Here is a 57671-nt window from a genome sequence, read left to right on the forward strand (position 1 = left end):
CACAGTAGCCGTTGCCGCAGGTGGGGACATTGGCCCCGACTGGAACCTCATCGTCTTGCACCATACCGACTGCGGCATTAAGCGGTGCTACTGTCATGAACCGCGGCGCCTGGCAGCATATATGGGTGTGGCGATAGATGAACTCGCAAGCCTGGAAATCAACGACCCGTATAAAGCTGTGGCGCTCGATGTGGCAGCCTTCCGGGCGAACACCGGTGCCTTCGGGGGGTACACGGTCTCGGGTCTGGTCTACGACGTTGAGACGGGCAACGTCGAGATTGTTGTTCCACCTTCTCGAACACGGTCAAACGCGGGCTAAACTCTCCGCGCAGAAAACAGGTTCGGCTTCGCGCTGCGCGTCTCGACGCCTTGTCGTCTTCCCGAGCGGCCGGTGGTCGCTGGCAACCCACGCGCGGGTGCATACTGAATCGGTGGCATCGGCAAGATGCCGCCGCCGGTTGCCAGGTCGCGACCGCGCACGCATGAAACCGCGCACGGTCAGCCCGACGGCTTCGAGGCCACTCTGAACGCGCTCGAGCAGGTCGGCTCCGACGAGCCTTGATGGCCCGCACACTAGCGGAGGTCATCTGCTCTCCGGCTTGAAGGGTGACGTTACGGCTGATAAGACGAATCGACGATCGTCCACAGCGCAGCTTTCGGCTTCAGGTTCGCATCGAAGGGCAACGGCAGGTTGTTGCGCGGCACCGGCGTCGACGTCAGCCACGTATGCTTGTCCGAATAGCCCCAGAACGTCACCGCCTTGATGCTCGGCTCCTGCTCGAACAGAGCGAACACCGCACGATATCGCTCGGCTTGCGCACGCATGATGTCGTTCGGCACAGGATGGCCGAGGTCCGGCAGACATGCATGCGGATTGCTCCAGCATTCGCCCGGATCGGTATAGAGACTCACGTCGAGCTCGGTCACCTGGTTTTCGAGGCCGAGTGCGGCGACGTCGTCGAACGCCTGCTTGATATTCGGCAGCGGTGGCCATTTCACGCTGATATGCATTTGATGCCCGACCCCGTCAATCGGCGCGCCCTGCGCGCGGAGATCGCGGATCACCGCGAGCAGCTTCGCGCGCTTGCCCGGATCGTCCGTGTTGTACTCGTTGATATAGAGCTTCACGTTCGGGTCCGCCGCGCGCGCCGCGCGCAAAGCGATCGCGATATAGTCCTTGCCGAGCGCGCGATACCACGGACTGTCTTCGCGATACACCTGATGCGGGTCGTCGCTGATCACTTCGTTGACCACGTCCCATGCATAGACCTTGCCGCGGAAGTGTGTGACGACGTCGGTTACATATCGATCGAGCCGCTTCGCCACGATGTCGTGATAGTGAGGGTCTTTTGGATCGCCGGCGAAGAACCACGCCGGCGCTTCGGTCCAGTCGCCCGCCTTGAAGTGCCAAACGAGCGTATGGCCGCGCACCGCGATGCCGTGCGCCTGAGCAAACGCGACGATCTGGTCGGCCGGTTCGAAGTTGTACTGGCCTTCCGCAACGCCGATCGTGCCCGGCTTCATCTTGTTCTCGGCAGTGAGGCTCGAGAACTGTGCGGCGATGAGCGCCGCGTCGGCGGGACTGTCGATCGAATCGGGTTCGATCGCCGCGCCGACCTTGAAGTGCGCAGCCATCACACTGCGCAGTGGCGGCAACGCTTCAGCGGGCGCCGCGGCGAGCGGCGCCCCGTCGTGGGCCGCCACCGTCGGGTTGTTCGCGCAGCCCGCGGTCCATGCGAGCGTGCCAACGGCCACGGCTGCGCAGAGCACGCGTATCGAAGTCCTCGAAGGACGCATTGCTGGTCTCCTTGTGATGTGACGCTCGTCCGGGTGGTTTCTAACCACTTGCAACGTTATCGGTAACAACGCGAATGTTAGGCAGCGCCCCGCGGAGCAGCTATGAGGGATTTACCTGAGGTATGAACGAGGCGATGCAAGGTGAACGAGTGTCGAGCCGATCGTTCAAATCGAAGAACACAGTACAAAAACTCGCGTGAAACTCGGTCCCAAGGCGGAAAACCATGATGTGGCTACTTTTGTCGAGGCGGCGCTACACACGTTGGGTCGATAAGGCAGAACTGGCCGCTCACGGCATTTCAGTCACAAATCGAGAAGTCCGGGTTGCCCCATCGCGTCCGGTCTCGCACAGGAGCCAGTAAGCGTGACGGCATCGACTGAGCGTTGTTGCTCGCCAAAACCTTCTGCTCGTTTCAATCGTCCCGGAATTGCGTTGGCGATTTTCCGGTCCATCGCTTGAATGCGCGCGCGAAATTGCTGGTGCTGGTGAATCCAAGCAAGAAAGCAATTTCGGTTACGGAGCCGGTTCGCTGCTGGATGTAATTGCAGGCCAGTTCCCGGCGCGTGTCGTCCATGATCTGCAGGAAATGGGTGCCGCGCTGCGCTAACCGCACCTGCAAAGTCGCCGGGCTCACACACAACGCTTCGGCTACCTTCTCCCTGCTGCACTCGCCGGAAGGCAGCAATTCGATGATTTTCTGCGTGACACCGGTCACCACGTCGCTCTTGTCCAGGCGTGCAAGATATTGATTCGCGATATTGTCGTTGACTTGCGCCAATTCCGGGCAGGCTCCGCCGAGCGGCTGCATCAACTCATGTCTGTCGAAAGTCAGCGTCGTGGCCCGATTCGAAAAACTGATCGGCGCTCGCATCAAGGCCCGGTACGGCTCGTCGCCCTCACGCGGCATTGGACGATGGAATGCCACGGACAACGGGTTGAAGCCCGGCTTGTACAACATGCGCATCGTTTGCACCAGGAAACCGACGAAGGCATCTTCAGTCTCGCCACAAACCTCGATCCTGAAATCGGTGGCGCGTACGGCGATTGTGTCGCCTTCTTCAATGACAAGAACGGTCGCCGATTGCGACACCAGACGAAAGTGCCGCTCCAGCCGGCGACAGAAGTCGAGCAGCGTGCTGCTGGCGGCGAGCGCGTAGCCAAGCGCATGCAAGTTGGAAATATGGATGTGCCGGGCGACCGAGAGGCCGAAATACGGATTGTTGGTGGCCTCCACGCAGGCACGGTATAGCCGGGTCAGGGTGGCAACAGGCAGCCGGACCATCGGGCCGTTCACCATCTGGGGTGGCACGCCGACGGAGCGAAAAATGCGCTCGCTGTCCATTCCGCTGGCTTGCAGAGTCTTGGCGATTGCCGAGCAGTAGCCCGCTATGGTCGTCGCTTCCTGCCTTGCGACGATGGAGGGTTGGCGGTCGGATTTCAAGGCGCGGCGATGTTGACAGACGGTGGTGCGGTCGATTCTACACCGCCATTGAACGAGTCAAGGCGCGCTTGCGGCCGCCGCCCTTCGTCCGTGCCGGGACGACGCCCCTCCTTCCACAGTCGCTTCTCACAGGCGCGTTCCACGAACGACGACTGTGGATCGCTTTGCGGAATGCACTTTTCGTTCCAAAGAGCCGCGCGGTCTTCGCCCCCTGCCTAATATCACTTCCTGCTGCGGACAGGTTTGTGCCTCGCCGCCACGACAACATTCATGCATCACCCGGAGACGTTATGACCGAAGAAACCTTGCTGTTTGAACCAACCGGTGCGGTTGCGCGTTTGACACTGAATCGCCCCAAGGCGATGAACGCGATGAATATGGCGCTGCTGGCCGAACTGGACCGCCGGCTGGCACAGATCGCCGCTGACGATGACATTCGCGTCCTGGTCTTGACCGGCGCTGGCCACGCATTCTGCGCCGGCGCAGATTTGAAGGAAGTGTTGGCCAGTCAGAACACAGAGGCCGGCGAAGCGGATTTCCTCGACCGTGCCGACGCAACGCTTGCGCGCCTGCGCAATTTCCCCAAGCCGGTGATCGCAGCACTCAACGGCATAACCATGGCCGGGGGGCTGGAGATGGCCATGTGCGCCGACATCGTCATCGCTGCGCAAAGCGCTGCCATCGGGGACGCTCATGCCAACTTTGGCGTCTATCCCGGCGCCGGCGGCGCAGCGGTTTTGCCGCGCCTCATTCCTCAGAACGTCGCCATGTATCTGCTGTTCACCGGCAAGACGCTTTCGGCAGCCGAGATGAAGGCTTACGGCTTCGTATCCGAAGTCCATCCCGATGGCGAACTGGCCGATGCAGCGATGAAACTCGCCGGGCAGATTGCCGGAAAGAGCCCTGTCGTGTTGCGGCGCATGAAGCAAGTCGCGCGCGTGTCCGCAGACAAGAGCCGGGACGACGCGTTGCTGCATGAGCAAGTCATGTTGCGTCGCCATCTGCGCAGCTTTGATCTGCAGGAGGGCTTGCAGGCATTCGCCGAAAAGCGCGCGCCGCAATTCCAGGGCCGTTGAGCCGCCCCACTCCTTCATCCTGCACTTCTCATCCCTCTTTCCGGAATGACATGAACGATATCTATGTTGCCGGTGTCGGCATGACCCCGTTCGGGCGCTTGCTCGAACGCAGCGTATACGACATGGTCGGTGAGGCCGTCACCCTGGCCTTGAAAGATGCCGGCGCAGAGGCTGCCGACATCGGCTCGGCATTCTATGCCACGCTGACCAACGGTCAGTTCCAGGGGCAGACCGCGATTCCTGGGCCCATCGCCATGCGCCGCATCGGCATCGAAGGCATTCCGGTGTTCACCGTTGAAAATGCCTGTGCCGCCGGCTCTTCCGCATTCAACCTGGCTGTGCAGGCGCTGCGGGCTGGAGCCTGCGACGTAGCCCTCGCCGTCGGCGCGGAAAAAATGCACATCGCCGACAAGGCCAGGATGTTTGCCGCGTTCGATGGCGGCTGGGACGTCTCGACTGTCGAGGACAACAAGAAGACGCTGCTGGCATTGGGCGAAGGCGTGGAGCCCCCGCCCGGCACGATGTCCGATCGTCCATACAGCGTGTTCATGGACGTCTACGCCGCCATCTGCCGCAATCATATGAAGCGATACGGCACCACGCAGCAGCAACTCGCCGCGGTCGCGGCCAAGAACCACCAGCACTCGGTGCATAACCCTCTGGCGCAATTCCAGCAGCCCATGACGATCGACGAGGTGCTGGCTTCGCCGCCGATCACCTACCCGCTGACCACGGCCATGTGCTCGCCGATCAGCGACGGCGCCGCCGCCGCTCTCCTGTGCACCGCCGCCGGCCTGAAGCGCCTGCGGGGCGCCTCCGGCCGCGCCGTGCGCGTGCTGGCCAGCGTGATTCAGACCGGCACGACGCGCAGTGTCGAGGAGCCGCAAAAAATCATCGCGCACCTCGCGGCGAAGAAGGCCTACGCACAGGCCAGCGTCGCGCCCGAGGACGTTGACGTTGCCGAAGTGCACGACGCCTCGGCGATTGGCGAAATCCTCAACGCCGAATCGCTGATGCTCGTGCCGTTCGGTGAAGGCGGCCCCGCGGCCGCACGTGGCGAATTCACAGTCGGAGGACGCATCCCGGTCAATCCGTCCGGCGGGCTCGAATCGAAAGGCCATCCGATCGGCGCTACCGGTCTAGGCCAGATTCACGAACTGGTGACGCAGTTGCGCGGCGAAGCTGGACAGCGTCAGGTTCGAGACGCACGCATCGCCATTCAGGAAAACGGCGGCGGCCTGTATGGCATCGAAGAGGCCGTAGTCGGCGTCAACATACTGGCGAAATAATAAGGATACCAAAATGGGACACGTACTTCGCACTGAAGAGCAACAGGCTGCCATCGATGGACTGAGGCGCTTCCTCGACGCCGAGATCGATCCGATCTTCAGCAAGCAATACCGCGACAAGTTCGTGCCGCGCGACAAGATGGCCGAAATCATGCGTCGGTTGACGGAATTCGGGCTGGTGTCGGGCATCGCAAGCGAAGCCAACGGCGGCATGGGCCTGGATTGGCTGACTTCGCTGATGCTGTTCGAGGAGGTCGCTACCACTTCGGCCGACCTGTCGGTGCCGGTGCTGATCAATTCATTTGGCGTAGTGCTGCTCGAGAAGGTTGCCCCACCGCATTTGCGTGAACGCTACCTGCCCGGCCTGTTGAGCGGAGACAGTTTCGTCTCGATGGGCATTTCGGAACCGGACGTCGGCTCGAACGTACTGGAGATCAGAACGCGGGCGCGCCGCGATGGCGATCATTTCATCATCAACGGCGAAAAGACCTGGATCAGCAATGGCGAGTACTCGGACTTCCTGATCTGCACTTGCCGCACTAGCGACGACCCGCGCAAGGGGCTCACCCACTTTCTGCTCGACCGCAAAGAACACCCCTACGAAGTCCGCGGCATCCATAAGATCGGCTTCAACAGCCAGTCCACCGCACAGATCTTCCTGACCGACGTGCGCGTGCCGGCCTCCAACATGATCGGCAATGAAGGCGAGGGACTGCGCAATACGCTCTCGCTGTTCGAACGGTCGCGCGTATTCGTCGCTGCCCAGGGGCTGGGCATCGGTCGCCGCGCGCTCGAAGAAGCGATTCGTTATGCGAAGGATCGCCGCCAGCACGGCAAGGTTATCGCGGGTCACCAGTTGATCGCGGCGATGCTGGCCGAAATGGCGACCAACGTCGACGCAGCGCGCCTGTTGACCTACCGCGCAGCGTCGATGATCGAAGCCGGCGTACCGGCCGAAATGGAAGCGGCAATGGCCAAGTATTTCGCCTGCGAGGCAGCCGTGAAAATCGCCCGCCAGGCCGTGCAGATCCACGGGGGTAATGGCGTCACGACCGAATTCCTCGTCGAGAAGCTCGCGCGCGAGGCGATCGTCGCACCGATTCCGGAAGGCACGACCCAGATTCAGCAACTCATCATCGGCCGCGCCTTGACTGGCGTGCCTGCGTTCTAAGGCGCTGAGGCGCATTCAAAATCCACAGGACATGTCATGCGTATTGAAGGAAAAGTCATTGTCATTACCGGCGGCGCTTCGGGCCTCGGCCTCGCCACGGCACGCTATCTGGTACAGGAAAAAGGCGCGCGCGTTGCCATCTTCGATCTGAACGCCGAGTCCGGCGCCAAGGCGCTCGAGGATGTCGGCACCGACCAGGCGATGTTCGTGCAAACCGACGTGGCCAGCGAGGAATCGGTCCAGAACGCGGTCGCCGCTGTGACTGCCCGCTTCGGCACGGTTCACGTCTGCATCAATTGCGCGGCGTTGCCCACACCGTGCAAGGTGCTCGGCAAGGACGGCAAGGCCACGCCGCTGGCGAAGTTCGCACAAGTGACTGCCGTCAACGTCAACGGCGTGTTCAACGTCATGTCGAAATGCGCCGAGCAGATGGTCACGAACGAAGCAGAGGCCGGCGAGGAACGTGGCGTGATCATCAACATCTCTTCGGGTGCCGCCTACGAGGCACAGATCGGACAAGTCGCCTACGCCGCCTCCAAGGCGGCGCTGCTCGGCATGAACATGCCGGCTGCGCGGGAACTCGGTGACGTTGGCATCCGTGTCAACGCCATTGCGCCCGGCCTGTTCCTGACACCCATGGTGCAGACACTCGATGAAAAGATCGTAGCCGCGCTGAAGACGCAGATCGAAGCCCCGAGGCGCCTGGGCGACATGCGCGAGTTCGCGCACTGCTGCGCTTTCATCATCGAAAACGCCTACCTCAACGCGCACACGATCCGCCTGGACGCAGCGTCACGCCTGCGCGCGCGCTAATCGCGCTGCACTAGCGACAGAGCTGCCCTTCCTCTAAAAAGAGGGAGGGCAAAAGTACAAAGGAGACAAGTCCATGAAGATGAACTTTTGCCGCATCATGCGACTGATGACGCTGCGCTTTCGCGACCGGCAAGCGATCGTCAATGTGGAGCGCGGCCGCAGCTACAGCTACCACGAATACCATCTGCTGACCAACCGCATAGCGGATGTGCTGCGCAACACGCTCGGGGTCGGCAAAGGCGACAAGTTTCTGCTCATCCTGGATAACGACAACCTGAGCCTGATGTTGTTGCCAACCGTCCTCAAGCAGGAAGGTACGGTGGTCATGACCAACCTGCGCGACGCGCCGCAAGAACATGCGCGTCAGATCGAACTGGTCAAGCCGAAGGTCGTATTCATCGAAACGCGCCTGCTCGATGGCTACTACGCCATGTTGCGCGCGGCTGGCTGCGAGATCGTCGTCATGGACGACCCGGCGCCGGAACAGGCCGCGCGCCCCGGCGTGCGTGCGTTCTGGAGCCTGGTCGACACGGCCTCCGAACTCGACGCCAACGTCGAACTGGACGACGACGAGCACATCTTCATGTTGCGCTTCACCGGCGGCACGACTGGCCAGGGCAAATGCGCGATGTACTCAATCGACAATCTGATGGCTTGCCGCGACGGCGGTTTCAGCAACCCGGATTTCGGCTTCGATTACCGCACACGCACGTTGCATGTGGCGCCGCTCTCGCATGGCACGTTGGTCGTTTTCTTACCGACTTTTTATGCCGGCGGCACCAACCTGACGCTCAATCAGCTCGATCTCGAGCAATGGCGGCAAACGGTCGAACAGCAGCGCGTGACACATTCGTTCCTGGTGCCGACCGTGCTATACCGTCTGCTCGAATTGCAGCACCACAACCCGCGCGATCTCTCTTCGCTGAACACCCTGATCTACGGTGCAGCACCGATGAGTCCCACCCGGCTCGAAGACCTGATCAAGTGCTTCGGTCCCATCTTCGCGCAAGTCTACGCCGCCACCGAAGTCCCCATGTTTGTGTCGACGCTCGACAAGCCCGAGCACGAGCACGAGACCGGACAGCAGACTGAGAGCGGCATCCAACGTCTATCCTCGGCTGGCCGGCCGACGCCAGGCGTCGAAATTTACGTGACCGATGAGCACGGCAACCCGCTGCCAACCGGCCAGTCAGGCGAAATCCACATCCGCAGCCGTGCCGTCATCAAGGGGTACTACAACAATTCGGAAACGACGGCCGCCGAGTTTGCCGACGGGGCGTGGAAGTCGGGCGACCTCGGCTACATCGACGAGGACGGCTACCTGTACATCGTCGATCGGTTGAAGGACATGATCATCAGCGGCGGCTTCAACGTCTACGCGATCGAAGTCGAAGCGGCACTGGCCTCCCATCCGGCCGTCATGATGTCCGCTGTGGTCGGCGTTCCCCATCCTGAGTGGGGAGAGGCTGTGCATGCGGAAGTGTTGCTGCGTCCCGGCGCCTCGGTCGAGGCCGCCGAACTGATCGCGCATGCGAAGGAAAAGCTCGGCAGCTACAAGGCGCCGAAGTCGTTGGTGTTCGTCGAGCAACTGCCGACCTCAGTGGTCGGCAAAGTACTGCGGCGCGCGGTCAAGGAAAAGTACTGGCAAAACTTGCAGCGCAAGGTCAGCTAGCCATTTCTGGCAAGGCACGCGTGCCTTGATCGGTATCCACCACGCCTGCTGATTCCGTCCGTCACAACAATAGGAGTATTGATGAAAAGCATTCAGGCACGCGCATTGACGATTGCCGCATTGACGCTGGCCGCGTCCAGCAGCGCATGGTCGCAGCCAGGCCAGACGGCCAGTGTACCTGCGGGTCTGCCGGCTGCATCCGTTACGCAAAGCGCAGCGCCCCCCGTCAGCGCAAGGAAAGCCGATCGTGCGCTGCGCCGGCAGGTGTATGCCGCCATCGGCAAGCACAAGGCGATCAGCGCCGGCAATATCAGCATCGTCGCAAGAGGCGGCGCGGTGACGCTGAGCGGCACAGTCGCGGACGCTTCGCAGGTCAATGAGGTTGCGCAGATCGCGAAGGGCGTTGCGGGGGTGACTTCCGTGACCAACAAGCTGACCGTGCAGAAACCGTTTGGCGGTGCGTAAAACGCTCGCACAACGGGGGAAGTATGCGAGAGGGTTCGCAAATAGCCTGAGGCGCCTGCTGCACAGGAACAGTGTTTTGGCCGACGCCATGCATTGGCGGCATGCACCAACCGCTGCGTACGTGCACACCGTGAAGGATGGAACATGAATTTGCAGGTACTGCATGGCGTTGCCGTCGCCGCATGGCTTGTTGTTCTAGCGGTGAAAGCAGCTAACGAGGCGCAAGCGAGAGCACCCGATTCGCGCCCCATCGTCGCCGCCATGCGTGGAAGGATCGGTCTCTTTGTGGAGGCGCCGCTGATCGCGACCACTATGGTCACGGGGGTGCTGCTGCTGATGCGCATGTGGCCGGCTCCAACGCTCGTTCTCGTCAAGGCTGCATTGGGACTCGCCGCCGTTGCGGCCAACACGTTCCGCGTTTTTCTGGTCGCGACGCGCGATTGCGTAGACCACGACATGAAGCGTGTTCAACCGACACGCCGGATCACGTTAGCCCGAACGGCGATCCCGATTGGTGCCGTCGCCTGGATTATTGGGTACCTCTATTTGCACGGACAGTAGGCGCGGCAACTCTGCTTTTTTATTCATTTTTTATTTTTTTAGTATACCGAACCAATAAGAACGTAGCTAGAAAACCTTCGACGCGCGCAGTTGGCATGGAAGCGAAGCATCCAACGTGTTCAGCACGTACAGCAGTCGCAAGACTGTTTTAGAGCAAAAAAACCGGAGACGCAATGAAAGTGAAATGGATAGCCGCGGCCGCTTTAGCGGCAACAGGTGGTGCAGTACACGCACAATCGTCAGTGACGCTGTACGGTGTCGTCGATGCCGGGATGTTGTATCAAAGTACTTCGGCGGCCACGTTGAGCCCGACGGCGACCAACCTCGGCAAGGTCTTTCGCTACAAGGATGGCGGCATCTATGCAAGCTACTGGGGACTCAAGGGATCAGAGGACATCGGCGGCGGGTATCGCGTCAATTTCAGATTGCAAGGTGAGTTCGACAGCGGCACTGGCAAATTCAACCTGGGCGATACGCCGGGCGTGGCCGCACTGTTCAACCAGATCGCGTCCGTAGGTATATCGGGACCGTTCGGCACAGTGAACTTCGGTCGCCAGATCGTACCGATTACCTATGCAATGGCCGAGACCGACGTACGAGGGGCTCAGTATTTCGGCAGCATTCTGACTGCATGGCTCGGCATGAACCAGGCTGCGGGCTGGCAGGGCATCAGCACCAACGGGCCAATCGGCGCGTTGTACGACAGCAATGCAATTGTCTACGAATCGCCAAAGTTCGCCGGCCTGTCCGCCGCGCTCGAGTATGCACCCGGAGGTGTACCGGGCAGCTTCCAGGGGAACACGCGGGAGTCCGCCGTACTGAAATACTCGAACTATGGCCTTCGTTTTGCGGTTGGCTACTACCTTGGCCACGATACGAATCCCGGCCCGACAACGGTGCCTACGGGACTCGCCAATAACCGCCTTTTCTACGTGGGAGCGCTATATACGTTCCACGCATTCTCGGTTTCCGCATCATATTCGAACGGCAGGAATCCGGCGCAGTCTGAGCAGGTCAATCTCGATCTGTATTCGGGCGGCCTCGGCTACCAGTTCTCGCCTGCCTTCAAGGTTACCGGCGGCGTGTACTACCTGAAAGACCGCAACAACTCGGCCAACAAGTCGACCGCAGTGGCAGCCAGCGCGGAGTACAGCCTGTCGAAAGCTACGCTCGTCTACGGCCAGGTGGGGCACGTGAACAACCGGGGAACAATGACCCAGCCACTTACCTATGGCCAGCCCGTGGCGCCCGGCATGGCCACGACAGCGGTCATGCTGGGTATCCGTCACGTTTTCTAGCAACTGCGTCATCGTCATGTTCGACGAATGGGTACCGAATTCGTCCGTCAGGCAAGGGAATCGGCCTCGCCTGACAACTCAACCAGGCGGGAAATCTCCACTTCCGACCGGGACCCGGTCTGGTTCAGGGTCACCGGAGCCACACCTTCGGAAGGAGTCATCCCCCTATGCCTCATCCCATTTCCGCTTTGGGCGCGGGTCACACCATGGTCAGCCTGGGCCATTTCTCCTCGCATTCTTTCGCTCTGCTTACTCAAAACCGTCCTGAAGTACAAATTCCGCCATCACATCCCCGCGCAATCAATCGCCGAGGGCGCTTCACGGCAGTTTGTTAACTAACGTACCGATCAAAGAGCGTGATTTCCAGGTACAGTTACCAGGAAGCACTGCGAGACGCTACTCGCTGGCCGCCCCCTCTTTCTGCGCCTTCAATTGGTTCCTCACGGCCGTCACGCCCAGTACCGGTCTTGCCGCATTGGCGGCTCGGGAGATTTGCCAGGTCTCCGGCACCGAGCCCGTGAGCGTGACGACGCCATGGCTAACCCGAATGTGAATGTCCGAATCGTCGAGATCCGGCACGCGCCTGATGGCGCGGCGCACGTCACGCACGATCGAAGTATCGGGCCGGGTACCGGGCGTCGATGCCGAGACTCTTTGCACGGCCACACCTGGCGGGTCGTTCATGCCGGTTTGCGCGTACGCACTGCCAGCACTGGCAGCGCAGCTTGCGATGGCAACGAACGCTATCGCGCCGAGGGTGCCCAATGGGCCGCTCGCACCGTTTCTGTTCATGCTGCCTCCTTCGGGTCGTGTCTACCGAGGAAAAGCGCCACTTGCACGCATATGTTCGCACAGGATTTTGCGCGTCGCGTCCACGGTGGCCTGGAACCGCCACAATGCCCGCGCACAACCACCGCAGATGAAGTAACGGACGACGCAGGAGGTGACTTCGGCGCCGCACTACGCTACCCTAACAACTCCGATACACAAAGTCGTCGTATAACCATGTCACATATCAGCACGGGCGTCGAATACGGACTGCATTGCCTGCTTTATCTTGCCGGCACGTCTGCCGGCGTGCGCGAGGCGAGCGTGCGCGACCTCGCGGAAATGCAGGGGGTGCCGGTCGACTACGCCGCCAAGCTCTTCACGCGCCTCGCCAAGGCCGGCATCGTCGAGTCGACCGAAGGCATACGCGGCGGCTTCAGGCTCGCGAAACCCGCACGAAACATTTCGGTGCTGGACGTGGTCGACGCCATCGACGGCGAGAAGGCGCTCTTCGACTGCCGCGAGGTGCGCAGCCAATGTGCGGTGTTCAACGACGAGCCGCCCGCGTGGGCCACACGCGGCACCTGCTCGATACACGCCGTGATGCAGGGCGCCGAGCGCGCCATGCGCGCGGAACTCAAGCAACACTCGCTTGCCGATCTCGCCACCCGCGCGTATTCCAAGGCGCCTGCCAGCTATCACCATCACGTGGTGGACTGGTTCACGGAACGCGCCGCCAATCGTCGCGGATAGCCAGCGCCGCTTTGCGAACCCTTCTGGCGTGCAAGAAAAAACGCGAAAGCCTTCACCGAGGCTTCCGCGTTTGACCCAATCCGTCGCTTTCCTAACGGATCACGCAACCACGATGCGAAGCGGATCTGCTGCGGCGAGCGCCTGCTCACGGTCCGCACGCGGCGGATAGATCCACTCGGAGTTGATCTGGTGCTTGAGCTTCTTCGCCTCGGTGCCCTGCAACTTCACTTCGCGCTCCCACCCTTCCGTATAGACCGCGCCCCACGGGCCCAGATCGAGACACGTCACGTACTTCGGCTGACTATACGGAATTTGCTCGAGGCCGAGCAAATCGGCGGCGACGTTATGGCCTGCCGAGCGCCCCAGATTCATCGCGTGCTGGCACGACATCATCGTGTGATTGCCTTCGTCGTCGGTGGCCGCGCGAGCGACGTCGCCCGTTGCGTAGACACCGGGCACGCCCTCCACCGCGAGGTTGCGATCGACGTGAAGACGCCCCATGGAGTCGAGCTGGCCCGGAATCTGTGCGGTCAACGCGCTTGCGCGCAGGCCGGCCGTCCAGATCACCGTGTTCGATTCGATGCGCTCGCCGTCCGTTGTCGTGACGCCGCCGGCATCCACTGAAGCGACGCCCGCACCGAGCTTCCAGGTCACGCCGAGCGAGCCCAATGCCTCTTCGATAACGGGGCGCGGGCCTGCGCCCAGGTCCGGACCGATCTCATTGTTACGCTCGACGATGACCACCTTCACGTTTGCGTGCTCGCCCAGCGCCGCGCGAAGGCGTGCCGGCATTTCCGCCGCGGTCTCGATGCCGGTGAATCCGCCGCCCGCCACCACTACCGTATTGCGCGCGAGCGTTTCCGGCTGGCTGGACAGACTGCCGATGTGCGCTTCCAGTTCGACCGCTTCGTCGGTCTGGTCCACGCTGAAGCTGTGTTCGGCGAGGCCCGGAATCGACGGGCGGAACAGCCGGCTGCCGGTCGCCAGCACGAGGCGGTCGTAGCCGAGCGTAGTGTGCTGGCCGTCTGCGCCGGTCAGATCCACTGCGCGACGCTCCACGTGAATGCGCTCGACCGTGCCCTGGATGAACTTGACACCAGTCGCTTCGAAGATCTCTGTGAGCGGCGCCCTGAAATTCGCAGGACCTACTTCGTACAGACGCGGACGGACATGCAGATGCGGGTCGGGTGCGACCAGCGTGATTTCCACGTCCGTGCGCCCCGCTTCATCGAGCAGCCGCGCTGCGCTGAGTGCGCTCCACATGCCGGCGAAGCCGGCACCAATAACAAGAATACGCTTCGACATTTTTGCTTCTCCAATGCAGGGATACGTGAATTCGGGCGTGGCTCGCGCCGCAATCTCCGGTCGTGTGATCCGCGTCGCGCCTGCGCAACGCATAACTCGGATTCTATGAGTCGGAGTTTAAAGATGCAAGTGCCCTATTTGGGACACTCTGTTGACGATTCAGGCAACGAGGCCGCGAAGCGGCATGCGGCTACGGTTGATGGGACTTGAAGAAGTCGACCAGACTCCGCGGCGAATCGCCGCCGAGACAGACATCGAGCACCGCTTTTGCCGCCGCCGCTTCGCACGCACTGCGAGGGAAAAGCGCTGTCTCGTACGCAAGGAGCGCGGCTTCCACGTCGCCGCGATGCGCGGCAATGGCCTTTGCGAGTTCTGCACCGTCGAGCATGGCCAGGTTGGCCCCTTCGCCAGATGGGATCATCAGGTGCGCCGCATCGCCAAGCAATGTCGCGCCAGGCGTGCGCGGCCAGTTGTGCGCCACGGGGAGCGCATGAATCGGGCGAAACACGGGGGCCGTTTCGCCATCGGTGATGAGCGCAGTCAGCGCCGGCGCCCAGCCATCGAACGCATTCGCAATCGTGGCCAGAACGGCTGGCCGGTCGGACCGTTCAATGCTGTCGATCCAGTCTTGAGACTGGTTCAGCTGTACGTACGTGTGCAGCACGCCGCCCGGCTCGCGGTGTGCGACGATGCCTTTGCCCGGCGCGAGCGCAAACATGGAACCTTCGCCAACCGCTTCGGCACTCGCCTTGTGATGCGTGTCGCAGTTGAACAGATACGTCTCGATGAATGCCGTGCCGACATAGGCCGGTTTCGCGTCAGATAAGAGCAGGCGGACTTTCGACCACGCGCCATCGGCCCCCACCAGGAGATCGGTTGTCACTGTCGAGCCGTTAGCAAAGGTCAGAACGTGCCGGCCACCGCCGAGAGGAGACACCGTGTTGACTTTCTGTCCCCAGCGCACCGCGCCGGCAGGCAGCGATTCGAGCAGAATCCGCCGCAATTCTCCACGCGGGACTTCTGGTCGCCCGCCTGTTCCGTCGTCCGGCTGCTCATAAAGGACCCGGCCACCCTTGTCGAGAACCCGCGTCGCCTGCCCGCCGGGATGGATGATTTCGAGGAACCGGTCGAAGAGTCCGGCTGCCTTCAGCGCGAGCTGCCCATTGTTCTCGTGAATGTCGAGCATGCCGCCCTGCGCTCGCGCATTCGCCGAGGCTTCCGCCTCATAGATCGTCGAAGCAATACCGTGAACGTGGAGGACCCGAGCGAGCATGAGCCCGCCGAGTCCCGCGCCGATGATTGCAATCGATGTCTTCATCCTGCTCCTCTGGAACAATGTTCCATAGTAATATGGAACATTGTTCCAGAGACGTCAAGAGGATGCATGGTCAAGAAGGCGCGGAGCGTTCAACGGCGTGAGGACTCGCTCTCGCGCGAGCGGATCATCGAGGTGTCGATCGCGCTTCTGGATAGCAGCGGCGAAAGCGGCCTGACGTTTCGCGCGCTGGCCGAGCGGCTTGCCACCGGTCCCGGCGCGATTTACTGGCATGTCGAAAACAAGAGCGATCTGCTGAACGCCGCCTGCGACGCCATCGTGGCTCTCACAATGGACGCGCCATTGCCGGGCGCCACGCCACGAGAGGCAATGCGCGCCCTCGCGCTGGGTCTGTTCGACGCGATCGACGGCCACCCGTGGGTGGGTTCGGTGCTCGCGCGAAACCCGGCGCAATCGGCAATGGTTCGGATTCTTGAACGTTTGGGCCAGCAGATTCGCGCACTCGACGTGCCTGACGACGCGCAGTTGGCAACGGCGTCCGCATTGCTGAGCTATATCCTCGGCGTGAGCGGCCAGAACGCGGCGAATGCGCAGATCGCTCGCGCGCAAGATGCCGATCGAACCCACTTTCTGGACGAGGTCGCCTCGGTGTGGTCGCAGCTCGATCCCGAAGACTATCCGTTCACCCGCAGCGTGGCCAGACAGTTGCGCGAGCACGACGACCGTGCCGACTTTCTCGCTGGAATCGACCTCATCCTGCTTGGCATCGAGTCAGCGCACGGACGTTGAGCGCTACATGCCCATGCTGGTCCCTGCGCCCGTGCTCGTGCCGGTGCCCGTGCTCGTGCCGGTGCCCGTAGCCGTGCCTGTGCTCGGCGCTGCGTTCAGATCGATCCTTCCATACACACCATCGGCCTCGTCATTCGGCCCCGCCGCGAAAAACAGCGTATTGGAGGGCTGATTGCTCAGGTCGTTGCCGAACGCAATGCCCCACAGACCGGGCTCGACAATCGCGCTGCCGTTCGACGCAACGAGCGGCCCCATCGACTGGCCGCTCGCTGCATTGAACGCGTTGATCGTGCCATCGCCGAAATTGCCGATCAGTATCGCGCCGCTCATCGTGCCGAAATTCGAAGGTGCTTGCGCAATGCCCCATGGCGCGTTCAACGCGCCGCCCGACGCGAAGCGCTGCTTCAGGTTGCCGGACGTGTCGTACACGTCGACCATGCCGAGCCCCGCGCCCGCGACATCGTCGTGTTTGGCCGCGTCCTGCTTCGCGTAGGTGACGAACAGATTCGAGCCAATCGCCCGAATGCCGAACGGCGCGAAGCCGGCCGGGATCAGCGGGTCCGTGAAGGCGCCGGGCGCCGTGACCTTGCTGAACGAAGAATTGAACACATCGATCTTGTTGTTGTGGAAGTCGGTCGCGTAGAGGAAGTTGGCGTTGTTCATCGTCGCGAGCGCGAGACCCTTGTACACGGCGCCGCCCGTGCCGTCGTCGTACATGACGAACGCATTGGTGGGCCCGACCGCTGGCGCCCACGCGGTGATCGTGCCGCCCTCGCCCGCAAAGATGAACGCCGCGACGCCAGACTTGCCGTTTTCCGTGACCGTGAAGCTCTGTGTGCCGTTGAAGACGATGCCCGTGGGCGAAGCCGAACCGTTGTTGCCGTCGGGAATCGTGACCACCAGCGATTGCGGCACCCCGTTGCCGTCATACAGCGTCGCGACATTGGTGCCGTTGTCCGCAACCCACGCAAAACCGTTCGGATTGAAGGCGACACCCCAAGGGTTCTTCAGATTCGCGTCGGTGTGCGCGGCCGCCACTGCGCCATCCGAAACGAGGGCCGTCACTGCGAACGACGACTGGACCGGCGTGCTCGTACTGTTCGAGTTGCCGCTGGAACTGGAACCGCCGCCACACGACACGAGTGTCGCGATGGCCGCACCGCAAGCTACGACGCCGAATACGGCGAGTAGAGGCTTCATGACCGCACTCCTCTTTCAGTCCACCGGACTAACGGACAAAGAACGAGGAGGAAGCGGCGTTTATTCCAGCGAAGAAATAGGGGAGATGTCGCGTGCGATCGCAATGACTGAACTAGCTAGCGAAAAGCGGGCGGCGGGCAACGCGCGCTACGCGTGAGCGCCCGACACCAGCACATTCGCCGATGCCGGCGGCTTGTGCGGCGCGCCCAGCAGCGCCAGTTGCTTCTCGTGCGGCGAGAGCGCGCCACTGTCACGCTTGTCGGCCTCGGCATACTTCTGAGCCGCGTGAGACAGGTCACCTTCGTTTTCGAGCGCTTGCCCCCAAAGTTCATACGAGGGCGCGAGGTCCGGCCGCAGTTCGACCGCGCGGGACAGCCTGGCGATCGCCGCCTCGTTTTGTCCCGTGTCGACGAGCGCCTCACCCCAGTCATGGAGGATGTTCACATCGTCCTCGTGCATGGCGTTTGCGCGGCGGAATGCGCTGAGGGCTTCGTCATACCGGTGCGCGTGCAACAACACGTCGCCGAGCAAGCGCTGGTTCTCCGCCGTACTGAACTTTTCGCGGGCACCCAGCCGAAGCTCCCTGATCGCCGCGTCGATTCGCTTCTCCTGCTCGAGCGCAATGCCGAGGTTGGCTCGCAAAACGCCCGAGTGCGGGTACAGCAAGAGTGCGTCGCGTGTCAGTTGTTCCGCCTCCTCGGCGCGGTTTTGCCTGAGCAGCAGCCACCCTTTTCCCGCGAGTGCCCACAAGCGTTCCCGCGAGCCTGGCCTGCCGAGGACATCGTCATAGATCGCGTCGATCTCGCCATAGTCGCATTGGTCCAGCGAACACCGCGTCTTTTGCACCTTGGTGAAGAGATGACTGGCGAGCGTGTTCGGTTCGACGAGCCGCATGACCCTGGCCGCGATGTCCTGCATCGACTTGTCGAAGTCACTGGCGCTGAACGCGACGTCGTCGTGCATGGCGTTGAACGGGCCGTTTTCAATCTGAATATGGGCGACATAGGCATCCGCGCTGTCACCCGTATGCGTAATGCCGATATGGACGATCACGTCCGGCTTGTCGCGGAAAAACGTCAATTTCAGAAAACCGACAATCGAGGCATAGGACATGTCCTCGCCGGGAATCTTGATATCCGGACTGTCGCTATCGGCCAGCGAAGCGTCGTGCGGGACCGCGTCGCTTTCGCTGCTGATCCCACGCATGGCGGCAAGAATTCGTTGTGCCAGGAATTCCGGGGCATAGCCGGTATTGACGAATGCCGTTGGCGCTTCCACCGGCGGCACCAGGACGTGCTGTGTGCGCGCGCCGGAAATGACGAGCAAGCAAAATGGAGCAACCAGGATCAGGATGAACCAGGGGAGCACGAAAGGCCATAGCGCTCTTGGCGCACGGGCGATCCACCCGATCAGAGACCACACCTGTGACAGGCCGCCTGGCCCGCGATCCACAACGCTCGACATGATGCACCTCGACCCGGCCGCAGTTGGTGGAGTCCAACTGCCGGTCGGCGTTCATGCATCGAATGTGCCAGCACGCTCAAACGCTTCTCTGCAAGGCGTTTGCGCCATGTTTGCGAAGGTTGGGCATGGCGGGTGTCATCTCGCGACCAACGTCTACGGACAGCGAGTGCCGGGTAGAAGCAAACACATGCGAGCGGGGATCACTTCACCGCCTCCATATCTTCAACCTCGCCCGCGACCGGCACGTTGCCCGACGGACTCATCATGCGCGGCTGCAACATCAGCGCGACGAGACCTGTCCAGCCGGTCTGGTGCGAAGCGCCGACGCCGCGCCCGTTGTCGCCGTGGAAGTATTCGTGAAACAGCACGAGATCGCGGCAGCGCGGATCGGCCTGCAGCAGCGGGTACGCGCCCATCACCGGGCGCTCGTTGTTGCGGTCGAGCAGAAAGAGCGTCGTGACGCGGCGCGCGAGTTCGTCGGCGATCTGAGCGAGCGAAAGCTTCTTGTCCGAGCCGGTTGGATACTCGACGCGAAAATCGTCGCCATAGTAGCGGTGGAATTCGTACAGCGACTCGATCAGCAGATAGTTGACCGGCATCCACACCGGACCGCGCCAGTTCGAATTGCCGCCGAACACGCGCGAGTCCGATTCGGCGGGCAAATATTTGACGCGGAAATCGCAGCCGTTGTGGCGGTAAACGAAAGGTTCCTCGAGATGGCAGCGAGATAGCGCACGCACGCCATGGGCCGAGAGAAATTCGGCTTCGTCGAGCATACGCCGCAACAGCGCCTTCATGCGGTGCCCGCGCAATAGCGAGAGCAGCAAGGAATTGCCCTTGCCCGGTTCGTTCCAGCGCGACACGAGGCTCGCAAGGTCGGGCCGGTGCTGGAGGAACCAGACCAGCCGGTCGCGCAGCCCCGGCAAGCCGCCGTGCACCCGCTCCTCCAGCACGCGCACGGCGAAGAACGGAATCAGTCCGACGATCGAGCGCATGCGCAGCGGTACGTTGGTGCCGTCCGGCAGCCTCAGCTTGTCGTAGAAGAACTCGTCGACGCTGTCCCACAAGCCCGTGTCGCAGCCGTCGTCGCAACTCACCGCGCCCGCGATATACAAAAAGTGCTCGAAGAATTTCACGCCGATATCGACGAACACGTGGTTCGCAAACGCGAGTTCGAGCGCGATGCGCATGAGGTCGAGCGCGTAAGCCGCCATCCACGCCGTGCCGTCCGCCTGATCGAGGTGGCCGCCCGTCGGCAGCGGCGACGACCGGTCGAAAATGCCAACGTTGTCGAGTCCGAGGAAGCCGCCCTGGAAGATGTTGTGGCCGTCCGCGTCCTTGCGGTTCACCCACCACGAAAAGTTCAGCAGCAGCTTGTGGAAGATGAGTTCGAGAAACTCCCGGTCTGCCTTGCCGGTGATCGAACGATCGATCTCGTACACGCGCCACGCCGCCCACGCGTGCACGGGCGGGTTGGCGTCGCCGAACGCCCATTCGTATGCGGGTAATTGCCCGTTCGGATGCTGATAGCGGTCCTTCACGAGCAGCAGCATCTGCTTCTTTGCGAACATCGGATCGACCAGCGCGAACGCGACCGCCTGAAACGCGAGGTCCCACGATGCATACCACGGGTACTCCCACTTGTCGGGCATCGAGAGGATGTCCGCATTGCACAGATGCCGCCAGTCCGCATTGCGCCCGCGCAGGCGGCTTGCGGGCGGCGGCGGCTGCAGCGGGTCGCCTTCCATCCAGCGGTTCACGTCGTACTGGTAGTACTGCTTCGACCACAGCATGCCCGCCAGCGCCTGGCGCTGCACGAGCCTCGCGTCGGCGCTCTCGATGTCGCGCTGCAGCGCGCCGTAGAACGCGTCCGCTTCGGCGATGCGTTGCGCGAAGAGATGTTCGATGTCTAGCGCGACCTCTTCTTTCGCCTCGGACACGGGGCGCCAGCGCAACGTGACGACGGCGCGGCCGTGCGCCGCGATCTCGAAATGCACGCGCGCAGCCGCTTTCGTGCCGGTGTCGCGCCGGATCGCGCCATTGTTGCCGTGCACGACATAGTCGTCGAAGCCGTCCTTGAACGGGCCGGCGCCGTCCATGCCAAATAGCCGCTTGACGTTGGTCTCGTTCTCGCAAAACAGCCACTCGACGCGCGCGCCCTCTTGCGCGGCGGCCGTCACGATGAGCGGCTCGTGCGTGCCGCAGCGCGCGACAACGTGCTCACCGTCCGGCGACGACACGAGCGTGAGTGAAGGCTTGTCTCCCGCAGCCTTCCACGACCACGTGTTGCGCGCCCAGATCTGCGGCAGCACGTCGATCGATGCGTGCTGGCCGCCGCGGTTCTCGACGCTCACGCGCATCACGATGTCTTCCGGCGTGTGCTTTGCATATTCGATCTGCACATCGAAATAACACTCGTCGTCGAACGCACCCGTATCGAGGATTTCATACTCGGGCAAACCGGCGCCGCGCCGCGCGTTTTCGTCGATCAGGTCCTGGTAGGGAAACGCCGCCTGCGGGTACTTGTAGAGCATGCGCATATACGAATGCGTCGGCGTGCTGTCGAGGTAGAAGTACAGCTCCTTCACGTCCTCGCCATGATTGCCTTCCTCGTTCGTGAGGCCGAACAGACGCTCCTTCAAGATCGGATCGTGGCCGTTCCACAGCGCGATCGAGCAGCACCAGTTCAGCCGCTCGTCGGCGAACCCGGCCAGGCCGTCCTCGCCCCAGCGATAGGCGCGCATTCGCGCGTGATCGTGCGGGAAGTAGTCCCACGCGGTGCCGTGCTCGCTGTAATCCTCGCGCACCGTACCCCATTGGCGCTCGCTGAGGTACGGCCCCCAGCGTTGCCAGCGAGCGTAATCGGCCGAGTACAGGCGTTGGCCTTCGACCGTGTGGATGAGGCCGGCGGCGCGCTGCAGCATGGGCATCTCCTTGAATTGGGGCCGCCGAGGTGGGGCCGCCAAGGTGGGACTTGCGACGGCGGGCGGCGCTCATGCGCCGCGAGTCTCCCATGCTAGCGCGGTTTGCCTGCCCGGCGCGCGGAGCGGGCAATATGTGCGAGCTAATCGGCGTCGCCGAGCCGCTTGAGAACGCGCAGCAGTTCGCCGAGCGACCATGCCTGGAACGGTGTGCCGCCGGGCCGGTGCGGCGCGTCGCCATCGGCGACTTCGGAAATATGGTCGAGCCCGGCGTGGTCGAGATGCGCGAGCAGCGGTGCGATGAAACGCTCGCGCGCGAACGCGCGTTGCGCCGCCGTATCGCCGTTCACACGCAACCAGGCGTCAACGAAAGGACCGAGCAACCAGGGCCAGACAGTGCCCTGATGATAGGCGCCGTCGCGCTCCAGCACGCCGCCACCGTATTGCCCGCGATACGCGCGGTCCGACGGCGCAAGCGTACGCAACCCCATGGGCGTGAGCAAATGCGCTTGAACCTGCGCGACGACCGCGCGCGCCGCATCGCCTGCCAGCAGTGCGAACGGCAGACCGCCCGCCGCAAAGATCTGGTTCGGCCGAATCGAGCTGTCGGCCGTACCCGCCACGTGATCGACGTCGACCACGTCGAACAACGCGCCCGTAGACGGATCGACAAAGCGCGCGGCAAACGCGGCGCTGGCGCGCGCATCGAGTTCGTGCCAGCGCGTGTCCCATGCCCCAGCGATGCGCAGCGCGTTGATCCACAGCGCCTGGATTTCGACCGGCTTGCCGATGCGCGGCGTGACCACCCAGTCGCCCGCCTTCGCATCCATCCAGGTGAGCTGCACGCCCGGCACGCCCGCTCGCAGCAAGCCGTCACGCGGGTCGGCTGCGATCTGGAAGCGCGTACCGCGCGCGTAGCCTTCGAGAATCGCGTTCACGGCGCCTTGCAGCACACGCCGCGCTTCGGGAGGCACGTTCTGCGCCGCGAAATAGTCGTGCACCGCCACGATGAACCACAGCGATGCATCGACGGAGTTGTATTCGGGCACACCACCCGCGTCGGGAAAGCGGTTCGGCAGCATGCCTTCGGACACCGTCGCCGCCCATTCGAGCAGGATCGCGCCAGCCTCCTCAAAGCGGCCGTTCGCGAGCAGCAGACCGCGCATGGCAATGAACGTGTCGCGGCCCCAGTCGGTGAACCACGGATAGCCCGCGACGATCGTGCGGCCGTCACCGCGCGAAACGACATAGGCGCTGGCCGAACGTTGCAGACGCGAGCCGAGCGACGCCCGGCGCACTTCCTCGAAACCGGCGAGCAGTTGTGCGCGGCTCGCCGCGCTTTCGTTGTCTTCCTGCTGGGTATCGTTCGTGCTGGACAATGGTTGCGCGCGCAACAACAAAACGGCGTCGCCTTTGGCGAGATCGAAGGCGAACACGCCAGGCGTCGCGAGATCCTCGATGCAGTCGAGCCCGCGCTCCCGTTCACGCGTGTAGCAGAAGTTGCGGTACCAATCCGGCGCATGGGTATAGCGGCCGTTCGAGTGGGCGACAATGGCAGGCAAATCGCCATACGGTTGCCAGCGCACGTGCTCGCCGTCAATCCGGGCATCAAAATTGAATGCGGCATTCTCGTGGTGCAGCGCGTGGTAATCGCGGCCCGAGATCAGCGGGCGGACTTTCAGCACCAGGCCGCCTGCTCCGGACGGTGCTTCGAGCCGCCAGCGCAGCACCGTCTCGCGGCTCGCTTTCGCAACGAACACCTCGGTTGTGAGCACACCGCCGCTGTCCAGCCGGTAGCGCCACGTGGGCCACGGGGAAGTGTCGAAGCTTGCGATGCTTTTCGACGTATCCGGAGAAAGCAGATCCGGCGCGTAGCGCTGCATGGTCAGCGCCGTTTTGCGCTCCCCGTCCTCGAGCCAGGCTTCGACACCGTTCACGAGCACCACGCGGTCCGTGGGCGGGTGCCTCGCCGTGAGCAGCAGCGCATGATAGCGGCGCGTGCGCGCGGTCCCCACGGTGCCGGAGGCGAATCCGCCAGCGCCGTCTGCTTCGAGCCATTCGTTGTCGAAGCACTCCGCATCGATGGGGCTGTCAAGGCGCGTCATGGGGTGTCCTGCTCTCGTGGATCACCTGCGCAACGATACTCCCGTCGGCTTGCCCCTGCAGGAAAACGTCTACGTGCGAGCAGGCTGCCCGCGCCGCTGCCGATAGTGAATCTGCGCGGGCACCTGAATCGACTCGGGCGCGCCATCGCCCTCGAGCAGCGAAAAGACGCAGCGCAGGCTATGTTCAGCGAGTTGGCCGCTGTCCTGCACGATAGCGTCGATGCGAAGCGGCAGACAGTCGAGCAGTTGATGATCGTCGAACGTCATCACGCGGCCCGGCGCCTGTGCGAGCTGGTGCGCTTCGTTCACGAACTCCAGCAAGCCTTCGAGCAGCGTAATGGAGCCGGCGAAAAGCGCCTCGGGATAGCGCCCATGCGCCTCGAACCAGGCTTTCATCAGCGCATAGCCCGACTCGCGCTGATAGTCGCGTTGAAACACCCAGTCGTCCTGCTCCATCACGCCATGCCGCTCGAGCGCGAGCCGATAGCCCGCCAGGCGGTCGCGGCTCGGCGAGAGTTCCGGCTGGCCGCCGAAAAACACCACTTCACGCGCGCCTTGCTCGATCGTCTCACCGACCAGAGCGGCCACGGTTTCGGCGGCGTCGGTGATCACGTAGGGAATGGCGCTTGTCGCCACGCGGCGATCGGCGAACACGATCGGCAAGCGCTTGACCCATTTGTCGTAGCGCGGCGCGTCCGCCGTGCACGGCACGACCACCACGCCGTCCACCTGCTGCGCAACCAGATGCGCAATGCCCTCGGTCTCGCGCACCGGATCTTCGTCGCTCGTCACGATCACGAGTTGATACCGGTAGCGCTCGCGGCATTGCCACTCCATGGCCTGCGCGAGCGCGGCGTGCGCCGAGTTGGTCAGGTCGGGAATCACGAGGCCGATCGTGTTGCTGCGCCGCGAGCGCAGCGCGCGTGCCGATTGCGACGGCGTGAAGTGATGGTCCCGCGCCACCTGCAGCACGCGCTCGACCGTCGCCGCCGAAATGCGGTAGCGCTCGGCATTGCCGTTGAGCACCATGCTGGCCGTGGTGCGCGAGACCTCCGCGAGGCGGGCAATGTCGTCGATAGTCAGACGCTCGAACTGGGACACGCGGCGTTCCTGCTGGGTGTGGGTTGGGGATCGCGTGAACGCGAGAGCGAAGAGCCGGCGCTGCGGCCGTGAGGAAGGGGAACCCCAAACGAAGCGCCCCGTGTGGCACGGGGCGCCCGGTGCTTCCGAGGCGCGCGCAGACGCGAAACTCTTCGCGTCAGATGGTACTACGCTCGCGCGCGCCTGAAAATGCGCTTACTGCTTGTACAGATTCAACGGCACGGGGATGAACTTGTCGACCGGCTTGCCGTCGACGAGCTGCTTCGCGGTCTGCACGCCATACTGACCGATCAGTTCGGGCTGCTGCTGCACGGTGGCGGCCATCTGGCCGGCCTTGACCGCGGCGATCGCGTCGTCGGTGGCGTCGAAGCCGACCACGGCCACGTCCTTCAAGCCTGCCGCCTGCAGCGCCTTCACCGCGCCCAGCGCCATTTCGTCGTTCTGCGCGAACACGCCCTGAATGTCCTTGTTGCTCTGAATGATGTTTTCCATCACCGAAAGGCCCTTGGCGCGATCGAAGTCTGCGGGCTGCTTCGTGGCGATCTTCACGCCGCCCTTCGCCGCGATTTCATCGTCGAAACCGGCGCCGCGTTCGTTGGCCGCCGACGAACCCGGAATGCCTTGCAGCTCGACGATGTTGCCCTTGCCGCCCAGCTTCTCGGCGAGGAAGTCGGCGGCCATCTTGCCGCCCGCCTTGTTGTCGGACGCAATATGCGAGCTGACTTCGGCGCCGTTCACGCTACGGTCGAGCGAGATCACCTTGATGCCCTTGCTCGTCGCTTCCTTCACGACGTTGGCCACCGCCGAAGAATCGGTCGGGTTGATGAGGATGACGTTGACCTTCTTTTCGATCAGGTCTTCCACACTCGCCTGCTGCTTCGCGGGGTCGTTCTGCGCGTCGACGGTGATGAGCGTCACGCCGTCCTTCTTCGCTTCGTCTTCGGCGCCCTTCTTGAGCGAAACGAAGAACGGATTATTGAGCGTCGAGATCGACAGGCCGACCGTGACCGCGCCGCCCGAAGCGGGCGCCGCCGCCGATGCGCCGCTTGCGCCCGCATCAGTGCTGCCCGGGCCTTCCTTCGAGCAGGCCGCGAGGCCCAGCGCGAGCGAACCGGCGACGAGCGCCGAAAGAAGCTTCGAGATCGACGGCGAGTTGTGCTTATGCATAGTCTTCCTCCTCGTTATATGTGGAGTGTGTGGAGTTAAAAATTAAGGATAGCTACTGATAAGACGTTGCCGCGTCGCGCAACCATTGCGCGACGCGGCCATTCAGTTACGACGACTTCTTGTTGCCGCGATCGATCAGCACGGCGAGCAGGATCACGATGCCCTTGATGACCTGCTGATAAAACGACGACACGTCGAGCAGGTTCAGGCCGTTGTTGAGCACGCCGATCAGGAGCGCGCCCACGAGCGTGCCGAAGATCCAGCCGCGGCCGCCAGTGAGGCTCGTGCCGCCCAGCACGACCGCCGCAATCGCGTCGAGCTCGTAGCCCGTGCCCGCGGTCGGCTGCGCGGAGTTCAGGCGCGAGGTCAGCACCACGCCGGCGAGCGCCGACATGACACCCGCGATCGTGTAGACCCACAACTGGATACGGTCGACCTTCACGCCGGAAAGCTTGGCCGATTCGGCGTTGCCGCCGGTTGCATAGATATGGCGGCCGAACACGGTCTTGCGCAGCAGCACCCAGAACACGCCGAACATCACGAGCATGAGCACGACGGGAATCGGCACGAGGCGCGCGACATAGCCGCCGCCGAGCAGCGAGAAGAAGTCGCTGTTGAAGCTGCTGATCGGGCTGCCGTTCGAGACAACGAGCGCGAGGCCGCGCAGCACCGTCATCGAACCGAGCGTGGCGATGAACGGCGCGACCTTGCCCTTGCTGATGACGAGACCGTTCGCAAAGCCCATCACGCCGCCCGCCACGAGACCGGCGAGCGTCGCGACGATAGCGGGCGTGCCGGAACTGAGCAGCGTGGCGATGATCACGGAGGAAAGCGCGAGCACCGAGCCCGCCGAAAGATCGATGCCGCCGAGCAGGATCACGAGCGTCATGCCGAACGCGATCAGCGCGTTGATCGACGCCTGGCGCATCACGTTGAGCAGATTGTCGACCGTGAGGAAATCGCGGCTCACGATCGAGAGCGCCACGGCAATGATCAGCAGTGCTACGAAGGGTCCGAGCTTTTGCAGCGTCGCCCGGCTGCCGGGGGTGAGGGTCACTTGCGACATGTCATGTCTCTCGAGATTGCAATGAATGGGTAAGCGCCAGCGCTCAAACGGCGACGGCGTGCGCCGCGCCCACCTGGCCGCCGGCCGCGGCCGTCATGATCAGTTCCTGGTTAGCCGTGGCCGCCTCGAAGATGCCGTTCTGGCGCCCCTGGTGCATGACGAGAATGCGGTCGCTCATGGCCAGCACTTCGGGCAGTTCGGACGACACCATGACAATGGCAACGCCCTGCTGCGCAAGCTGATTGATGATCGTGTAGATCTCGGCCTTGCCGCCCACGTCCACGCCGCGCGTGGGCTCGTCGAGCAGCAGCACTTTCGGCGGCTGCGCGAGCCACTTCGCGAACACGACCTTCTGCTGGTTGCCGCCCGAAAGCGCCTTGACGTCGAGTTCCGCGTCGCGCGTGCGCACGCGCAACTGCTTGATGAGGCCGTCGACAGCGCTGCGTTCCGCGCGCTCGTTCACGAAGCCTAGCGTGGCGTACTGGTCCAGATGCACGAGCGTCGCGTTTTCCCGCACCGACATGCCGAGCACGAGCCCCTGACGCTTGCGGTCTTCCGTGACGAAGCCGATACCCGCCGCGATCGCGCTGGACGCGTCGCGCACGTCGAGCACCTTGCCGTCCAGCGTCACCGTGCCGGCGGTTTTGCGGTTCGCGCCGAACAGCGTGCGCAGAATCTCGCTGCGCCCCGCGCCCATGAGACCGGCGATACCGAGCACCTCGCCCGCGCGCACCTCGAACGTAATGCCTTCGATATGGCCTTCGTCCGCAAGACCGGCCACGCGCAAGCGCACGTCGCCCGGCGCATGGCTGCGTTTCGGGAAACGCTCGCCAATCTCGCGGCCCACCATGAGCCGCACGATCTCGTCGAAATCCGTCTCACGAATCGCGCGCTCGCCGACGAAATGCCCGTCGCGCAACACGCTGATCTTGTCGCACACGCGGAAGATCTCCTCCATGCGGTGCGAGACGTAGACGATCGCCACACCGCTCGCCTTCAGCGACTGCATGATCTCGAACAGCGTTTCGATCTCGCGGTTCGTGAGCGCGGCGGTGGGCTCGTCCATCACGAGCACTTGAGCGTTCAGCGAAAGCGCCTTGGCAATTTCCACGAGCTGCTGCTGGCCGATGGAGAGGCGCCCCGCCTCCGTCTGCGGGTCGATACGCTGCGCGCCGACCTTGTCGAGCCACTTGCGCGCCTCTTTGCGCATGGTCGCGGTATCGACCATGCCGAAGCGGCTCGGCTCGCGGCCCAGGAACAGATTCTCCATCACCGTCAGTTGCGGGATGAGGTTCAATTCCTGGTGAATGATGGCAATGCCCGCGCGTTCGGCCTCGACCGTGCTGCGGATTTGCAGCGCGCGCCCATCGACGAGGATCTCGCCCGCGTCGGCCTGATGCACGCCGCTCAGAATCTTCATGAGGGTCGATTTGCCTGCGCCGTTCTCGCCCATCAGTGCGTGGATCTCGCCTGCCTCGATGCGGAAATCGACGCCTTCGAGCACCCGAACCGGACCGAACGCCTTGCCGATCCCCTGCATCATCACTTGCATCCTGGACCTCTCAGAAGATCACGCCCGAATGCAGGATCACATTCGCATAGGGGCTGCACTCGCCGGTGCGGATCACCGCTTTCGCCTCGCGGCAGCGGCGCTTGAACTCTTCGTGCGGCACGTTTTCCACGGCGATGTGCGCGGCCGCCATGTCGCGGCAGCGCGCCACCACGGCTGCGTTGTGCGTGTGCGCCTCGCTCGCGAACACGGCGCGCTCGGCCTTGAAGTCGGCGAGCACGCTGTCGAGCACGGCAAAGAAGTCGGGCACGCCAGCCGCGAGCGAGACGTCGATGCATTCCACGCCGTCGGGTACCGGCAGCCCGCAGTCGGCGATCACGAGGCTGTCCGTGTGGCCCATGCGGGCCAGCACGCGTGCGATGTCACGATTCAGATGTCCGTGTTTTTTCACTGCGTATCTCAGGCTTGCGTGTTCAGGAAGGCTTCGAGCTCAGCGAGCGTGGGCATGCCGCCTTGCGCACCGGCGCGCGTCACGGAAAGCGCGCCCGCAGCGTTTGCGCGCCGCACGGCCTCGCCCATGCCGAGATGCCAGAACGCCGCCAGCGCGCCGTTGAAGGTGTCGCCCGCGCCAGTCGTATCGACAGCATCGACCGCGAAGCCCGGCTGATGCACGAGCGCGCCATTGGCGTCGGGGTTGGCGTCGGGGTTGGCGTAATACGCGCCATCTTTACCGTGCGTCATGGCAATGCGCACGGGCGAGCGCGCGATGACCTCGGCCCACGCGCCTTCTGGCGTTTGCAGCGCGGTCGCGAGTTCATGCTCGTTTGGCGTGAGCAGCGAGGTCAACTCGAGCAGTTCGCTGCTCAGTTCGACTGCGGGTGCGGGATTGAGAAAGAAGGGCTTGCCGTGTTCGCGGGCGCACCGCGCGGCGTGCAGCACCGTTGCGTACGGCACTTCGAGTTGCGCGAGCACGACGTCGGCCTGTGCAATCGCCGCGCTTGCGCGGTCGATGTCTTCGGGCGAAAGCTCGTGGTTCGCGCCGGGCACGACGATGATCGCGTTGTCACCGCCCGAAAGCGTGATCGATGCAATGCCGGTCGCTTCGCGACCCGTGCTCACGTGGGCGATATCGACGCCTTCGCGCGCGAGCGTCGCTTTCATTTCGCCGCCGAAGGCGTCTGCCCCCACACAGCCGATCATCGTGACCTCGGCGCCCAGGCGCGCCGCCGCAACCGCCTGATTCGCGCCCTTGCCGCCCGGATGCGTCGAAAAATGCGTGCCGAACAGCGTTTCGCCGAGCCGGGGAAACGTGTCGGTCGTGACGACCATGTCCATGTTGATGCTGCCCACCACCACTACGCGCGCCATTGCACTCCCTTTCGACGGTTTCCCGCATCCGCGGTTTTTTGCCGTGCTAAAACGTAATCAGCTTGGGAGCGCAGTTATACCAGAGTCCTCCCGCGGGTGAAATAGACCCAGGGTATAACCGGATGCGCGGAAGACTATGTCCCTGATTATTAAGGGTCCAATGCCATAGGGAGAAGGATTCTCGGCGGGTGACCGCTGCCTGGACTAGTCTTTTGCATGCAGGTGGGTGCTTCTCGCCCACAGACACGCGCCGAGGCGGCACAGACCCAGCACTTCAGCGCGAGGAGAAAATGATGGTTAGAGATCGTGCGATGACTGGCAATGCCCTCTTCGTCGGCATCCTGCTACTGGCAGGATTGCTCTGCTCCACGTTACCTGCATATGCTCAGTCAGTTCCTCCGCCGTCCGAAGCAGCGAAACAAACTGAAGCGTTGGTCGACAAAGCCGCCGCGTTGATAGACCAAAAAGGCAAAGCCGCGTTTTCCGGGTTTAGAGTGAAAGGCAGTGAGTGGTTCCATGAGGATACCTATCTATTTGTCTATGATCTGAACGCGAATGTCTTGCTGAACCCCGCCTTCCCATCCCGTGAGGGGACGAACGTCCACGGCCAGAAAGACGCTAACGGCAAGCTGTTTCATGACGCCATGATCCGGACGGCTGAAACGACAGGGTCGGGCTGGGTCGACTACATGTTTCTACGGCCGGGGCAGACTCAGCCATCGCATAAGTGGACCTATGTGAAGGCAGTCAAGATTGACGGAGTGCCCGGTCTGGTAGGTTCGGGTTTCTATTCGGAGTAGGTTCTGGCGCGCCTGTGACCGACCGATGACCTGGGAGCGCGCCTCCAATGCGCGACTTTTATCATTGCGGCCCGTCGCTTACCGACCAGCTAACCGCCGAGACATAGGGCGCAAGCGCCAGTTCGCCGACCAGCACCTCCAGCTGGCTATCCTGTTGCCGGGACGCGAATACGACGGCGTTGACCTCGACCTGCCCGCCGGTCTTGAGTGCGTGGCTTTCCAGGCTCTGCAGCGAGAGTCCGTTGGCATCCAGACGCTGCAGCAACGTGGCCCGGATCAGGGCTTCCTGTTGCGACTGTGTGACCGCTTCGATGATGTAGTAGCGCTCGCTGCTGGGTTCAACAGGAGCATGACGGTAGATCAGGCGTGCGAGCGGTGGCAGCGCCAGGTTGCAGAGAATGATCAGCAAAGTGGCAATGAGAGCAGTGGCGAGAAATCCACTGCCGGCGATCACGCCCACTGCACCCGTGCCCCAGACTGTCGCTGCCGTGCTTAGTCCGCGCACGCTCAGACCGTCGCGTATGATGACGCCCCCTCCCAGGAAACCAATACCGGTCACGACCGGCGCGGCCATCCGCACCACTTGATCCTCGACGCCAAGGAGAAAAGGTAGCGTCGTGAACGTCGCTGCGCCCAGCGCCACAAGTGCGTGGGTGGCAATGCCTGTGAAACGTTGCCGCCACTGCCGCTCCAGGCCAATCAGCGCACCGAGGGCCAAGGCCGCAAGCAGATCAAGGGTGATTTCAACGTGCATGCCATTGCGCTCCATCTGACCTGAGCATTCACCTCGAAGGGCCGTATGCTCCATGAGAGACAGCGGTGTCATTGCGTGCAGGCCGTGTAGATGCCTCAAGGCGCACCGTCCACATGTCCCATCAATTCCACGGGTAGCGTAACACCTGATGAACGCAAGGCTGCGCTCGATGTCCGAGGGGATGCTCACGCGCGCGAGCTGGTGCCATGTCGGCAAGTGCGGCGATTCGTTGCGGACTCTCTGTTCGCCGTTAATGGTCCTGCGTGCTCACGTCAGGAAGAAACTAGATGCCGTGACTCACTGTACCTTGTCTGGCTGTGCCCGAAGCTTGTCTTTAATGGCAGTCAGGCAGTTCGTGAACTGGGTGCGAAGCCCCACCGAATTGCTGCTCGGTTCGGCAAGGCCGTCGGTTGTCACGACCCATCCGTCGGGCGTGCGAGAAACATCGAGTTCGAAGTACTCTGCCGATCCGCCATCCAGGACCACCGACTCGCGATAAGCGCCCCGTGGCGAATGAATGACCGCTTCGCAGCCCTGCTGGAGCCTGGCTGGACCATGAGAGGACAAACCGTTTGAGCCGTCGCGAACGGGGACTGCGCCGTACATGCGGAACGCCTCGAACTGCGTTGGCATCGCGGCCGTGACGAACTGGACGTCTGAGTCGGAAATGGCATTTCCGCATCCCGCGAGGACGCCGATTAAAGCGGCGAGCGTGATGCGAGCGCAATTGCCCCAAGAAGTGGACACAGAAGCGCCGCCTACCCGTAGTTTGTGCGCAAACGTTAGCGTTCTCATCTCCAACGGGTCCGCCTCGATGTAAGAATCAAGTATTACGGCGTGCGCATTGCATAAATTGATCGGGGTAAACCCTGATGATAACGGGCCAAAGAAGGTTATTCAGGACACTTGATTATCTGGCACGCGAACCGGAAGGCCCTGCGCAGCACGCGTTGCGCAGCTTGATTGCCACGTAAGTTTCGACGAACAGCATCAAACTTCGATACCGAGCGCACCAATACGCCGATACAGCGTGGCGCGCGCCATCCCGGTCTGTGCGGCGGCTTTCGCCACTTGACCGCCTGCCGCACGCAACGCATCGGTCAGAAAGCGGCGCTCGAAATCGCGCATCGCGTCGTCGTACTGCTGGCACGGCTGCGCACTGGTGTGGTCGGGCCGATCGCGCAAATCCGCCGCCGCGTCGCGCGCCTCGTTCCCGTCGCGCTGCCCGCGCCCGTCGCCAATGAAACGCGCGAGCGAGCGCGCATCGATACGCTCGCTATCCGATAACAGCACCGCGCGCTCGAGCGTATTGCGCAATTCACGCACGTTGCCCGGCCAGCCATACGCGCACAGCACCGCCAGCGCATCGCTGTCGAGTTCGAGATGACCCGCTCCGCTTTCCACCGCCAGCTTGTCGAGAATCGAGTAGGCCATTGCCTCGATGTCCGCCAGGCGCTCGCGCAGCGGCGGCACCCGAATCATCAGCACGTTGAGCCGGTAATAGAGGTCCGCGCGAAAGCGGCCCTGCGCCACGAGCGCGGGCAAATCCGCCGACGTCGCCGCAATGATGCGCACGTCGGTGCGCACGATGCGATTCGAGCCGAGCGGTTCGAACTCCTGCTCCTGCAAAACCCGCAGCAATTTCCCCTGCAGCGCGAGCGGCATGTCGCCGATCTCGTCGAGAAAGAGCGTGCCGCCCTGGGCCAGTTCGAACTTGCCGATACGCCCCTTGCGCTCCGCTCCCGTGTACGCGCCCGCCTCCGCGCCGAAGAATTCCAGTTCCAGCAGCGTGTCGGGAATCGCCGCGACGTTCACCGTCACAAGCGGCCCGTCCGCGCGTCCGGACGCGCCGTGTATGGCGTGCGCAAGCAGTTCCTTGCCCGTGCCCGTTTCGCCGAGCAGGAGCACCGGTGAGGCGAGACGCGCGGCCCGGCGTGCCTGACGCTTCACTTCGAGGCTTGCGGCGCTGGTGCCGATCAGGCTTGAAAAGCTGTACTTCGCGCGACGCACCTGCGCAAGCGACTGGCGCGTGCTGATCAGTTCGGCGCGCAGCCGCGCGTACTGGCTGAAAAGCGGCGACAGTCCCTTGAGTTCGTTGAACAGCACGAAGCCGACTGCGCCGATCGTTTCGCCGTTGTCGTCCTTGATCGGCAAACGCGTAACGACGATCGGATCTTTATCGGTTTCGAGAATGTCGAGCAGAATGGGCTCGCCCCCCTTCACGACGTCGCGCATCATGCTGTTCGGAATGACGCTTTCGCAATCGAGACCGATCACCGCCGCGGGATCGTCAAAGCCGAAGCGCGCCGCGTAGTGCCGGTTGATCCACACCACGCGCGCGTTGCGATCGACGATCACGGTGCCTTCGCTGAACTTGTCGAGCGATTGAAAGAGCGATTGCATCGCCAGTTTGCGCACGTGGTCGTAGTCGGCCAGCAGCGCGGTCGTTTCGATTTCCATTCGGTTCTTTTCTTCGGTCCTGGCCGCTTGTGGCCGCTTGTGGTCGCTGATGGTCCCTTGCGGCCCGTGGATTCTCATTTTCGGGACGCATTATCTCAGAACTGAGATTCTCGCGTGCGCTCCGACAATCCGGCGCTCTACGCGAGGGAGTGCGGGCGGCGGCGCGCTTCGCCGCCAAAGCCGTCTCAGTTTCGAGACACGTTGCCGTTGCAACCTTCCCCCCGCACATCCCGCACGTGTGCTGCCCCCTGACGCGCCGCTGCGCGCAAGGCTCCCCGGCCGCTGGCACATATCGTGCTCTATAGCGCGGTCGCGCCGGCTTCGGTGCGCGCAAACAACAAACAGACCTGCACGAATAAACGAACTGGAGACAAGATGTCCTTTGTGATTGTGATCGCCGCTTTGGCGTTCCTGATGCTGGTCGCCTACCGCGGCTACAGCGTCATTCTCTTTGCGCCCATCGCCGCGCTAGGCGCCGTCCTGCTGATCGATCCCGCCGCCGTCGCACCGGTTTTCTCGGGCATCTTCATGGAAAAGCTGGTCGGCTTCGTCAAGCTCTACTTCCCTGTGTTCCTGCTCGGCGCGGTCTTTGGTAAGGTCATCGAACTATCCGGCTTCTCCGAAGCCATCGTGGCCGCCGCGATCCGCTACATTGGCCGTTCGCGCGCCAATGCGGTAATCGTCGCGGTCTGCGCGCTGCTCACGTATGGCGGCGTCTCGCTCTTCGTCGTGGTGTTCGCCGTCTATCCGTTCGCGGCCGAACTCTATCGCCAGAGCAACATTCCCAAGCGCCTGATGCCCGGCGCCATCGCGCTCGGCGCATTCACGTTCACGATGGATTCACTGCCCGGTACGCCGCAGATCCAGAACATCATTCCCACTACGTTCTTCAAGACGACCGCGTGGGCCGCACCGTGGCTCGGCGTGATCGGCTCGGTCTTTATCATCGTGGTCGGTCTCACCTACCTCGAATGGCGCCGCCGCAGCGCCATGGCGAAGGGCGAAGGCTATGGCACGTCGCTCGTGAACGAACCGGAACGCGTCGAAACGGGCAATCTGCCGCATCCGGCGCTGGCCATTGCGCCGCTCGTGCTCGTTGGCGTCGCCAACTTCCTGCTGACGAAGTGGATTCCGCAGTGGTACGGCGACAGCTTCACCGTCGCGCCGGACGTGCTGCCCGGCATTCACGCACCCGTTACAGTGCCCGTTAAAAGCGTCGTGGCCATCTGGGCCGTTCAGGGCGCACTGCTGCTCGGCATTCTGCTCGTTATCGTCACGGCGTTTGGCCGCGTGAAGGAACGCTTCGCGAGCGGCACGAAAACCGCTGTGGGCGGCGCGCTGCTTGCCACGCTGAACACGGCGTCGGAGTACGGCTTCGGCGGCGTGATCTCGGCGTTGCCCGGTTTTATCGTGATCGGCAATGCGCTCAAAGCGATTCCGAATCCGCTCGTGAATGCGGCCGTGTCGGTTTCCGCGCTCGCGGGTATCACAGGCTCCGCCTCGGGCGGCATGAGCATTGCGCTCGCCGCCATGTCGGACACCTTCATCAAGACCGCTCAGGCCATGCATATTCCGATGGAAGTGCTCCACCGCGTGGTGGCCATGGCGAGCGGCGGCATGGATACGCTGCCGCACAACGGCGCGGTCATCACGCTGCTCGCGGTCACGGGCCTCACGCACCGCGAGTCGTATCGCGACATTTTCGCGGTGACCATCATCAAGACGCTCGCGGTGTTCTTCGTCATTGCCGTGTTCTATCTGACCGGCATCGTCTAACCGGCACTCATTCGAGGCTTCCTCATGCACCTCCCCGACACGCTCTCCCTCGCCGGAAAAACGGCCGTCGTCACCGGATCGACCAGCGGCATCGGTCTCGGCATTGCGACGGCGCTGGCCCGCGCTGGCGCCAATATCGTCCTGAACGGTTTCGGCGACCCCGCGCCCGCACTCGCGCAGATCGAAGCAACCGGCGTGCGCGCAGCACATCACAACGCGGACATGAGCCGCCCTGCCGAAATCGAAGCCCTCGTGGCTTTTGCGGCGAGCACGTTCGGCGGCCTCGATATTCTTGTCAACAACGCGGGCATTCAGTACGTCGAATCGATCGAGAACTTCCCGGTCGAGCGCTGGGATCAGATCATCGCGATCAATCTGAGCGCGACGTTTCACGCAACGCGTGCGGCGCTTCCCATCATGCGCGCGGCGGGTTGGGGACGCGTGATCAATATCGCTTCGGTACACGGGCTGGTGGGCTCAGTCGGCAAGTCGGCCTACGTCGCGGCCAAGCACGGCGTGATCGGGCTCACCAAGGTCGCCGCACTGGAGACGGCGCGCAGCGGCGTGACCGTCAATGCCATCTGTCCGGGCTGGGTGCTCACCCCGCTCGTGCAGAAGCAGATCGACGATCTGGCCCACCGCGAGGCAATTTCCCTCGAAGACGCCACGCTGAAACTGCTCGGCGAAAAGCAACCGTCTGGAAGCTTTGCGACGGTCGAGCAGATTGGCGGCGTAGCGGCGTTTCTGTGCTCGGCGGCGGCGAACGAGATGCGCGGCGCCGAACTCAAGGTGGACGGCGGCTGGCTCGCGCAGTAAACGTGGCGGCGGCGCGCGAGGTCAATCGCGCGCCATGCGCCGCAGCTTCATGGCGTGCAGCCGGTGGCTGAGCCCTTTGAATACACTGCCTTCGTGCGGGTCGCCGAAGTGAAACAGCACTGTGCACCGAATGCTGGAGGGCGCGCAGGCCTGATTCGCGTGCAACGAGCGCAAACCCCAGATGAAGTAAAGATTACCCGGCTGCAACGTCACGACTTTCGCCGAAAGCCATTTCTGAACCCGCGGCAAGCGCCAGATTTTTTCAAGCAGCTTTTCCACGATTGCCTTCTCAACGATATTGGCGATCACAGAGCGCCGCGCATTGCGTAGATTCGGGAACATCACGAGGTGGCCTGCCCGCTCGCCGGGGTCATTCGGAATCAGAACCGGCAGCAAGATCGACACGGCATACGAGTCGTAGTGGAAATTGTTCGAGTGACGGATTCCTTGCTCTCCCGAAAGCACCCGCATGACCGGGAAAATCGCGTCGCTGGGCGGCGGCGTCCCCATCTTGCGCACATACAGCTGGCGCAATAACGCGTGCAGCCCCGCATCTTCGAAAAGCGGGGCAAGACAGGTGCCGCTTATCCATGGCGCTCCGTTAAAGCCGAAGTATCGGGCGCCGTTCTGCTCGACCAATTCGGTTACGCCATTGCGAAGCTTTGCGAGAATTGCGGGTGGCACGATGTCGTACAGCACACCCACGCCGTCGTCGTCCATCGACTGGGCGAGCGCTTGCGCACCCTGCACGTCTACCTGCGCAAATTCATCAAGCTGCCGTTCATCGTTCAGCGCGTTCATTGGGGTCCCTCGCGCAGCCTGCTCGGTGTATACAGGCACACGTCAATGCAGACCGTAGACTGAGCGAAAAAACATTCGTGTTCCGTACGTCTTCGTACAGAACACCTGAACGCGTCGATTTATATGCCGGCTGGTTATTTCGGGTCGCTTACTTTTTATCTCGACATGCCAGAACCGAAGCTACCGCATACCTTCGTTAGCTATCGCTTCGCGCCTGCTCGCCAGGCGCCCCTTCCGCGACCACCGGCCAGACCAGCTGTTCGAACTGCTCTGGCGCGACAGGCCTGGAATACAAATAGCCCTGCGCGAAATCGCAGCCCATGGTCTTGAGAAAATCCCGTTGCTCGACCGTTTCCACGCCTTCGGCGATGACCTGAATGCCGAGTTTGTGTGCAAGCACCACCATCGCCTCGCATAGCACCTGGTTGTTTTCGTCCACGCTCAGGTTCTGGACAAACGAGCGATCGATTTTCAGGTAATCGATATCGAAGCGCTTGAGATAGGCAAGCGAGGAATAGCCGGTGCCGAAGTCGTCGATCGAAAGGCCGATGCCCGCAAGACGGAAATCCAGCAGCCGCTCGTCGATATTCGATTCAGCCTGCAGCAACAGACCCTCGGTAATTTCCACCACCACGCTTTGTCCCGGCACGCCCTCGCGATTGAGGTAGTCATGCCACCGCGCGCCAACCATGCTGTCCTGGCGGACCTGCACCGGCGACATGTTCACGCTGATCTGGAACGACGGATCATAGTGCTCGCGCCAGAGCCGCGCCTGTTGCACGGCTTGCCTGAACACCCAGTCGCCGATCGGAATGATGAGGCCGGTATCTTCCGCGAGCGGAATGAATTCCAGCGGGCTGATCATGCCCCGCTCGGGATGCAGCCAGCGTATCAGCGCCTCCGCTTTGCGCACTTGTCCCGTTGCAAGGTCAACAACCGGCTGATAGAGCAGCCGAAGCTGATCGCGAGGAAGCGCGGCACGCAGGTCGCTGGTCAGGCGCAGGCGCGTTTGCGCCTCCAGTTGCATGTCGGGCGTGAAGTAGCTGAAGCGATTGCGTCCAGCGTTCTTGGCCGCATACATGGCCTGGTCGGCATTCTTGAACAGTGCATCGAGTTCGACGGTGTCGTCGGGGAAGACGGTCACGCCAATGCTCGCCGAAATGTAGACCTCGTCCGCGCCGAGCTTGAATGGCTCGGTCAGTTTGCGATTGATGCTGCGCACGGTCTGTTCGACCGCCTCCATGTCTTCCAGATCGGGCAGGATCACCGTGAACTCGTCGCCGCCCAGTCGCGCGACGGTGTCCAGATTGCGCACGCACGCGCTAATGCGGCGCCCGGCTTCGATCAGCAGCACGTCGCCGCGGTCGTGGCCCAGCGAGTCGTTCACTTCCTTGAAGCGATCGAGGTCGATCAGCATCAAGGCCACGCGCCTTCCCGAACGGCTCGCGAGCGCCGCCTCCTCGGTCAGACGGTCGTGAAAGAGCTGCCGGTTCGGAAGCCCCGTCAGTGCATCGAAATTGGCCTGTTTCCAGATGGTGGCCTCGAACGCCATCCGGTCGGAGAGGTCGCGCCCCACCGCGAGCACGGAACTGACATGCCCGGAACGGTCGATCTCAGGCGTAATGCGAATGTGGGTACATTGCTCCTGCCCGTCCTTTCCCGCCCACCTCAGTTCGAACTGCGCGCTTTTTCCCGTCGCGATGACATCGGCAATCTTCCGTTCGTAGACCAGCGCATTCGCGCCGCCGGGAAGCTCCGAAGGCCGCTTGCCGAGCACGCTGGCGAGATCGCATCCCGCCGAGGTGCAAAAGGCCGGATTGGCAAACGTGCGGCGCAGCTCGCGGTCATATCGCGTGATCGTATCGGGCGAGTTATCGATCAGCGTGCGCGCCTCCCGTTCGCGGGCGACGAGTTCCGCCGTTCGGTCGACGACCGTCTGCTCGAGCGTCGCATTGATTTCGTTGATCTTCTGAATCTTCTGCCTGATTGCCGCACGCATGCGCTCAAAGCGCTGCGCCAGCCGGGCCAGTTCGTCCGGCCCTCCGGCCGAAGCCGCCTCCTGCGCGCCTTCGTCCTCGACGGCGCCGGCATCCTCGCCCGTGTCGTGCATCCGGCGCACCAGGTCCTGCAACGGCGCCGAAATACTGATTGAAATAAACCAGGCAAGAAAAATGGAAAGCAGAAACCCGGAAATACCGACCACCACGATCTGGTTGCGTACGGCCTGCGCCTCCGCAGTGAGACTCTGTTCGGCAATCGTGCTGACCACGAACCAGCTCGTGCCGGGAATTCGGGCGTAAGCGGCAAGATAATGGCCGCCGTGTTGCGCGGCGAAATTGACGAACCGGCTCGTTTCGCCAGATAGGCGATGGCGGACGATATCCGCGATCAGGCCGGGCTCGGGCGTGGCGCCCGGATTGGGCGACGCCGCATGATTCGGGACTACGATGATTTTGTTGTCGCTCGCGTCGAATACGTAGATCTCAGTCCCGCTGCCTGCCGCAACGTCGTTGAAGATCGTCGAAAAGTATTCGGGGCGAACGACCAGAACCAGACTGCCGATCTTCGTGTTGTCGCTCTTGTTGTAGATGGCGCGCACCATCCCCAGGTTTTGCTGCCCCACCCCATCGTCGTAGCTGCCCCAGTAGGTGCGTTCCTGCGACTCTTGCGCGAGGCCGACGAGCGCCGTCACTCCGGTAGTCAACTGCGCAAAAGCCTGGGTATCCAGAATCTGGTCTTTCTGGTCGAGCAAATACTTTTGATTGATGAAATCGACCGACCCGTAGTGCTCCAGCAGCAAACGCGTCATGTCCTCGCGCGCCTCGCTCTGCTCTCTGGCGCCGCCGCTTGCCGCTCTCGCCAGTGCGCCCTGAACGCGATCCGAAAGCACGAGAAGATTGCTTTCCGATTCGATCTGCTGCATGCGCAGCTCGACATTTCTGGAAACCTGCCGCACCACCTCTTTCGAAAAGATCTCCGCGTTTTCCTTGATCGCCGCAACCGACTTCACATAGGAAATGCAGCCCGAAATGATAATGGGCAACAGCGCCAACAGAATGAAAGCGGCAATCAGCCGATAGCGAATCTCGACGCGTCGAAGCAAATCCTGGCAGAGGTAATCGAAAGCGCGTCGCAGCGACGCGGAGATCGAATTCATTTGTAGTGCATCTTCGCTTCAGTCTTGACCGAGAGGTCCAGGCGCTGCGCAGCCTGCCTGGGCGTGATTTTCCTGAGCAGCACATCCTGCATCAATTTATGCACCAGCTCAATCGTGTTGGAAGGAAGCGACGAATAATAGGGGCTCGCCGTGACCGGATAGCGGCTGACCGCATTCGTGTACTCGACGATCTCCACGTCGCTGACCACGGTGCCCATGCCTTGCTGAAACGGCGAAACGTTGTGGCGTTTCCTCTGTAGAATCGGGAATCCCTTGCCGGCGATGAATTCCAGAAAACGCATGGCCGCAGCCTTGTTGGGCGTTTCGCAAACGGCAAAACCCGTTTCGCTGCCGAACACCGGCACAACGCGTTCACCGCGCGCGTTCCATGGCGGCACGAACACGCCCACGGAGAAATCGTTTCCATTGAGCATGAGGCCGGCGGCCCAGCTGCCCTGAAACGCCATCGCCACCTTGCCTTCCTTGAACAGGCGAATGCCCTCGTCGTAGCCCGTCGTCATGAACGACGGCTGCGCGTAACCGCGCTCGGGAATCAGGGCGATCCTCGCGAAGATATCGGCTACCTGCGGCGTGTCGAGGTTCAGCGTGCCGTCCGCCATCTTCTCTTTCCAATGCGGCTCGTGCGCGACCACATTGTTGGCGAAGCCAGATGCAAATGGCCCGTTGCCGAGCATGTTCGGAAAGCCGCCGCTCCACATCACCGGAATCATTCCCGCCTGCTTGAGCTTGGCGCATACCGCCAGGAACTCATCGAAATTCGCGGGCAGCGTATCGATACCGGCCTTGGCGAACATGGCGCGGTTGTAATAGATCATCGTTGTCGCCACACCGCCCGAAATGCCGAATCCCTTGCCGTCGCGGCTGGTCCAGTCGGACTTGAGCGGATCGAGCATGTGCTTCCATGCGGCGCTCTCGCGGACATCGGCGAGCACGCCCTGGTCCGCCAGCTCGGCCGCATAGGCGTTCGGATTAATGCTGACGAGGTCCGGCAGCGTGCCGGCCGCCACGCGTGGCTTGATGTTCTCCTCGACCGAATTGCCGACCATGAACTGCACGTTCACGTGCACGTCCGGATTGAGTTTGTCGAACTCGGCGGCGATCTGGAGCATTTCCTGCGGCCAGTCCGGCGCCCAGATCAATGCGGTGATGGTGGTCCGTGCCGGCGCGGCCTTGCTGCTCTGGGCGCTGTTCTGCTGATCGCAACCCAGGAGCAAGAACATGCCGATCAAACCAGACAGCAGCCAGGCAAACTTGAATCCGTGCACGTAACGCTCGCTTTCAGTTCTGGAGTAGCAAACCAGGCACACAAACCCTGGACGCAGGGGAACCAGATTGCATATCGGCCAAAACCGGGCATCACTTGAGGAAACCTGTACTCGAGCCGGCACGCGCCGACCGGCGAGCTGTTACGGACGAACGTTCATGCCCGTTAGCAAACGTTGGCGCAGCGCGCTGCGCTAACGTAATCCAATAGCGTTGAGTATTTTTGCGCAGACATAGAACGGGCGTGCGCGCGTGGCGCGTCACTGCACCTCATGACGCGGCGAGCGCAATGGCTCGCCGCCTTCGCTCACTCGACTCGTTTCAGTCGAGGGAAGGGCTGCATTCGCGGTCGAGCGCTGCGACACGCGCGGGCCGCTCCATTGCCGCAAGCCGCTGCAACGTCACGAGGCCGAACACCGCGAGCGCGCAGCCGAGCACCAGATCGGCGCGAATGCCGGCACGGTCCACGATCGCGCCGCCCACCGACGAGCCAAGCGCGATCGCCACCTGGATCACGCTCACGAACATGGCCGACCCCGCTTCGGCCTGATCGGCCGTGCCGCGCTGAATCCACACGGAAAAGCACAGCGGAATCGCGCCGAACGCCACACCCCACATCAGCATCGCCGCGATTTCGCCAACGCGTACGTGGTCGAGCAGGATCATCGCCGAGAGCGCACACAACAGCAGCGCCGTCATCGTCGCCACGGCGAACTTCAAACGCGTGGCGACGAAAGCCGAAGTCAACGCGTTCGAGAAAAAGCCGATCACGCCGAATGCGAGCAGCAGCAGCGTGATCGCGCTCATCGTAAAGTCTTGCTGAAGCAGCGGCGCAATGAACGTGTACGTCGAAAAATGCGCGCCGAACACGAGCGCGACCATGAGCATGCTCAGGCGCACATGCGGGCGGCGCAACAGCATGACGAAATCGGCAAGACGCAATGCGGCAGCCGAAGGCAGCGACGGCACCAGCAATGCCTGAGCGATCAGCGCGAGCGCGACAAGACCGCCTGTCACGAAAAACGACATGCGCCACGAGGCAAGCCCGGCGATAAAGGTGCCGAGCGGCACGCCGATCACCGTTGCGCAAGTCACGCCGGTGAGGATGATGGCCGTTGCGCGTGCGGCGTCGCTCGTGTGCACGAGGCGCCCCGCTGCGGCCGTCGCGAGCGTCCAGAAGCCGCCGAGCGCCGCGCCGAGCATCGCGCGGCCCACCAGCATGAGCGCGAAATTCGTCGAAAGTGCGCAGACGATATCGGACGCGAGCAGCATGGCCGTGAGCAACAAAAATACGTGGCGCCGATCCATGCGCCCCGCAAACATCATGAGGCCCGGCGCGAAAATCGCGGCCATCACGCCCGGCGTGGTCACCATGAGGCCAGCGGTGCCCGGCGTCACGCCAAGCTCGCGGGCGATTTCGGTGAGCAAACCAACCGGCAGGAATTCGGACGTCACGAACGCGAATGCGCTGATCGCCACGGCAAAGACGGACAACCACTGGCGCAGTGTCGTCTCTTGAAGCGGCGCGGGCGCAAGATTGGGAGAACGGTCGTTCATGTTTCGATGACTGTTTTGAGCGGGGCGAATAATAAAAGCCATTGTTCGGCAATTTCACACCAAAAAATGGGGAAAATCGCCGTTTAAATGGCCAATCGGGAATGGCGTTTAAATTAACATCAAAAAAAGAAACGCGTGCGGCCCGACAATTGGCGGGGTCGGCAAAAGGGTTATGAACGGAATGTGACGCGGCGTGCCGCCCACAGGCTTGCGGGGCGGAGATGATGTCATTTCAGTCCCGGAAAAATAAACGATATTTTTCCGGGGAAAAGTTAGGCGTCGATTAGTTTGAGTTTAGATCCGCGTTTGCACACCCACGCGCGCGATGAACTGATTCGGTCCACTCGATGTGCCATCGGGGTCGAGCACGGCGCTGTCATGATGCGAGCGCACGAAGCGAGCAAGACAAAAGGTGCTCAAGAAGCACGGGGTCGTGGCGGCCCCTGGGCGGCCAACGCCTGGCAGAGGGCTTCGAGCCGGGCGATATCGACGCCCTCGCCATCGCACCTCGCGAACCTGGCGCGCGCGACGCGTTCATGCGGGTCTTTCAACCGCCGGGACCGGTTCGCCCGGCGCCTTTTCGCGCTTGACGGCGTACATCGCAAGATCGGCGCGGCGCAGAACCAGATCGACGTCCAGCTCGTTCGCCGCGACCGTCGTGAAGCCGACGCTCGCCCCAACGCTCACCAGGAGCCCGGGCGCCAGTTCGAAGGGCCGCTCGATCGCTTCGGTCACGAGGCTCGCCCTTTCGCGCGGCGCCCGGTCCGCCTGAGGATCGACGATCACGAATTCGTCGCCGCCCATGCGGGCCACCCATGCGCCCGCGCTGGCCAGCATGCGCAGGCGGCTCGCGACCTGCACGAGCAGCATGTCGCCGGCCTTGTGGCCATGCGCGTCGTTGACCAGCTTGAAGCCGTCGAGATCGACGAAGAACACCGTCATGCCCGCCTTGAGGGGCGTCGCGCTTGCCGGTCCCGCCGCGCTGAAGAGGCCGTCGCGGTTCAGCAGCCCCGTGAGGGCATCGTGGCGCGCGCGATGGCTGTTTTCCCGTTCGGCCTTCATCGTCGAGATGAGCATGGCGTTCAGGTGCCGCGCGGCGGCGCTCATGGCGAACAGATAGAAGGGAATTTGCAGGAGCGAGAGCAGGAGCACCGGCTCGCCGCCCAGCAGCGCGCCGATGCAGCACGGGCCGAGCGAAAGGCAGATCATGACCGCCACGAGCCGCGGCGCCGCGAAATTGCGGAAGCAGATCCCGCCCACCATCGCGGCGGCGGAAAGGAAGGCGAGCGTGGCGGATACCCAGTCCCGGCTCATGGCGCTGACGAGCGCGCCGTAGCCCACGGTCGCGCCCCACAACGGCGCGAGGAGAATATAGACGTCGGTGGGCGTGCTCTTGCCCTCCCTCGCGCGGCGGCGCGAAAGGGTAAGAATGGCGAGCCGCACCATACAGACGACGATCTCGGCAATGAGCCAGAACTTGAACGGAAGCGTTCCATGGCGGCGTGCCAGGAGCCACGCCACGGCCACGGTATTGGACACGCCGCCGAAGAAGATCGGCAGGGTTCCGAACAAGGTGCCGACAAGGGCGACACGGATTTCGTGCGGCGTGTCCTGTCCGGGCTCGGTCAACCAACGGGCCAGCTTGCCACGCGGCAAAGAGTAGATTTCGTTGCGGGAGCTCACATGCGTCACCGTCGGTCGTACCGCGCGCCAGACGTTTTCGCCCCTCGCGCCCTGTCAAGTCCGCGTCGTACGGCCGTGCGAAAGCAACGGGCGCCGCCGCCCAACTGCGATAACGGCAGGCTGTAAGGAAAACTTTAGGAATGCGGTGGGTGAGGGGCTTTGGTTGAGCTAGCAACCAATGGGGGAAATTGGCGTGCGCATCATACGATTTACATCAGACCAGGCACGATGCGTGAAGCAACGCGCTGCCAGAATTTTAGGGTCTGACTAGACCGCTCGCAAGGGCGCCCGGTCCAGTACATAGCGCGCAAAAAGACGCCGCCACCATGGCAAGACCCAATCCCCGGTTGCCTCCGGTAATCAGCACCGTTTGATTCTGCATCGTCTCCATCGCGCCCTCCTGTTCTCGCCGAAGCCGGTGCACACTGCAACCGGCATGCTAAAGACGGATGGGCAAACGAAAACGGATCGGTCCACTAAAAAAAAGTTATCGACTGCGCGCGACGATGCCGCTAACGGGCGACGGTGACGGTCATCTCGGATTCGTACGTGATCTTCACGTGGCTATGGTGCTTGAGGGTCTGCATCACCTCGACGAGATCGGGGCGGCTCACCCGAATGGAGCGCGCAGTGCCCGACTTGTCCACGATGGTCAGGAGGTTGAGCTTGCGGTCGACGGCTGTGACTTGCGCCACGCCGCTAAAGACGCGGAGCACCTGGAAGTTTTCGTTGTCGGCGCCGGAGGAGTGCTGCGTAATTTTTGCCGTGTGGTTCAGGCGCGTGATCGCCACGCCGTTGGCGGGCGTCAAACCGGTGACATACGGCTCCAGATAGTGGGTTGTAAGCTTGTCGCCGACCTTGACGACATCGAGCACGTCCGGATGCTCTTTCACACTGAAGCTCAGGTCGTCGCGCCCCGGCACGGTCACGACGATCAGCGCATTCTTCCGATCGATCAGACTGATCGTGCCGCTTTCCGTATCGACGGATGCCCCGGCTGGCATGGCTTCCGAAGCGGCGGAGGCCTGCGTGTCGGCGGCCAGGCAGATGGGTGCCGTGGCGGCATAAACGCCAATGGCCGCGACGCAGAGCGCAAGGCTGCGCGCGAACGACATGCACGTATTCGATCGATAGAGCATGGTAGTCCCCTTGAAACGATCAGGTGCCACGCTTGTTGCGCCGGTCCGGGACCATGGCGTGTGCTCTCGGAGCCTAACACTGCAGCACGCCCCGGGCATCGGACTTTAGTCTTATAGGGTCGATGCGATCGATACGGTCGATACGGTCAATACAGCTTAACGCGCGAAGGCCGCCGCGCAGCGTGCCTGAGCCTGGCCCGGCACCGGCGAGTGAAACGAGAACAAGCCACCCGCCTGCGGCTGCTTTTCGCGCTCGGCGGCCGTGAGCCCCTTCCACGCAGTCGTGGCGTACACGGTGCGCAGATCGTCCCCGCCGAACGCGAGCTTCGTGATGTTCGCGCAAGGAAACGCCACCTGCTCAACCAGTTCGCCTTCGGGAGAATAGCGCTCGATGCGCCAGCCGCCGAATAGCGCGACCCACACGTAGCCCTCGGCGTCCACCGCCATGCCGTCCGGGTGGCCGTCGCCGCCAATCGCGGTGAAGATGCGCTTGCGCGACAGCGTGCCGTCAACGGCGACGTCGAACGCATAGACAACGCGGCGCATCGTGTCGTTGTGATAGAGCGTGCGGCCGTCCGGGCTCATGGCCGGGCCGTTGGTGATCACATAGCCGCTGTCCTGTGCGCTCATCGTGCCGCCTTCGTCCACGCGGTACAGCGTGCCGGTCGGCGCTTCTTCGGCGTCGTCCATCGAGCCGAACCACAAGCGTCCTTGCGCATCGGCGAAACCGTCGTTCAGACGATTGCCCGGCAAATGCGGCTCGACGTCCACCAGCTTGTCGAATTCCCCGCTCACCGCATCGAAGCGATACAGGCCGTCGGGCATGCCGCACACGAAAACCCGGTCGCCGAGCGGCGCGAGAAAGCCGACCTGGTCGGGCGCATACCACGTCGTGCGCACCCCGGTCGTGACCACGAGGCGATGAATCTGGCGGCCCTTGATATCGACGAAATAGATCGCGTCTTCCGCGGCCTGCCACAGCGGCCCTTCGGCAAGCTCCGCGCCGATGGGCCATACGCACACAGGAACCGGCATCGTCATTCTCCGTACCATCCACAGTCGACAAAGTAATCGCGGCCCGAGCAGCGCGAGGCGTCGTCGGAAGCGAGGAACAACGCCATGCGCGCGACATGCTCGGGCTCGATGCGCAGGGGCAGACACTGCCCCGCCACCACCTTCGCCTCGCTCTCCGGCGTTTGCCACAGGTTCATCTGGCGCGGCGTTTTCACGGCGCCCGGGATGATGCAGTTCACGCGAATGCCCGCGCTGCCCAGATCGCGCGCAAGACCGCGCGTGAGCCCCTCGATGCCGGCCTTCGCGGTCAGGTAAATCGGCAGGTTCGGCAATGCCACATGCCACGACACCGACCCGAAGTTCAGGATCACGCCGCGACCCGCCTCGCGCATGCCCCGCGCGGCGGCTTGCGCGCAGAAGAACTGGTGGCGCAGGTTCACGGCGATACGCTCGTCCCAGTACTGCCCCGTGAGTTCGCCGATATCGTGGCGGTCGTCGTTGCCCGCGTTGTTCACGAGCACGTCGATCGGGCCCGCCGCTTCGACAATCGAAGCGAACACGCTTTCGATCGCGTCGACGCTGCGCAGATCGCAACGCTTGAACAGCGGCGGATGCTTCGCATGCCGAAGCGTTTCCTGCAGGGCCAGCGAATCCTGTTCGGCCACGTCGAGGAAGAACACGCGAGCGCCCTGCTGCGCGAACGCCTCGACAACCGCAGCGCCGATACCGCTGCCGCCGCCGGTGATAACGACGGTTTTGTCCGCCAGGCTCGGATAGATTGCGTACGACATCAGATATTCCAGTTTTGACTTGTAGAACCCCAAACAGGGCGGCGAGCCATCAATAGCTCGCCACCCTGACCTGCTGCGTGTCCTGCCTTTACGATACGACCTCGACCGCGCTCAGCATGCGCCAGTCGCGCGGGAGCGTTCGCGCCGCGTCGCCCGCAACCGTGACCGTGCCGCGCAGATGAATGTCGCGGCTCGAACTGCCCACCATCAAATCGAAAGCGCCCGGCTCGACAATACGCTCGCCGCGTGCGTCGGTGAAATTGAGCATGTCGACGGGCAGCGTCACACGCACGCGCGCCGAGGCGCCCGCCGCGAGCGGCACGCGCGCAAACGCCTTCAGCTCGCGCACCGGCCGGGCCACCGACGCGTGCTGATCGCGCACGTAGATCTGCACGATCTCCGTGCCTTCGCGCTCGCCGATGTTTTCAACCGTGAAGCTCAGTTCGACCGTGCCGTCTTCAAGCGCGACTTCGCTCTGCGCCACCGCGAGATCGCTGTAGCGGAACGGCGCGTAACCCAGGCCGAAACCGAACGGATAACGGCTTCCGAAGTGGTAGGCGATCGGCGTGCCCGCGCTCTTGAGGCGATGGTTGTACACATACGGCACGGCGCCTGCGCTCTTCGGCACCGAGAGCGGCATGCGGCCGCTGAAATTGGCGCGGCCCACCAGCAGATCGGCCAGCGCCTCGGCGCCGCGCTCGCCGGGTGCGAACGCCATGATCTGCGCGGCGATGCGATCTTCGAGACCACCGAGGTTGTACGGACGGCCGCCCGTCATCACGACGACGGTTGGCGTGCCGCTCTCGACCACGGCCGTGAGCAATTGCAGCTGCACGCCGGGCAGTTCGAGGCTGTCCGTGTCGGACCCTTCGCCCACCGTGCCGGACTGGAACAACCCCGCCAGATCGCCGACGAATACGATGGCCACGCCCGCCGCGCGCGCGGCTTCGACGGCGCCTGCAATGCCATCGGTCTCCTGGCTGATCAATTCGTCGCGGTTGGCGCTGCCGCTCAGGTCGAGCGACACATCGCCCGGGAAAACCGGCGCGCCCGCACGGCGCTCCTTGATGATGTCGCAGCCCTTGGCATGCAGCACGCGCGCCTCGCCGAGCAGCGCACGCAATGCGCCGAGCGGCGTGGCAATCGAAGCGACCGACTGCTCGCCCGAGTTGATGAGGTGCACCGGGAAGCTATAGCCCGCGAGCAGCGCGAGCGGGTCGTCGGCAGTCGGGCCGATCACGGCGATTTTCTGGGCGCCATCGGCACGCAACGGCAGCACGCCGCCTTCGTTGCGCAACAGGACCGCCGATTCGAGCGCGACCTGGTAGGCCGTATCGCCCGCCGCCGTGCCCTTCACATCCACGCGCTCGGGGTCCACGTACGGGTTCTCGAACAGGCCAAGCTGGAATTTCGTGCGCAGCACGCGCGAAACCGCGGTGTCGATCGTCGCTTCCGTGATCTCGCCGCGCTCGAGCGCTTCCTTCAAATGGACAGCGCACTCGTGTCCCGGCAGTTCGACGTCGAGCCCTGAATTGAACGCGAGCGCCGCCGCCGATGCGCTGTCGTGCGCCACGGCATGATGGCTGTAGAGCAGATCCACGGCAGCGTAGTCGGCAACGACGAGGCCTTCGAAGCCCCACTTTTCGCGCAGCGTATCGTGCAGCAGCGCGCGGTCGCCATGACAGGGCACGCCGTCGATATCGTGGTACGCCGGCATGATCGAGCCCGCGTGCGCGAGCTTGACCGCCATTTCGAACGGCAGCAGGAACACATCGTTCAGCTCGCGCGGGCCGACGTGCACGGGCGCGTGATTGCGCGCGCCTTCGCTCGCGGAGTGGCCGACGAAGTGCTTGAGCGTGGCGAGCACATCGCGCCGCTCGCCTTGCAGACCGTTCACGTAGTGACACGCGAGCACGCCGACCAGATACGGATCTTCGCCGAGCGTTTCCTCGGTGCGGCCCCAGCGCGGATCGCGCGAGACGTCGAGCACGGGCGCGAGCCCCTGGTGGCAGCCGATCGAGCGCGCCTGCTCGCCGATAATGCGCCCCACTTCGCCCACGAGGCTCGGGTTCCACGTCGCCGCGTAGTTCAGCGGCGAGGGAAACAGCGTGGCGTCCTTGATCATCAGGCCCACGAGGCACTCCTCGTGCGACATGACGGGAATGCCCAGGCGCGTGTCTTCGACCATCTTGCGCTGCAGCTCGTTGAGCGCGCGCACGCCTTCCTTCGGATCGACCGTGTGCGTGCCGAGCGGGCGCGTGATCTGGCCAAGACCATGCGCCAGAATCTGGTCCACCGTGAGGCTATTCGCGCTTTGCGCGAAATCGATCGAGCGCGCCTTGTGGTCGCCGTCGGCGGACAGCTTCAGCCACGCGGCGTGAAGCTGGGCGATTTTTTCGTCGAGCGTCATGCGCGCGAGCAGATCGGCCACGCGTTGCTCGGTCGGCGCATCGGCGCGGCGATAAACCGCAACCTCAGTGGTGTGTTCAAGCGACATCGATTGACTCCCTGGTATTGCACCAGACGGATTTTTTCCTCACCGTCTGCTTAGTTGTGCTTTTGAAATTGGCGTTGCGCAGCCGCGCGGCAAAAGCCGCGCTCCGCTCAGATCAGACGTCGCAGCGCCATGTCGTGATCGTCGAAAACGTGGCAAGCCTCGGGGGGCAGCGCCAGGTTGACCGCTTCATCGTGCGTCAACGGGCTGTCACCGGGCACCTTGGCGATCAGCGTCACCGCAGCCGGGCCCGTTTGCGTCGCGTGGATATAGCTGTGCTCGCCCATGTGCTCAACCAGCTTCACGCGGCTCGCCAACGTTTGTTCATTGCGCGGATCAACAGCCACGCGCAAGTGTTCCGGGCGCACGCCGAGCGTCACCTTCATGCCGGCGCGCGCACGCGAGCCGTCCACACGCGCACGCACGCGCTCGCCGCTTTCCAGGTCGATGACCACGCCGCCGTCGTCGCCGCCCACCACGGTGCCGGCGAAGAAGTTCATCTTCGGCGAGCCGATGAAGCCCGCGACAAAGCGGCTCTTCGGATGGTGATACAGATCGAGCGGCGCGCCCACCTGTGCAACGCTGCCGTTGCGCTCCATATGCGTACCCGCCTGCATGAGCACGATACGATCGGCCAGCGCCATCGCTTCGACCTGGTCGTGCGTCACGTACACGGCGCTCGCTTCGCTGAATTCGCGGTGCAGACGCGCGATTTCGGTACGCGTTTGCACGCGCAGCGCGGCGTCGAGGTTCGACAGCGGTTCGTCGAACAGGAACACGCCCGGCTCGCGCACAATGGCACGCCCGATCGCCACGCGCTGGCGCTGGCCGCCGGAGAGCGCTGCCGGGCGGCGTTCGAGATACGTATCGAGTTGCAGCGCCGCTGCGGCGCTGCGCACTTTCTTGTCGATCACGGCCTTGTCGATTTTCGCCTGACGCAGACCGAATGCCATGTTCTCGTACACGCTCATATGGGGATAGAGCGCGTAGTTCTGGAATACCATCGCGACCTTGCGCTTCGCGGGTTCGACCTCGTTCATCCGTTGACCGTCGATACGCAACTCGCCGTCGGTGATCGATTCGAGCCCGGCGATCATGCGCAGCAGCGTGGACTTGCCGCAGCCCGACGGGCCGAGGAACACGCAGAACTCGTTCTTGCCGACCTCGAGGTTGGCGTCGCGAATCACCGCGTTGCCGCTCGCGTAAGCTTTCTGTACGTTATTGAGGGAAATGCTTGCCATATCGTTTTATGCGAAGTTCGGTGTGCGATGCAAATCAGCCCTTGAGCGAGCCGGCCATCATCCCCTTGATCACGCGCTCCTGACCGAATGCGTAGGCAACGATCAGCGGCAACGACGTGAGTACGAGAACGGACAGCATCGAGGGTATGTTCGACGCGTATTGCCCCATGAAGTCCCAGATCGCGAGCGGCAGCGTGCGGTGCTCGGCCGTCGACGTGAGCATGTACGCGAAGATGAACTCGTTCCAGAGACCAATGCCGTTGAAGATCGCCACAGTGGCGAGCCCCGGCCCCGAGAGCGGGAAGAAAATACGCCAGAAAATGCGGAACGGGCTGCAACCGTCGAGCTGCGCGGCCTCTTCCAGCTCACGCGGAATCTGGCGCATGAACTCGGTCAGGATGAAGATCGACACCGGCAGACTGAGGGCCACATACGGGCCGAGCAGCGCGAACGGCGTGTCGTAGAGACCGAGGTTACGCGTGAGCAGATAGATCGGCACGAGCGTGGCATGCAGCGGCACGATCATGCCCGCGACCACGAGACCGAAGAGCAACTTGTTCAGCTTGAAGCGCATGCGCGCAAACACATAGGCGGCCATCGCGCTGATGATGACGATCAGCGCCACCGAAACGCCCACCGTGAACACGCTGTTGCGGAAATACGTGAAGAACGGCCCCTGCAGCACTGCCGCGTAGTTGCCGAAGAACACGTGCCCCGGCGGCGCCCACACGTTCGTCGAGAAGGTCTCTTCCTGACTCTTGAAGCTCGACACAACCATGAAAATGAAGGGGATCGTCGTGACAGCCAGCCAGATCAGCGCGAGCAGTGGAATTCCCACGCGCGGAAAGCGGAATTTCTTCTTCATGGTTCAAACCTCGGTTGCGTAGCGACGGGTGAAGTACATCGACACCGCCGCCACCGCGATAACGATCAGGAACATCGCCGAGCCGATGGTGCTGCCGTAGCCGAGCTGGAACGAACTGAACACCGTGCGATACATGTAAGTGGCCATCACCTCGGACGAGCCTTCGGGGCCGCCGCCGGTCATGACGAAGACGAGATCGAAGTAACGCAGCGAGCCGAGCACGGAGAGAATCACCGCCGTGCGCACCGTGCCTTGCAGGTGCGGCAGCTTGATGCGCCAGAAAATGGTCCACTCGGAAGCGCCGTCGAGCAGCGCGGCTTCGTTGACTTCGGCCGGCATCGACGAGAGGCCAGCGAGAAACAGGATCATGTAGAACGGCGCGTTCTGCCAGATGATCACGGCGATCGTCGCGCCCAGCGAGAAATGCGGGTCGCCCAGCCAGTCTTTCGCGAGACCATCCAGGCCGAAGGCCTGCAGCGCGACGTTCAGCGGTCCGAAATTCGGATCGTAGATCTGCTTGAACAGCACGCCGATCGCTACGCTCGACATGAGCAGCGGCAGGAAATAGAGCACCTTGAGCACGCGCGAGCCACGGCCGGCCTTTTCCAGCAGCACGGCGAGCGCGAGCGCCACAGGAAGCTGGATCACGATCGAGGCGGCCGCGAGAATCACGTTGTTCTTGAGCGATTGCCAGAACACCGTGTCGTGGGCAAGCCGCACCCAGTTCGCGAGCCCGGTATAGCGGGCGGTATTGCCAAGGCCATTCCAGTCGAGCAGCGACAGCCGCAGGCTGGAAACGAGCGGATAAAGCAGGAACACGGCCAGCAGCAGCAGCGACGGCGCCAGAAACACAACCGTGACGAGCGTTTGCGACGATAGCTTCAGCCGGCGTTCAGGTGTAGCGGAAAGTGCGATATTCACGAGCTTGTCTGCCGGCCGGCGCCTCGCGGCGCCAGCCGGACTTTTCTTGAGTGTTAGGGCCTGTTCACATTGATAACAGGCCCTAAAGATCAGCCGCCCTTCTTCGAAGCGGCTTCCATTTGCTGCGCAGCCGCCTCAGGCGTGACCGACAGACCGAACAGCGCCTGCGTCGTGTCCTTGTGCAGCTCGCCCAGCGCAGGCGGCAGTGCCTGGTCGTACCAGAGCTGCACGCTCGGCGCGGCGGCCAGCAGCTGCTGCAAACGCTGCGTGAACGGATCGTCGATCTTGACGTTGTTGACCGGCGGGAGCTTGTGGTCATCCGAGGCGCGTGCCTGCATTGCCTGGTCGTCGGTCAGCGCCTGGATCAGCTTGAAGGCGGCGTCCGGCGTCTTGCACTCGGCCGAGATGCTCAGGAAGCCGTCGCCCACCGTGCCGATCAGGTCGCGCGGATCGCCCTTGCCGCCCGGCACGCTCGGGAACGGGAAGAAGTCGAGATCCTTCGAGAACGCCGGATTCTCGTTCGCGATCGTCGAAGCTTCCCAGGCGCCCATCAGTTCCATCGCAGCCTTGCCCGTATACAGCAAGCGGCGCGAAGCACCCGAGTCATAGTCGAGACCGTTGATGCCCGGCGCGAACGCGCCGGCCTTCACGAGCTCCTGAATGCGCTTGCCGGCTTCGACGAACGCCGGATCTTCGAAGCCCTTGCCCTTGCCCGCAATTGCGTCGCTCACGACTTGCGGACCGCCGATACGGTCGACGAGGTACATGTAGTACATCGAGCCGGTCCACTTGTTCTTGTTCGCCAGCGAGAACGCGGCCACGTTGTGCTGCTTCAGCACATCGACGACGTGCATCAGCTCATCCCACGTCTTCGGCGGCGTGATGCCGTACTTCTTGAACACTTCCTTGTTGTAGAAGATCACGGCGGCCGCCGCGTTTTCGGCTGCCACACCGTAGGTCTTGCCGCCGAACGTCGTGACGTTCCACGACGACTGCATGAAGCGGCTGCGGAACGCCGGGTCCTTGTTCAGGTACGGCGTGAGATCGACGATCTGGCCGGACTTCACATACTCCTGCAGGCCGCCGCCACCCCAGTTCTCGAACACGCACGGCGGCTGGTTCGCGCCGAATGCGACCTTCAGCTTCGTCTTGTAGGCCTCGTTCAGGACGTGCGAATTTTCGACCTTGTAGCCCGGGTCCGACTTTTCGAAGCGATCCGACGCGTCACGAATAATCTTGCTCGACGACGCATTGGTCTGCTGATCCCATACCGTGATGGTTTTGGAATCCGCCGCAACGGCGTTCGAAACGACTGCAGACAACGAGAACAGCAGTGCCGTGGCGCCGGCTACCGCCCGCGCCTTGGAGAAACCTGGGTACGCCATGTTTGTGTCCCCTCTTATGGAATTTTGAGAGCTACCTGTGTTACCTGAGGATTTAACGTTAGCCTTAACGTTAGTGGATGTTAAGCCGAGACGTGAACTCCGGCTATGCGGGATTTTCCTGGTGAGCCCCCGGCGTGAGCTTGCGCCCCGCGCAAGGTTTGCGTACACGTGGACATTTGAAAAACTGCGCATCTGATAGAATAGCCAGCACATAAACGGTATCGCTAACGTGACCAGCGCCTAACCCGCGGAGTAACCAGCGAGTCACGAGCGAGTCTTCGCAGACATGACCTCTCGTAAGCCCACACCACGCATGGCAAGGCAAACTCCCACGCTTGAGCACGTCGCCAAGCTGGCCGGGGTGTCGCAGATGACCGCGTCGCGCGCGCTCAACGGACGCCCGGGCGTGTCGCGCGAAACGCGCGACGAAGTGCTGAGAATCGCTTCCGATATCGGCTATGTCGTGAACCGGACCGCGCAGAAACTCTCCGGCGGGCGCAACGGCATCATCGGCATCATCACACCCACGCTCGACACGCAGTTCTCGAGCGAACTGGTGCTCGGCGCGGGCCGCGCGGCACGCGGCGCGGGCATGGAAATGCTCGTGTACACCGTGTTCGACGAAGACCGCCATACGCATCACGACCTGCTTGGGTTGATTCAACAGTTTTCGGACGGCATTCTCGCCATCCTGCCGCGCGAATCGCTCTGCCTCGAAGCGCTCGCCACGGCCAAAGTGCCAGTGGTGGTGGTCGATCAGCGCGGCACGCTCACGGGCTTTCCTTCGGTCTCCGTCGACAACTACGGCGGCGCCTGTCTCGCGGTCGAACATCTCGCGGAACTCGGTCACAAGCGCATTGCCTTCCTTGCCGGCGACGAAACCATCGAGGGTGTGCGCGACCGTCAACGCGGCTATCGCGACACGCTCGCCAAGCTCGGCTTGCCGCGCGAAGACGCGCTGGTTGCCGCAGGCGATCTCTCGCAAATGATGGCGTTCGACGTCACCTTCGACCTGCTCAATCTTTCCGATCCGCCCACCGCGATCTTCACGGCCAACGACCAGAGCGCGTTCGGCGTGATCGCCGCGGTCAGGGAAGCGGGCCTGCGCGTGCCCGACGACATTTCCGTGATCGGCTTCGACGACATTCCCATGTCCGAGCAGTTTCATCCCGCACTCACTACGATTCGCCAGCCGTTCCAGCAAATGGCGCGCTCGGCGGTCAATACGCTGCTCGCGCAGATCGCCGGCATCGACGCCGCTTCGCAGCGCATCACGCTGCCCGCGGAGCTGGTGGTGCGCGACTCGACCGGCCCGGCCAGGACGCGGCACCGCCGCTCGCGTCACCAGATCGTTTCGACGTAAGTCGACGCACGCACCTTCGCATCGGAGGTCACGAGCGCGCCGCCATGCGTGCGCGCGGTCGCGACGATCAGCCTCTGATGCGAAGTCAGCGCGGGCGGCAGCGTCGCCGCGCGGAACGCAATTTCGGAATCGACCGGAATCAGGCGCACGCCATCCAGCTTCAGAAACGTGGAGAGCCAACTCCGGGCGTCCATCGTGAGCCCAAGGCTGCCGGCCTTCACGAACTCCGCAATTTCGAGCGCGCTGATTGCCGAGATGAGAATCTCGCCGCCCGCGAGTTCACGGTCGATCGCATCGTGCGCGGCCTGGCTCAACGCTTTCTGCCTGCCGAGCCAGCACACGAGCGCAAGCGTGTCGAGCGTGATCATTACTCTTCCTGCTCGGCGGGAACCGGTGCTAGCGCGTGCTTGAGGTTGAAATGCGTGATCGACGCACGCAGCAGTTCGAGCGGATTCTCCGTCTTGCTGCGATAGGGCCGGATTTCAATGGTAGGTTGTCCCCGGTCCGTCACGACGACGGTTTCGCCCAGCGTTTCGACCTGGCGGAACAGCTCGCAGGCCCGGGACTTGAAAATGGCTTTCGATACTCGCTTTTCCATGACGTTCTCCACCCATCAAAATTCAATCGGATTGTTATTGCATCGGGTTGTTGCGTGCGCAATCGAATACCTGCGCTTCGTTCCCCAATGGCTCTTTATCGGCCTTGCACTTCGGTTGACTGCCTGAACTACGCCCTGGCGCCGGCGCACCCCGCACAGACGAACTGCGGGTTTTTACCGGTAACATCTTTTGCACGAATACGCCCCGGCAGCCCTTGCGCTTTCATATAATCGATATGTCTGTGAGTACCCGTCAGGCAGCCCGAGTTGTGATCGAGCGACCCGCGAGGCAAGACAACACCGTGTGTTGCTTGCCGGCGGCCAGGTGCGAATGGCGGTGTACGCCTCGCCTGGCCGTACGGACGCTGCCGCAGGGAAGCGGAGCGTTGGGGGAG

General features: G+C 62.9%; 49 protein-coding genes (1 of these 49 only partly in view). 16 read left to right on the top strand and 33 right to left on the bottom strand.

Going from position 1 to position 57671, the window contains the following annotated elements; all coding sequences use genetic code 11:
* Positions 1-319, top strand: the 3' portion of a protein-coding gene (locus tag U5A57_RS12450; protein ID WP_321911203.1) for a carbonic anhydrase. The gene continues 227 nt to the left of window position 1, outside the view; 319 of the gene's 546 nt are visible here — the last part of the coding sequence; its start codon lies off the left edge, out of view; the stop codon is at positions 317-319.
* Between the two features lie 293 nt (positions 320-612).
* On the opposite strand, the gene U5A57_RS12455 is transcribed toward U5A57_RS12450, so the two are convergent.
* The gene (locus U5A57_RS12455) at positions 613-1797 is read right to left on the bottom strand and encodes an endo-1,4-beta-xylanase (protein WP_321911204.1); all 1185 of its coding nucleotides are present in this window, start codon (positions 1795-1797) and stop codon (positions 613-615) included.
* 413 nt (positions 1798-2210) lie between these two features.
* Positions 2211-3239 (bottom strand): AraC family transcriptional regulator, encoded by a 1029-nt coding sequence (locus U5A57_RS12460; RefSeq protein ID WP_321911205.1) that lies wholly within the window; start codon positions 3237-3239, stop codon positions 2211-2213.
* A 290-nt stretch (positions 3240-3529) separates the two neighbouring features.
* Here U5A57_RS12460 and U5A57_RS12465 point away from each other — a divergent pair, with 290 nt between their 5' ends.
* The 8 genes from U5A57_RS12465 (at position 3530) to U5A57_RS12500 (ending at position 11584) form a co-directional block, all read left to right on the top strand.
* Positions 3530-4315 carry an enoyl-CoA hydratase/isomerase family protein gene (locus U5A57_RS12465; protein WP_321911206.1) on the top strand — a complete coding sequence of 262 codons (786 nt, stop codon included), beginning with the start codon at positions 3530-3532 and terminating at the stop codon, positions 4313-4315.
* A gap of 50 nt (positions 4316-4365) precedes the next feature.
* The gene (locus tag U5A57_RS12470; protein WP_321911207.1) at positions 4366-5604 is read left to right on the top strand and encodes a thiolase family protein; all 1239 of its coding nucleotides are present in this window, start codon (positions 4366-4368) and stop codon (positions 5602-5604) included.
* 13 nt (positions 5605-5617) lie between these two features.
* Complete coding sequence (locus tag U5A57_RS12475; protein ID WP_321911209.1) at positions 5618-6775, top strand: acyl-CoA dehydrogenase family protein; 1158 nt, start codon at positions 5618-5620, stop codon at positions 6773-6775.
* A gap of 36 nt (positions 6776-6811) precedes the next feature.
* Entirely contained in the window at positions 6812-7588 is a 777-nt protein-coding gene (locus U5A57_RS12480; RefSeq protein WP_321911211.1) for an SDR family NAD(P)-dependent oxidoreductase, read from the top strand.
* A gap of 97 nt (positions 7589-7685) precedes the next feature.
* Positions 7686-9260: a class I adenylate-forming enzyme family protein gene (locus U5A57_RS12485; RefSeq protein WP_321911212.1), complete on the top strand. Its 1575-nt coding sequence runs from the start codon at positions 7686-7688 to the stop codon at positions 9258-9260.
* Between the two features lie 81 nt (positions 9261-9341).
* A complete protein-coding gene (locus U5A57_RS12490) occupies positions 9342-9725 on the top strand; it encodes a BON domain-containing protein (protein ID WP_321911214.1) in 384 nt (127 codons plus the stop codon).
* Positions 9726-9869: 144 nt separating this feature from the next.
* The gene (locus tag U5A57_RS12495) at positions 9870-10286 is read left to right on the top strand and encodes a hypothetical protein (RefSeq protein ID WP_321911216.1); all 417 of its coding nucleotides are present in this window, start codon (positions 9870-9872) and stop codon (positions 10284-10286) included.
* Between the two features lie 173 nt (positions 10287-10459).
* On the top strand, positions 10460-11584 hold the full coding sequence (locus U5A57_RS12500; protein ID WP_321911218.1) for a porin: 1125 nt from the start codon (positions 10460-10462) through the stop codon (positions 11582-11584).
* A gap of 396 nt (positions 11585-11980) precedes the next feature.
* Here the strand turns inward: U5A57_RS12500 and U5A57_RS12505 are convergent, their stop codons facing one another.
* A complete protein-coding gene (locus U5A57_RS12505) occupies positions 11981-12376 on the bottom strand; it encodes a BON domain-containing protein (protein ID WP_321911220.1) in 396 nt (131 codons plus the stop codon).
* Positions 12377-12589: 213 nt separating this feature from the next.
* On the opposite strand from U5A57_RS12505, the gene U5A57_RS12510 reads away from it, so the two are divergent.
* A complete protein-coding gene (locus U5A57_RS12510) occupies positions 12590-13105 on the top strand; it encodes an Rrf2 family transcriptional regulator (protein ID WP_321911222.1) in 516 nt (171 codons plus the stop codon).
* A gap of 99 nt (positions 13106-13204) precedes the next feature.
* On the opposite strand, the gene U5A57_RS12515 is transcribed toward U5A57_RS12510, so the two are convergent.
* Together U5A57_RS12515 and U5A57_RS12520 are read right to left on the bottom strand one after the other, a co-directional pair.
* Entirely contained in the window at positions 13205-14410 is a 1206-nt protein-coding gene (locus tag U5A57_RS12515; protein WP_321911224.1) for an NAD(P)/FAD-dependent oxidoreductase, read from the bottom strand.
* A gap of 190 nt (positions 14411-14600) precedes the next feature.
* Positions 14601-15728, bottom strand: a complete 1128-nt coding sequence (locus tag U5A57_RS12520; protein WP_321911225.1) for an NAD(P)/FAD-dependent oxidoreductase — start codon at positions 15726-15728, stop codon at positions 14601-14603.
* Between U5A57_RS12520 and U5A57_RS12525 the strand changes: the two genes are divergently transcribed.
* Positions 15657-16475, top strand: a complete 819-nt coding sequence (locus U5A57_RS12525) for a TetR/AcrR family transcriptional regulator (RefSeq protein ID WP_321911227.1) — start codon at positions 15657-15659, stop codon at positions 16473-16475. The two genes, U5A57_RS12520 and U5A57_RS12525, sit on opposite strands and share 72 nt — an antisense overlap.
* 3 nt (positions 16476-16478) lie before the next feature.
* Here U5A57_RS12525 and U5A57_RS12530 read toward each other — a convergent pair whose 3' ends face one another.
* Positions 16479-17675 carry a TIGR03118 family protein gene (locus tag U5A57_RS12530; protein WP_321911229.1) on the bottom strand — a complete coding sequence of 399 codons (1197 nt, stop codon included), beginning with the start codon at positions 17673-17675 and terminating at the stop codon, positions 16479-16481.
* Here U5A57_RS12530 and U5A57_RS12535 point away from each other — a divergent pair.
* On the top strand, positions 17674-17832 hold the full coding sequence (locus U5A57_RS12535; protein ID WP_321911231.1) for a hypothetical protein: 159 nt from the start codon (positions 17674-17676) through the stop codon (positions 17830-17832). The genes U5A57_RS12530 and U5A57_RS12535 overlap by 2 nt on opposite strands.
* Here the strand turns inward: U5A57_RS12535 and U5A57_RS12540 are convergent.
* From U5A57_RS12540 to rbsK, 9 genes are all read right to left on the bottom strand, one after another.
* Positions 17823-19139 carry a tetratricopeptide repeat protein gene (locus U5A57_RS12540; RefSeq protein ID WP_321911233.1) on the bottom strand — a complete coding sequence of 439 codons (1317 nt, stop codon included), beginning with the start codon at positions 19137-19139 and terminating at the stop codon, positions 17823-17825. The two genes, U5A57_RS12535 and U5A57_RS12540, sit on opposite strands and share 10 nt — an antisense overlap.
* A gap of 200 nt (positions 19140-19339) precedes the next feature.
* Entirely contained in the window at positions 19340-22069 is a 2730-nt protein-coding gene (locus tag U5A57_RS12545) for an MGH1-like glycoside hydrolase domain-containing protein (protein ID WP_321911235.1), read from the bottom strand.
* 134 nt (positions 22070-22203) lie between these two features.
* On the bottom strand, positions 22204-24165 hold the full coding sequence (locus tag U5A57_RS12550; protein WP_321911237.1) for an amylo-alpha-1,6-glucosidase: 1962 nt from the start codon (positions 24163-24165) through the stop codon (positions 22204-22206).
* Between the two features lie 69 nt (positions 24166-24234).
* Positions 24235-25266 carry a substrate-binding domain-containing protein gene (locus tag U5A57_RS12555; RefSeq protein WP_321911239.1) on the bottom strand — a complete coding sequence of 344 codons (1032 nt, stop codon included), beginning with the start codon at positions 25264-25266 and terminating at the stop codon, positions 24235-24237.
* Between the two features lie 195 nt (positions 25267-25461).
* The gene (gene rbsB, locus U5A57_RS12560; RefSeq protein ID WP_321911241.1) at positions 25462-26433 is read right to left on the bottom strand and encodes a ribose ABC transporter substrate-binding protein RbsB; all 972 of its coding nucleotides are present in this window, start codon (positions 26431-26433) and stop codon (positions 25462-25464) included.
* Between the two features lie 106 nt (positions 26434-26539).
* Positions 26540-27499, bottom strand: a complete 960-nt coding sequence (locus tag U5A57_RS12565; protein WP_158762149.1) for an ABC transporter permease — start codon at positions 27497-27499, stop codon at positions 26540-26542.
* A gap of 43 nt (positions 27500-27542) precedes the next feature.
* Complete coding sequence (locus tag U5A57_RS12570; RefSeq protein WP_321911243.1) at positions 27543-29051, bottom strand: sugar ABC transporter ATP-binding protein; 1509 nt, start codon at positions 29049-29051, stop codon at positions 27543-27545.
* Between the two features lie 10 nt (positions 29052-29061).
* On the bottom strand, positions 29062-29460 hold the full coding sequence (rbsD, locus tag U5A57_RS12575) for a D-ribose pyranase (protein WP_321911245.1): 399 nt from the start codon (positions 29458-29460) through the stop codon (positions 29062-29064).
* 8 nt (positions 29461-29468) lie between these two features.
* Complete coding sequence (gene rbsK / locus U5A57_RS12580) at positions 29469-30377, bottom strand: ribokinase (protein WP_321911247.1); 909 nt, start codon at positions 30375-30377, stop codon at positions 29469-29471.
* 311 nt (positions 30378-30688) lie between these two features.
* Between rbsK and U5A57_RS12585 the strand changes: the two genes are divergently transcribed.
* A complete protein-coding gene (locus tag U5A57_RS12585; protein ID WP_321911248.1) occupies positions 30689-31177 on the top strand; it encodes a cache domain-containing protein in 489 nt (162 codons plus the stop codon).
* 61 nt (positions 31178-31238) lie between these two features.
* Here U5A57_RS12585 and U5A57_RS12590 read toward each other — a convergent pair whose 3' ends face one another.
* The 3 genes from U5A57_RS12590 to U5A57_RS12600 all read right to left on the bottom strand — a co-directional run bounded on the left by U5A57_RS12590 (position 31239) and on the right by U5A57_RS12600 (position 34391).
* Positions 31239-31931, bottom strand: a complete 693-nt coding sequence (locus tag U5A57_RS12590) for an MgtC/SapB family protein (RefSeq protein ID WP_321911251.1) — start codon at positions 31929-31931, stop codon at positions 31239-31241.
* Between the two features lie 297 nt (positions 31932-32228).
* A complete protein-coding gene (locus tag U5A57_RS12595) occupies positions 32229-32678 on the bottom strand; it encodes a hypothetical protein (RefSeq protein ID WP_321911253.1) in 450 nt (149 codons plus the stop codon).
* A 243-nt stretch (positions 32679-32921) separates the two neighbouring features.
* Positions 32922-34391: a sigma-54 interaction domain-containing protein gene (locus U5A57_RS12600; RefSeq protein ID WP_321911254.1), complete on the bottom strand. Its 1470-nt coding sequence runs from the start codon at positions 34389-34391 to the stop codon at positions 32922-32924.
* Between the two features lie 375 nt (positions 34392-34766).
* Between U5A57_RS12600 and U5A57_RS12605 the strand changes: the two genes are divergently transcribed.
* Both U5A57_RS12605 and U5A57_RS12610 read left to right on the top strand, forming a co-directional pair.
* Positions 34767-36167, top strand: coding sequence for a GntP family permease (locus U5A57_RS12605; protein ID WP_321911255.1), 1401 nt, complete (start codon positions 34767-34769; stop codon positions 36165-36167).
* Between the two features lie 24 nt (positions 36168-36191).
* Positions 36192-36983 carry a 3-hydroxybutyrate dehydrogenase gene (locus U5A57_RS12610; RefSeq protein WP_321911257.1) on the top strand — a complete coding sequence of 264 codons (792 nt, stop codon included), beginning with the start codon at positions 36192-36194 and terminating at the stop codon, positions 36981-36983.
* 21 nt (positions 36984-37004) lie between these two features.
* On the opposite strand, the gene U5A57_RS12615 is transcribed toward U5A57_RS12610, so the two are convergent.
* The 13 genes from U5A57_RS12615 to U5A57_RS12675 form a co-directional block, all read right to left on the bottom strand.
* Positions 37005-37703, bottom strand: coding sequence for a hypothetical protein (locus tag U5A57_RS12615; protein ID WP_321911259.1), 699 nt, complete (start codon positions 37701-37703; stop codon positions 37005-37007).
* A gap of 277 nt (positions 37704-37980) precedes the next feature.
* Positions 37981-40941 carry an EAL domain-containing protein gene (locus U5A57_RS12620; RefSeq protein ID WP_321911260.1) on the bottom strand — a complete coding sequence of 987 codons (2961 nt, stop codon included), beginning with the start codon at positions 40939-40941 and terminating at the stop codon, positions 37981-37983.
* The gene (locus U5A57_RS12625) at positions 40938-42182 is read right to left on the bottom strand and encodes an ABC transporter substrate-binding protein (protein ID WP_321911332.1); all 1245 of its coding nucleotides are present in this window, start codon (positions 42180-42182) and stop codon (positions 40938-40940) included. The genes U5A57_RS12620 and U5A57_RS12625 overlap by 4 nt, the downstream gene beginning before the upstream one ends.
* A 364-nt stretch (positions 42183-42546) precedes the next feature.
* Positions 42547-43782, bottom strand: a complete 1236-nt coding sequence (locus tag U5A57_RS12630; protein ID WP_321911262.1) for an MFS transporter — start codon at positions 43780-43782, stop codon at positions 42547-42549.
* A gap of 534 nt (positions 43783-44316) precedes the next feature.
* On the bottom strand, positions 44317-45465 hold the full coding sequence (locus U5A57_RS12635; RefSeq protein WP_321911263.1) for a GGDEF domain-containing protein: 1149 nt from the start codon (positions 45463-45465) through the stop codon (positions 44317-44319).
* Positions 45466-45977: 512 nt separating this feature from the next.
* Positions 45978-46580 carry a hypothetical protein gene (locus tag U5A57_RS12640; RefSeq protein WP_321911265.1) on the bottom strand — a complete coding sequence of 201 codons (603 nt, stop codon included), beginning with the start codon at positions 46578-46580 and terminating at the stop codon, positions 45978-45980.
* Positions 46581-46760: 180 nt separating this feature from the next.
* Complete coding sequence (locus U5A57_RS12645; protein WP_321911266.1) at positions 46761-47645, bottom strand: SMP-30/gluconolactonase/LRE family protein; 885 nt, start codon at positions 47643-47645, stop codon at positions 46761-46763.
* Positions 47642-48409 (bottom strand): SDR family oxidoreductase, encoded by a 768-nt coding sequence (locus U5A57_RS12650; RefSeq protein ID WP_321911268.1) that lies wholly within the window; start codon positions 48407-48409, stop codon positions 47642-47644. Before U5A57_RS12650 ends, U5A57_RS12645 begins: the two co-directional genes overlap by 4 nt.
* Before the next feature lie 88 nt (positions 48410-48497).
* The gene (locus U5A57_RS12655) at positions 48498-50906 is read right to left on the bottom strand and encodes a glycoside hydrolase family 3 N-terminal domain-containing protein (RefSeq protein ID WP_321911269.1); all 2409 of its coding nucleotides are present in this window, start codon (positions 50904-50906) and stop codon (positions 48498-48500) included.
* A 107-nt stretch (positions 50907-51013) separates the two neighbouring features.
* The gene (locus U5A57_RS12660) at positions 51014-52144 is read right to left on the bottom strand and encodes a sn-glycerol-3-phosphate ABC transporter ATP-binding protein UgpC (RefSeq protein WP_321911271.1); all 1131 of its coding nucleotides are present in this window, start codon (positions 52142-52144) and stop codon (positions 51014-51016) included.
* Between the two features lie 34 nt (positions 52145-52178).
* A complete protein-coding gene (locus U5A57_RS12665) occupies positions 52179-53009 on the bottom strand; it encodes a carbohydrate ABC transporter permease (RefSeq protein ID WP_321911273.1) in 831 nt (276 codons plus the stop codon).
* A gap of 3 nt (positions 53010-53012) precedes the next feature.
* Positions 53013-53930: a sugar ABC transporter permease gene (locus U5A57_RS12670; RefSeq protein WP_321911275.1), complete on the bottom strand. Its 918-nt coding sequence runs from the start codon at positions 53928-53930 to the stop codon at positions 53013-53015.
* Positions 53931-54019: 89 nt separating this feature from the next.
* Complete coding sequence (locus tag U5A57_RS12675; RefSeq protein WP_321911276.1) at positions 54020-55315, bottom strand: extracellular solute-binding protein; 1296 nt, start codon at positions 55313-55315, stop codon at positions 54020-54022.
* Positions 55316-55628: 313 nt separating this feature from the next.
* On the opposite strand from U5A57_RS12675, the gene U5A57_RS12680 reads away from it, so the two are divergent.
* On the top strand, positions 55629-56678 hold the full coding sequence (locus tag U5A57_RS12680; protein WP_321911278.1) for a LacI family DNA-binding transcriptional regulator: 1050 nt from the start codon (positions 55629-55631) through the stop codon (positions 56676-56678).
* Here U5A57_RS12680 and U5A57_RS12685 read toward each other — a convergent pair.
* The gene (locus U5A57_RS12685) at positions 56657-57046 is read right to left on the bottom strand and encodes a type II toxin-antitoxin system VapC family toxin (protein ID WP_042267575.1); all 390 of its coding nucleotides are present in this window, start codon (positions 57044-57046) and stop codon (positions 56657-56659) included. The two genes, U5A57_RS12680 and U5A57_RS12685, sit on opposite strands and share 22 nt — an antisense overlap.
* Positions 57046-57276 carry a type II toxin-antitoxin system Phd/YefM family antitoxin gene (locus U5A57_RS12690; RefSeq protein ID WP_069262207.1) on the bottom strand — a complete coding sequence of 77 codons (231 nt, stop codon included), beginning with the start codon at positions 57274-57276 and terminating at the stop codon, positions 57046-57048. The genes U5A57_RS12685 and U5A57_RS12690 overlap by 1 nt, the downstream gene beginning before the upstream one ends.
* Between the last annotated feature and the right edge of the window lie 395 nt (positions 57277-57671).

The sequence above is a fragment of the Paraburkholderia sp. J11-2 genome (assembly GCF_905220185.1).
Classification (GTDB): Bacteria; Pseudomonadota; Gammaproteobacteria; order Burkholderiales; family Burkholderiaceae; genus Paraburkholderia.

Excerpts from the sequence above, each read along its gene's own strand:
- U5A57_RS12495 (WP_321911216.1), top strand. The coding sequence starts at position 9,870 with ATGAATTTGCAGGTACTGCATGGCGTTGCCGTCGCCGCATGGCTTGTT.
- U5A57_RS12585 (WP_321911248.1), top strand. The coding sequence starts at position 30,689 with ATGACTGGCAATGCCCTCTTCGTCGGCATCCTGCTACTGGCAGGATTG.
- U5A57_RS12475 (WP_321911209.1), top strand. The coding sequence starts at position 5,618 with ATGGGACACGTACTTCGCACTGAAGAGCAACAGGCTGCCATCGATGGA.
- U5A57_RS12640 (WP_321911265.1), bottom strand. The coding sequence starts at position 46,580 with ATGTCGTTCGCGCGCAGCCTTGCGCTCTGCGTCGCGGCCATTGGCGTT.
- U5A57_RS12665 (WP_321911273.1), bottom strand. The coding sequence starts at position 53,009 with ATGAAGAAGAAATTCCGCTTTCCGCGCGTGGGAATTCCACTGCTCGCG.
- U5A57_RS12610 (WP_321911257.1), top strand. The coding sequence starts at position 36,192 with ATGCACCTCCCCGACACGCTCTCCCTCGCCGGAAAAACGGCCGTCGTC.
- U5A57_RS12600 (WP_321911254.1), bottom strand. The coding sequence starts at position 34,391 with ATGGAAATCGAAACGACCGCGCTGCTGGCCGACTACGACCACGTGCGC.
- U5A57_RS12465 (WP_321911206.1), top strand. The coding sequence starts at position 3,530 with ATGACCGAAGAAACCTTGCTGTTTGAACCAACCGGTGCGGTTGCGCGT.
- rbsK (WP_321911247.1), bottom strand. The coding sequence starts at position 30,377 with ATGGCGCGCGTAGTGGTGGTGGGCAGCATCAACATGGACATGGTCGTC.
- U5A57_RS12500 (WP_321911218.1), top strand. The coding sequence starts at position 10,460 with ATGAAAGTGAAATGGATAGCCGCGGCCGCTTTAGCGGCAACAGGTGGT.
- U5A57_RS12685 (WP_042267575.1), bottom strand. The coding sequence starts at position 57,046 with ATGATCACGCTCGACACGCTTGCGCTCGTGTGCTGGCTCGGCAGGCAG.
- U5A57_RS12625 (WP_321911332.1), bottom strand. The coding sequence starts at position 42,182 with ATGTTCTTGCTCCTGGGTTGCGATCAGCAGAACAGCGCCCAGAGCAGC.
- U5A57_RS12655 (WP_321911269.1), bottom strand. The coding sequence starts at position 50,906 with ATGTCGCTTGAACACACCACTGAGGTTGCGGTTTATCGCCGCGCCGAT.
- U5A57_RS12645 (WP_321911266.1), bottom strand. The coding sequence starts at position 47,645 with ATGACGATGCCGGTTCCTGTGTGCGTATGGCCCATCGGCGCGGAGCTT.
- U5A57_RS12650 (WP_321911268.1), bottom strand. The coding sequence starts at position 48,409 with ATGTCGTACGCAATCTATCCGAGCCTGGCGGACAAAACCGTCGTTATC.
- U5A57_RS12570 (WP_321911243.1), bottom strand. The coding sequence starts at position 29,051 with ATGCAAGTGATGATGCAGGGGATCGGCAAGGCGTTCGGTCCGGTTCGG.
- U5A57_RS12470 (WP_321911207.1), top strand. The coding sequence starts at position 4,366 with ATGAACGATATCTATGTTGCCGGTGTCGGCATGACCCCGTTCGGGCGC.
- U5A57_RS12540 (WP_321911233.1), bottom strand. The coding sequence starts at position 19,139 with ATGTCGAGCGTTGTGGATCGCGGGCCAGGCGGCCTGTCACAGGTGTGG.
- U5A57_RS12455 (WP_321911204.1), bottom strand. The coding sequence starts at position 1,797 with ATGCGTCCTTCGAGGACTTCGATACGCGTGCTCTGCGCAGCCGTGGCC.
- U5A57_RS12545 (WP_321911235.1), bottom strand. The coding sequence starts at position 22,069 with ATGCCCATGCTGCAGCGCGCCGCCGGCCTCATCCACACGGTCGAAGGC.
- U5A57_RS12630 (WP_321911262.1), bottom strand. The coding sequence starts at position 43,782 with ATGAACGACCGTTCTCCCAATCTTGCGCCCGCGCCGCTTCAAGAGACG.
- rbsB (WP_321911241.1), bottom strand. The coding sequence starts at position 26,433 with ATGCATAAGCACAACTCGCCGTCGATCTCGAAGCTTCTTTCGGCGCTC.
- U5A57_RS12480 (WP_321911211.1), top strand. The coding sequence starts at position 6,812 with ATGCGTATTGAAGGAAAAGTCATTGTCATTACCGGCGGCGCTTCGGGC.
- U5A57_RS12680 (WP_321911278.1), top strand. The coding sequence starts at position 55,629 with ATGGCAAGGCAAACTCCCACGCTTGAGCACGTCGCCAAGCTGGCCGGG.
- U5A57_RS12565 (WP_158762149.1), bottom strand. The coding sequence starts at position 27,499 with ATGTCGCAAGTGACCCTCACCCCCGGCAGCCGGGCGACGCTGCAAAAG.
- U5A57_RS12510 (WP_321911222.1), top strand. The coding sequence starts at position 12,590 with ATGTCACATATCAGCACGGGCGTCGAATACGGACTGCATTGCCTGCTT.
- U5A57_RS12515 (WP_321911224.1), bottom strand. The coding sequence starts at position 14,410 with ATGTCGAAGCGTATTCTTGTTATTGGTGCCGGCTTCGCCGGCATGTGG.
- U5A57_RS12505 (WP_321911220.1), bottom strand. The coding sequence starts at position 12,376 with ATGAACAGAAACGGTGCGAGCGGCCCATTGGGCACCCTCGGCGCGATA.
- U5A57_RS12615 (WP_321911259.1), bottom strand. The coding sequence starts at position 37,703 with ATGGACGACGACGGCGTGGGTGTGCTGTACGACATCGTGCCACCCGCA.
- U5A57_RS12485 (WP_321911212.1), top strand. The coding sequence starts at position 7,686 with ATGCGACTGATGACGCTGCGCTTTCGCGACCGGCAAGCGATCGTCAAT.
- U5A57_RS12690 (WP_069262207.1), bottom strand. The coding sequence starts at position 57,276 with ATGGAAAAGCGAGTATCGAAAGCCATTTTCAAGTCCCGGGCCTGCGAG.
- U5A57_RS12490 (WP_321911214.1), top strand. The coding sequence starts at position 9,342 with ATGAAAAGCATTCAGGCACGCGCATTGACGATTGCCGCATTGACGCTG.
- U5A57_RS12660 (WP_321911271.1), bottom strand. The coding sequence starts at position 52,144 with ATGGCAAGCATTTCCCTCAATAACGTACAGAAAGCTTACGCGAGCGGC.
- U5A57_RS12605 (WP_321911255.1), top strand. The coding sequence starts at position 34,767 with ATGTCCTTTGTGATTGTGATCGCCGCTTTGGCGTTCCTGATGCTGGTC.
- U5A57_RS12550 (WP_321911237.1), bottom strand. The coding sequence starts at position 24,165 with ATGACGCGCCTTGACAGCCCCATCGATGCGGAGTGCTTCGACAACGAA.
- U5A57_RS12620 (WP_321911260.1), bottom strand. The coding sequence starts at position 40,941 with ATGAATTCGATCTCCGCGTCGCTGCGACGCGCTTTCGATTACCTCTGC.
- U5A57_RS12520 (WP_321911225.1), bottom strand. The coding sequence starts at position 15,728 with ATGAAGACATCGATTGCAATCATCGGCGCGGGACTCGGCGGGCTCATG.
- U5A57_RS12590 (WP_321911251.1), bottom strand. The coding sequence starts at position 31,931 with ATGCACGTTGAAATCACCCTTGATCTGCTTGCGGCCTTGGCCCTCGGT.
- U5A57_RS12535 (WP_321911231.1), top strand. The coding sequence starts at position 17,674 with ATGACCGCACTCCTCTTTCAGTCCACCGGACTAACGGACAAAGAACGA.
- U5A57_RS12530 (WP_321911229.1), bottom strand. The coding sequence starts at position 17,675 with ATGAAGCCTCTACTCGCCGTATTCGGCGTCGTAGCTTGCGGTGCGGCC.
- U5A57_RS12675 (WP_321911276.1), bottom strand. The coding sequence starts at position 55,315 with ATGGCGTACCCAGGTTTCTCCAAGGCGCGGGCGGTAGCCGGCGCCACG.